Below are 46,729 nucleotides of genomic sequence, written 5' to 3' on the forward strand. Positions count from 1 at the left end.
CGGTCTCAGGAGCACCTGGGACCAGCCCGACCAACAGTTCGGCCAGGCTCAACCGGAGGGATCCGGTGAGAACCAGCTCGACGACAGGAGTTCGACAGTGATCCAGCAGGAGTCGCGACTGCGCGTCGCCGACAACACCGGTGCCAAGGAGATCCTTTGCATCCGTGTGCTCGGCGGTTCGGGTCGTCGGTATGCCGGCATCGGCGACGTCATCGTCGCCACCGTCAAGGACGCGATCCCCGGTGGCAACGTGAAGAAGGGCGACGTCGTCAAGGCCGTCATCGTCCGCACGACCAAGGAGCGTCGTCGTACCGACGGTTCCTACATCAAGTTCGACGAGAACGCGGCCGTCATCCTCAAGAACGACGGTGACCCGCGTGGCACGCGCATCTTCGGCCCGGTGGGCCGCGAGCTGCGTGAGAAGAAGTTCATGAAGATCATCTCTCTGGCGCCGGAGGTGCTGTAACCCATGGCGAAGATGAAGATCAAGAAGGGTGACCTGGTCCAGGTCATCACCGGCCCCGACAAGGGCCAGACGGGCAAGGTCATCTCGGTGGACACCGAGGCCGGGCGCGTCCTGGTCGAGGGCATCAACCGCGTGACCAAGCACACCAAGGCCGGCCAGGGTGCGGGCCGCACCGGTGGCATCGTCCACACCGAGGCCCCGATCCACGTCTCCAACGTGCAGGTCGTGGACCCGGAGAGCAAGAAGCCGACCCGTATCAAGACGCGCGTCGAGACCGTCGAGCGTGACGGTCGGTCCAAGACCGTCCGCACGCGCGTGTCCGTCCGCTCGGGCAAGGACCTGTGATCATGACTGCCACCACCACTGAGAAGACGCAGCCCCGCCTCAAGGCGCGCTACGGCGCGGAGATCAAGCCTGCGCTGCAGGACCAGTTCTCCTACCCCAACGTCATGCAGGTCCCCGGTGTCGTCAAGGTCATCGTCAACATGGGTGTCGGTGAGGCGGCTCGCGACTCGAAGCTGATCGAGGGCGCGGTGCGCGACCTGACCGCCATCACGGGCCAGAAGCCCATCGTGACCAAGGCTCGCAAGTCCATCGCGCAGTTCAAGCTGCGCGAGGGCATGCCCATCGGCGCGCACGTCACCCTCCGGGGTGACCGCATGTGGGAGTTCCTCGACCGTCTGCTGTCGGTCGCCCTCCCGCGCATCCGCGACTTCCGGGGTCTGTCCGGCAAGCAGTTCGACGGTCGCGGCAACTACACCTTCGGTCTCAACGAGCAGTCGATGTTCCACGAGATCGACCAGGACAAGATCGACCGGGTTCGCGGCATGGACATCACGATCGTCACCACCGCCACGAACGACGACGAGGGTCGCGCCCTGCTCAAGCAGCTCGGCTTCCCGTTCAAGGAGAACTGACCGTGGCCAAGACCGCTCTGATCAACAAGGCGAACGCCAAGCCGAAGTTCAAGGTGCGCGCGTACACGCGCTGCCAGCGCTGCGGCCGTCCGCACTCGGTGTACCGCAAGTTCGGCCTGTGCCGGATCTGCCTGCGCGAGATGGCGCACGGGGGAGAGCTCCCCGGCGTCACCAAGAGCAGCTGGTAACCCCAACCCTCGAATTTCCACTCCGCTCTACATCGCAGGTCGGGACGACGGCGGCGCCCCCGGGACACCCGGGGAGCCGGCCCGAGACTGAAACCGCGGTGAGGAAGGGCAAGCAGCCCAATGACCATGACTGACCCGATTGCGGACATGCTGACCCGCGTCCGGAACGCCAACTCGGCGCACCACGACGTCGTCTCCATGCCGTTCTCGAAGCTGAAGAAGAACATCGCGGACATCCTCGAGGCCGAGGGCTACATCGCCGGCTCGAAGATCGAGGAGGCCGAGGTGGGTCAGACCCTGACCATCAACCTCAAGTACGGCCCCAACCGCGAGCGGTCGATCGCGGGCGTGCGTCGGGTGTCCAAGCCCGGTCTGCGCGTGTACGCGAAGTCCACCAACCTGCCCAAGGTCCTCGGCGGCCTCGGCGTGGCGATCATCTCCACGTCGACCGGTCTGCTGACCGACAAGCAGGCTGCCCAGAAGGGCGTGGGTGGGGAAGTCCTCGCCTACGTCTGGTAACCCACGGCGCGAAAGGAGCATCTCATGTCCCGAATCGGACGACTCCCTGTCTCCGTGCCCATGGGTGTGGAGGTCAACATCGACGGTCAGACCGTCACCGTCAAGAAGAACAACGCCGAGCTGAGCCACGTCGTGGCCGAGCCGATCACGGTCGAGAGGGCCGAGGACGGCACGATCGAGGTCAAGCGTCCCAACGACGAGCGTCAGTCCCGCGCCCTGCACGGCCTGACCCGTTCCCTCATCGCCAACATGGTCGAGGGCGTCACCAACGGCTACGAGAAGAAGCTCGAGATCTTCGGCACCGGTTACCGCGTGATGGCCCGGGGCAGCAACCTCGAGTTCGCGCTCGGCTACTCGCACCCGATCGTCGTCGAGCCGCCGGAGGGCATCACCTTCCAGGTCGAGGCCCCGACGAGGTTCTCGGTCAAGGGCATCGACAAGCAGCTCGTCGGCGAGGTCGCTGCCAACATCCGCAAGCTCCGCAAGCCCGACCCCTACAAGGGCAAGGGTGTCCGCTACGCGGGCGAGCAGATCCGCCGCAAGGTCGGAAAGGCTGGTAAGTAAGCCATGGCACGACTCATCGTCAAGCGCGGCAAGGGCAAGAGCGCCGCGCGCGGCCGCCGTCACCTGCGTCTGCGCAAGCGCATCGCCGGCACCACGACGCGGCCTCGCCTCGTGGTCAACCGGTCCGCGCGTCACATGTTCGTCCAGGTGGTCGACGACACCGTCGGCAAGACGCTGGCGAGCGCCTCCACCATGGAGGCCGACCTGCGCTCCTTCGAGGGCGACAAGACGGCCAAGGCCAAGCGGGTCGGTGAGCTCGTCGCCGAGCGCGCCAAGGCCGCCGGGGTGTCCGCGGTCGTGTTCGACCGTGGCGGCAACCAGTACCACGGCCGCATCGCCGCGATCGCCGACGGCGCCCGCAAGGGTGGTCTGGACCTGTGACCGCTCACCAGACGTACGTTTCAGGAAAGAGGAACATCTGATGCCAGGACCTCAGCGCCGCGGAACCGGCGCCGGCACCGGCCAGAACGGCGGCGAGCGCACCAACGACCGCCGTGACCGCCGCGAGCGGGGCGACCGTCGCGACTCCGCCGAGAAGAGCCAGTACATCGAGCGAGTGGTGACGATCAACCGCGTCGCCAAGGTCGTCAAGGGTGGCCGCCGCTTCAGCTTCACCGCGCTCGTCGTGGTGGGCGACGGTGACGGCACTGTGGGCGTGGGCTACGGCAAGGCCAAGGAGGTGCCCGCCGCGATCGCGAAGGGCGTCGAGGAGGCCAAGAAGGCGTTCTTCCGCGTCCCCCGCATCCAGGGCACCATCCCGCACCCCGTCCAGGGTGAGAAGGCCGCGGGCGTCGTGCTCCTTCGTCCCGCCGCCCCCGGTACCGGTGTCATCGCCGGAGGCCCGGTGCGCGCCGTGCTCGAGTGCGCCGGCATCCACGACGTGCTGTCCAAGTCGCTCGGCTCGGACAACTCGATCAACATCGTCCACGCGACGGTCGAGGCCCTCAAGGGTCTCGAGCGCCCCGAGGCTGTCGCGGCGCGCCGCGGCAAGTCCCTCGAGGACGTCGCGCCCGCCGCTCTGCTGCGCGCCCGTGCCGCTGGGGCTGGTGCCTGATGTCTCGACTCAAGGTGACCCAGACCCGTGGCCACGTCGGCTGCAAGCAGAACCAGCGCGAGACCCTGCGCACGCTCGGTCTCAAGCGCATCGGTGACGTCGTCGTCAAGGAGGACCGCCCCGAGATCCGGGGGATGGTCCGCACCGTGGCGCACCTCGTGACCGTCGAGGAGGTTGACTGATGGCTATCGCCAAGAAGTCCGGCGAGCAGGAGCTCCCTGCCGACGGCACCACGCACGCCCTGAAGGTGCACCACCTTCGCCCCGCCCCCGGCGCCAAGACCCCCAAGACCCGCGTGGGTCGCGGTGAGGGCTCCAAGGGCAAGACCGCCGGTCGCGGCACCAAGGGCACCAAGGCCCGCTACCAGGTGCCCGCGGGCTTCGAGGGCGGTCAGACGCCGCTGCACATGCGTCTGCCCAAGATGCGCGGCTTCAAGAACCCGTTCAAGACCGAGTACCAGGTCGTGAACCTCGACAAGATCTCCGCGCTCTACCCCGAGGGTGGCGAGGTCACCGTCGAGGGTCTCGTGGAGAAGGGCGCGGTCCGCAAGGGCTCGCTCGTCAAGGTCCTCGGCCAGGGCGAGATCACCGTCAAGGTCAACGTGACGGCGGACAAGTTCTCGGGATCCGCCAAGGACAAGATCGAGGCCGCGGGCGGTTCGACCACCCAGGCCTGATCGTCGGCAGGAGCCGGAGCGCCGGCGCTGCCCGACATCACCTGCACGACCACGACCCCGGAAGCGTCGCTTCCGGGGTCGTGGTCGTGCAGGGCACCAGGGGCGCGGATGCTACCCTGCGTAAGTCGTCATGGTCGCCGAGGAGGACCTGTGCTGTCGGCCTTTACCCGTGCGTTCAAGACGCCGGACCTTCGCAAGAAGATCTTGTTCACCCTGTTCGTGATGGCGCTCTTCCGCGTCGGGTCGATCGTGCCCACGCCCGGCGTCAGCTACACGGACGTCCAGGCCTGCCTGCAGGGCGCCGAGACCAATACCGGTGCCCTCGGCATCCTCAACCTGTTCAGCGGCGGCGCGCTGCTGCAGCTGTCGATCTTCGCGCTGGGCATCATGCCCTACATCACGGCCAGCATCATCGTGCAGCTGCTGACCGTCGTCATCCCAAGGTTCGAGGCACTCAAGCAGGAGGGCCAGTCCGGACAGACCAAGCTGACGCAGTACACCCGCTACCTCACGATCGGGCTGGCGATCCTGCAGTCGGCCACGTACGTCACGTACGCGCGCAACCCTGACCAGCTGTTCGGTGGCCAGTGCACGTCGATCATGCCGGACGAGTCCCTGCCGGCACTCCTCATCATGGTGGTCACCATGACCGCCGGCACCGGCCTGGTCATGTGGATGGGTGAGCTCATCACGGACCGGGGCGTCGGCAACGGGATGTCGCTGCTGATCTTCACCTCGATCGTCTCCAGCTTCCCCGGCACGCTCTGGGGCTCGGTCGCCGCCAACGGTCGCCAGCTCGGCCGCTTCATCCTCGTGATGCTCGTGGGTCTTCTCATCGTGGCCATCGTCGTCTTCGTCGAGCAGTGCCAGCGGCGGGTCCCGGTGCAGTACGCCAAGCGCATGGTCGGCCGTCAGGTCTACGGCGGCACCAGCACCTACATCCCGATGAAGATCAACATGGCCAACGTCATCCCGATCATCTTCGCGTCCTCGCTGCTGCAGCTGCCCACGATGGTGGCGACGTTCCAGCGCAACAACGCCAACCCGCCCGCCTGGGCCGAGTGGATCCAGACGCACCTGGGCATGGGCAGCGGGCCGTGGTACTCGCTGATCTTCTTCACCCTGATCGTGTTCTTCACGTTCTTCTACGTGTCGATCACCTTCAACCCGGAGGAGGTCGCCGACAACATGAAGAAGTACGGCGGCTTCATCCCCGGCATCCGCGCAGGGCGCCCCACGGCCCAGTACCTCGACTACATCCTCACCCGGCTCACCTCGGTGGGTGCGCTCTACCTGGGGTTGCTGTCCCTGATCCCCGTGATCGCGTTCACCACGATGAACGTGCAGCGCGACTTCCCGTTCGGCGGCGCCTCCCTGCTGATCATGGTGGGCGTCGGCCTGGAGACGGTGAAGCAGATCGAGTCCCAGCTCCAGCAACGAAACTACGAAGGGTTCTTGCGCTAATGCAACTGATCATCATGGGTCCGCCCGGCGCCGGCAAGGGGACGCAGGCCACACGGCTCGTCGAGGGTCTGGGGATCCCCGCCATCTCGACCGGCGACATCTTCCGCGCCAACATCAAGGCCGAGACCGAGCTTGGTCTCAAGGTCAAGGAGATCATCGCCGGCGGGGGCTACGTCCCGGACGAGATCACCGACGCGATCGTCGCCGACCGCCTGTCCCAGCCCGACTGCCAGCCCGGCTTCCTGCTGGACGGCTACCCGCGCACCGTGGGCCAGGTCGATGCCCTGGACGGGATGCTTCAGCGCATGGGTCGCCCCCTGGACGCCGTCCTCGTCCTGACCGTCGACACGGACGCCGTCGTGCAGCGCCTGCTCAAGCGGGCCGAGGTGGAGGGTCGGGTCGACGACACGGAGGAGGTCATCCGGGAGCGGATGGCCATCTACGCCCGCGAGACGCAACCCCTCATCGACCTCTACCGCGAGCGGGGCCTGATCCATGAGGTGGACGGCATGGGCGAGGTCGACGACGTGACCGAGCGACTCCTCCAGACGGTCCGGGGCTGAGCCAACCACGTGTTCGGGCGTTCCAGGATCCAGACCAAGACCGACGACCAGATCCGCGCCATGCGACGTGCGGGGCTGGTCGTCGGCCGCACCCTGCAGATGCTGTCCGAGGAGCTGCGGGCCGGTATGACCACCGGGGAGCTCGACGCGCTGGCCGAGAGCTTCATCCGTGACCACGGCATGGTGCCGAACTTCGCCGAGGTGCCGGGCTACCACCACACGCTGTGCGTCTCCGTCGGCGAGCAGATCGTGCACGGCATCCCGGGGGACCGGATGCTGCTGGAGGGCGACCTGGTGTCCGTCGACTGCGGCTGCTACGTCCTCGAGGACGGCACGCAGTGGCATGGCGACGCTGCCCGCACCTTCGTCGTCGGGGGGCGGGAGGCGGCCAGGCCGGCCGAGCTCGCGCTGTCCGACGCCACCGAGTCATCCCTGTGGGCGGGCATCGCCGCCCTGCGCGTCGGGGGCCGCCTGCACGAGGTGGGGGCCGCGGTCGAGGACTCGATCGAGGCCTCCGGGCGGCGGGACGGGGTCGACTACGGCATCGTGGAGGACTACGTCGGCCACGGCATCGGGACGTCCATGCACATGGACCCCCAGGTCTACAACTATCGCGTCCGCGACCGGGGGCCGACCGTCCGCAGCGGCGTGACCCTGGCGATCGAGCCGATGATCACCCTGGGCTCGGCCGACAACCACGTGCTCGACGACGAGTGGACGGTCGTCACCGACGACGGCTCCGCGGCGAGCCACTGGGAGAACACCGTGGCCGTCACGGACGCGGGTCTGTGGGTCCTCACCGAGGTCGACGGGGGAGCGGAGCGGCTGCGGGCGGCGGGCGCGGCATACGGCCCGCTCGACCAGGCCTGACGTCCCCCCAGCGCGCCTGCGCCGATTTCCCTGCGTGCGGGGGTATGGCGTAGGCTGGTGCGTCGGCTCACGAGCGTTCAGACCCACCTGTCCCGGCGGCTGGTCATGGCAGGTCAAGGTCTCGTCACAACGTGTGCCGGAAGTACCCGATCAGACAGTGCCACGGCGGTTGTCGTCCTGCTCGCAGGGCGCGGTCCGCCTCGACGGAATGTGGAGGACATGGCCAAGAAGGACGGTGTCATCGAGATCGAGGGCACGATCGTGGAGGCTCTCCCGAACGCGATGTTCCGGGTGGAGCTCACCAACGGTCACAAGGTGCTCGCTCACATCTCCGGCAAGATGCGTCAGCACTACATCCGCATCCTCCCCGAGGACCGGGTCGTCGTTGAGCTCAGCCCGTATGACCTGACCCGAGGGCGCATCGTCTTCCGCTACCGCTGACCGGCTCGTCCGGTCCGGTGGTCGGCAGGCACCACCCGATCCACCCGCCTGGAGCACGTCCGTGCCCCGGGCCCGATCTGAAGACAGTAGGCAGATGAAGGTTCAGCCGAGCGTCAAGAAGATCTGCGACAAGTGCAAGGTGATCCGCCGCAACGGCCGGGTCATGGTGATCTGCGAGAACGCTCGCCACAAGCAGCGTCAGGGCTGATCCACCGGTCATCGTGGCCCCGGCCGCGTCGACCCGCACGCGCAGGCTTCCGCCGAACGCGCACGAAGCATTGCCAGCAGCACCCGGCCTCAGGTCTCGAACCGTCGAGACCTGGACGTCACCCCCGGCACGGAGGCCGGGGACCGAGATCCTCGTCCGAGCGAGGCGCCCGACCAAGAGGGCGCCGTGCGGCGACGGCGTGGGGTCAGCGGAACGGTGCTGCTCCAGACCTCCGTCCGTATCAGGAGAACCAACCACATGGCTCGTCTCGTTGGAGTCGACCTGCCGCGCGAGAAGCGCGTCGAGGTCGCACTGACGTACATCTTCGGCGTGGGCCGCACCCGCGCCGTGCAGACGATCGCGGCCACGGGCGTCAACCCGGACACGCGCGTCAAGGACCTCACCGAGGAGGAGCTGGTCAAGCTCCGCGACCACCTCGAGGGGAGTTACCAGATCGAGGGTGACCTCCGTCGCGAGATCGCGTCCGACATCCGCCGCAAGGTGGAGATCGGCTCCTACGAGGGCCTTCGCCACCGTCGTGGTCTGCCCGTCCGCGGTCAGCGCACCAAGACCAACGCCCGCACCCGCAAGGGTCCCAAGCGCACGGTCGCCGGCAAGAAGAAGGCCGGCAAGAAGTAACCAACCGATGTGAACCGGACGCCCAGCCGGGGGATTGGAAACCCTCGCGGCGCGGCACATCAGTCGGTCCACTTCACGCACAGTCTTCACTTACCGAGTTACAGGAGAAACCAGCCACATGCCTCCCAAGGGCCGTCAGGCTGCGGCGAAGAAGGTCCGCCGCAAGGAGAAGAAGAACGTCGCCCACGGGCACGCTCACATCAAGAGCACGTTCAACAACACGATCGTCTCGATCACCGACCCGACCGGTGCGGTGATCTCGTGGGCGTCCGCCGGCCAGGTCGGCTTCAAGGGCTCCCGCAAGTCCACGCCGTTCGCCGCGCAGATGGCCGCGGAGGCCGCCGCGCGCCGCGCCATGGACCACGGCATGCGCAAGGTCGACGTGTTCGTCAAGGGCCCGGGCTCGGGCCGCGAGACGGCGATCCGCTCGCTGACCGCGACCGGCCTCGAGGTCGGCGCCATCAGCGACGTCACGCCCACCCCCCACAACGGCGTGCGCCCGCCCAAGCGCCGTCGCGTCTGAGACACGGAAGGAGATAGCTGACTTATGGCTCGTTACACCGGACCCATGAGCAAGAAGTCCCGTCGTCTCAAGACCGACCTCGTCGGTGGCGACCGGAACTTCGAGAACCGCCCCTACCCGCCCGGCATGCACGGCCGCGGTCGCGTGCAGGAGAAGGAGTACCTCCTCCAGCTGCGCGAGAAGCAGAAGGCCCGCTACATGTACGGCGTGCTGGAGAAGCAGTTCCGCAACTACTACGAGACGGCCTCGCGCCGTCCCGGCAAGACCGGCGAGAACCTCCTCCAGATCCTGGAGTCCCGCCTGGACAACGTCGTCTACCGTGCCGGCCTGGCCCGCACCCGTCGTGCGGCGCGTCAGCTCGTCGCCCACGGCCACTTCACGGTCAACGGCGTCCGCGTGGACATCCCGTCCTACCAGGTGACCCAGTACGACATCATCGACATCCGTCCCAAGTCGGTGAACACGTTCCCGTTCGAGCTGGCTCGCCAGACCTTCGGGGACCGTCCGATCCCGGCGTGGATGCAGGTGGTCCCGGGCTCCCTGCGGATCCTGATCCACCAGCTGCCCGTGCGCGAGCAGATCGACGTCCCCGTCGAGGAGCAGCTGATCGTGGAGCTCTACTCGAAGTAATCGGCATCACGACGCATGGCGGTGGGCCGGGTTGCGGCCCGGCTCGCCGCCATACGTCTGAGACCACGGTCCGTCCCGCGGACGGACCGGCCGGCCGGCTCACGGACAGAGGTGAGCGGCCGCCCCGCCAGGGGATTCATGAGACGTCATATAGCGGGCGTCCATGGGAAGGAAGAAGACCGTGCTGATCGCACAGCGTCCGGTGCTCTCGGAGGAGATGCTCTCCGAGGCCCGTTCCCGCTTCACCATCGAGCCCCTCGAGCCGGGCTTCGGCTACACCCTCGGCAACTCGCTGCGGCGCACGCTGCTGTCGAGCATCCCGGGTGCCGCCGTCACCAGCCTGCGCATCGACGGTGTCCTCCACGAGTTCTCCACCGTCCCCGGTGTCAAGGAGGACGTCACGGAGTTCATCCTCAACATCAAGGGCCTGGTCGTCTCCTCGGAGCACGACGAGCCGGTCGTGATGTACCTCCGCAAGCAGGGTCCCGGCGCCGTCACCGCCGCCGACATCACCCCGCCCGCGGGCGTCGAGGTGCACAACCCCGACCTGCACATCGCGACGCTCAACGACAACGGCAAGCTCGAGATGGAGCTGACCGTCGAGCGTGGCCGTGGCTACGTCTCGTCGCAGCAGAACAAGTCCGGCGAGCAGGAGATCGGCCGCATCCCGGTCGACTCCATCTACTCCCCGGTGCTGGCCGTGACCTACAAGGTCGAGGCGACGCGTGTCGAGCAGCGCACGGACTTCGACCGCCTGGTGGTGGACGTCGAGACCAAGAACTCCATGGCTCCGCGCGACGCGATGGCCTCCGCCGGCAAGACGCTGGTGGAGCTGTTCGGGCTGGCCCGCGAGCTCAACGTCGAGGCCGAGGGCATCGACATGGGCCCGTCCCCGACGGACGCCGCGCTCGCCGCCGACCTGGCGCTGCCGATCGAGGACCTCGACCTGACCGTCCGGTCCTACAACTGCCTCAAGCGTGAGGGCATCCACACCGTGGGTGAGCTCGTGGGTCGCAGCGAGGCCGACCTGCTCGACATCCGCAACTTCGGTGCGAAGTCGATCGACGAGGTCAAGGCCAAGCTCGTGGGCATGGGCCTGCAGCTCAAGGACAGCCCGCCCGGGTTCGACCCGTCGACGATCGCCGAGGCGTACGACAGCTACGAGGACGACATCGCCCTCGAGGACGAGCAGTACTGAACTACTGACCGAAAGCAGGACTGACCTCACGGTGCCACGGTCGGCGCCCCCTGCGGTCGGTCGGACTATCTAGGAGAAACCATGCCTACCCCCACCAAGGGTCCTCGTCTCGGCGGCGGTCCGGCCCACGAGCGCCTGATGCTGGCCAACCTGGCCACGTCGCTGTTCGAGCACGACCGGATCACGACCACGGAGGCCAAGGCCAAGCGCCTGCGCCCCCTGGCCGAGCGCATGATCACCTTCGCCAAGCGCGGAGACCTGCACGCTCGTCGTCGCGTCCTCACGGTCGTCCGCGACAAGGGTGTCGTCCACCGCCTGTTCGTGGAGATCGCGCCGGACATGGCGGAGCGCCAGGGCGGCTACACCCGCATCACCAAGATCGGTGCGCGCAAGGGCGACAACGCCCCCATGGCCGTCATCGAGCTCGTGCGCGAGCCCGTCGCCAAGAAGGCCACCGTCAAGGAGGCCGAGGCCGCAACCCGGCGCGCGTCCAGGGACTCCCAGCCGGCCGTCCCGGTCGAGACCGCCGAGCCCGTCGAGGCCCCCGAGGCTGTCGAGACCGAGACGGTGGAGCCGGTCGCCACCCCGGAGGCCGAGGCCCCCGAGGCGCCGGTCGAGGACCAGCCCACCACCCAGGCGGCCGACGCCGCCACGGACAGCACCACCGAGGCCAAGGGCGACGCCTGACCGCGTCCCCGGAGCACAGCAGGGCCCGTCACCCCCACCAGGGGTGCCGGGCCCTGCGGCATACGAGGGGTCCTCGTGCCATCGCTAGGATGGACGCTCATGGAGACCCCGCCGTCCGCCCTGTCCCGACTGCGGGTGGATTTCGCGTATGACGGGACGGGGTTCAGCGGGTGGGCGGCGCAGCCAGGCCGACGGACCGTCGAGGAGACGCTCGCCGTCGCGTGGCAGACGATCCTGCGCAGCGAGGCGCCGCCGCGGCTGACCGTGGCCGGGCGCACGGACGCGGGGGTGCACGCGCGCGGCGCCGTCTGCCACCTCGACGTCGCGGACGACCTGCTGGCGCGGCTGCCGGGGCGCTCGGACCGGAGGCCGGTCGAGGCCGCCGTGACGCGTCTCAACGGGGTGCTCCCCGGCGACGTCGTGGTGCGGGCGGTGCGGGTGGCGCCGGAGGGCTTCGACGCCCGCTTCTCCGCGGTGGAGCGGCGCTACCGCTATCGGCTGCTGGACGACCCGGCGCGCCTGGACCCGCTGCGACGGCACGACACGACGGTGGTGCGCAGGCCCCTCGACCTGTCCCGCATGCAGGAGGCGTGCGCGGGTCTGGTCGGGCTGCACGACTTCGCGGCCTTCTGCCGGCAACGGGAGGGCGCGACGACGATCCGCACGCTGCTGGAGTACTCCTGGGTGCGTGACGACCAGGGGGTCCTCGTGGCCACCGTCCGCGCCGACGCCTTCTGCCATTCGATGGTCCGAGCGCTGATCGGGGGCGCGGTGCCGGTGGGGGAGGGACGCCGGGACCGTGAGTGGTTGCGGTCGGTGCTGGCGGGGGCCCGGCGAGATCCGGGGGTGGCGGTCATGGCGCCGCACGGGCTCAGCCTGGACGAGGTCGTCTACCCGCCCGACCCGGAGCTGCAGGCGCGGGCGCGAGAGGCTCGGTCCGTGCGGACCCTCCCGGGGGGCCGACCCCCGCGTGGAGAGGACGGCTGACGCGGTTTGCTGCAAGAAGTGCAACTTATTGCAGGGGCTGGGGGGCGGTCTGTCGGTGGCGGGCACCATACTGTCGAGCGGACCACGACGACGTGGCCCGTCAGGTGCCCGCGGACCCCACTGCGGGCATGAGTCTCAGGAGACATCGTGCCGCTCATGATTCGCCGCGCTGCCCGTCCGGCACTGGCCACCCTCGCCGCCCTGGCCCTCGCCGCGATCGGCCTGCCGCACGCGCCTCTCGCCACGGCGGTCGAGCCCCGCACCGTGACCCTCGTCGGCTCGCTGCAGTCCGAGCTCGGCTGCTCCGACGACTGGCAACCCGCCTGCGAGCAGACGCGTCTCGTGCCCGAGACGGGCACGACGACCTATCAGCGCACCTTCGACGTCCCGGCCGGGTCCTACGAGGTCAAGGCCGCGATCAACGGCACGTGGGAGGAGTCCTACGCGCTCGACGGCACCAAGGGCGGAGCCAACGCTCCGCTCGTGCTCCGAGGCCCGGCACGGCTGCAGGTGACGTACGACGACAGCACGCACCGCACCGGTATCACCCCGCTCGGGCTGTCCGGCGGCGCGACCGCGGCTGACAAGGCTCTGGCCGGGGACAGCCTCCGTCCGCCGACGACACGGGAGCGCTTCTACTTCGTGATGGCGGACCGGTTCGCCAACGGCGACCGGTCCAACGACCGCGGGGGTCTTGCCGGAGGTCGGCTCGAGACGGGGCTGGACCCGTCCGACAAGGGCTTCTACCACGGGGGTGACCTGGCGGGGCTGCAGCAGCGCCTGGACTACATCAAGGGGCTCGGCACCACGGCGATCTGGTTGACTCCGTCGTTCAAGAACCGTCCGGTCCAGGGCACCGGGGCCGACGCGAGCGCGGGCTACCACGGCTACTGGGTCACCGACTTCACCCAGATCGACCCGCACCTGGGCAGCAACGCCGAGATGAAGGCCCTCGTCGCCGCAGCGCACGCCAAGGGGATGAAGGTCTACTTCGACATCATCACCAACCACACGGCCGACGTGCTCGACTACGCCCAGAAGCAGTACTCCTACGTGCCGAAGTCGGCGGTCCCCTACAAGACGGCCACGGGTCAGGCGTTCGACGACCGGGACTACGTCAACAAGCAGTTCCCGCCCCTGTCGGCGCAGACGTCCTTCCCCTACACCCCCACCTACCGCACCGAGACCGACAAGACGGTGCGGGTGCCCTCCTGGCTCAACGACCCGACGATGTACCACAACCGCGGAGACTCGACGTGGGCGGGCGAGTCGACGACCTACGGCGACTTCGTGGGTCTGGACGACCTGTTCACCGAGCGTCCCGAGGTGGTCGACGGGATGGGCGACGTCTACGCCGCGTGGGTCGACCTCGGCATCGACGGCTTCCGGATCGACACGGTCAAGCACGTCAATCTCGAGTTCTGGCAGCGGTTCTCTCCGCGGGTCCTGGACCACGCGCGGTCGATCGGCCGCAAGGACTTCTTCATGTTCGGCGAGGTCTACGACGGCGACCCCAAGGTGATGTCCACCTACACCACGGCCGGCAAGCTCCCCGCCACGCTGGACTTCGGCTTCCAGGGCGCAGCCGTGGCCGCCGCCCAGGGCAAGGCCACGACCGGCCTGCGCGACCTGTTCGCCGGCGACGACTACTACACCGACGCCGACTCGAACGCCTACCAGCTGCCGACCTTCCTCGGCAACCACGACATGGGACGCGTCGGCATGATGCTCGCCAAGGCGGGCTACACCGGCGACGAGCTGCTGCAGCGCACGCGGCTGGCCAACGCGATCATGTACCTCACCCGGGGACAGCCCGTCACCTACTACGGCGACGAGCAGGGCTTCGCAGGGGCCGGGGGCGACAAGGACTCGCGCCAGGACATGTTCGCCACCAAGGTCCAGCAGTATGCCGAGGAGCCCGTCATCGGCGGAGCCCCCGGGTCGCGGGACCGCTACGACAGGTCCGCACCGCTCTATCGGACGATCTCCGAGCTGTCTGCGCTGCGGCAGGCCAACCCGGCGCTCGCGGACGGTGCCCAGATCCACCGCTACGCCTCGGACGCGGCCGGCATCTACGCCTTCTCGCGCATCGACCGGGCCACCGGTCGCGAGTACGTCGTCGCCGTCAACAACAGCACCAAGGCCGCGTCCGCCTCCTTCTCGACCTACGTCCGGCAGCGGCCCTTCCTGCCCGTGCACGGCACGACGTCGATCCTCAAGTCCGACAAGGATGGCCGAGTCACCGCGACCGTGCCGCCGCTGTCGGTGAGCGTCTGGTCCTCGACCGGCTCCATGACGCACCGCCCGGCGGCGCCGGCGGTCTATCTCACCTCACCGGGTGCCGGCGCCGCCGTCGGCGGTCGGGCGGAGATCGCGGCGGCCATCCCCGAGAACACCTTCGCCCAGGTCACCTTCGCCTACCGTCCGGTGGGGACGTCCGGGTGGACCACGATCGGCACCGACGACAATGCTCCCTACCGGGTCTTTCACGACGTGACGGGGATGGCCAAGGGCACGCTGCTCGAGTACCGCGCCGTGGCCAAGGACAGCTCCGGCAACGTGTCGGCGTCCTCGTCATACGGCATCGTCGGGGATCCCGGCAACGACCCCCTGCCGGGTGGTGGAGGGGTCGGCCCGGTGACCCAGCCCGCGGCGGTGTCCGTCCCGGGCACGCACAACACCGAGATGGGGTGCGCCGAGGACTGGGCCCCGTCCTGCGACCAGGCGCAGCTCGCGCTGGACGCCAAGGACCAGGTCTGGAAGCGCACGTTCACCACGATCCCGGCGGGCCAGCACTCCTACAAGGCGGCGATCAACCGCGCGTGGGACGAGAACTACGGCGCCGGCGGCGTCCGGGGCGGGTCCAACATCGACTACACCGCACCAGGCGGCAACGTCACCTTCTACTACGACCACGCCACGCACTACGCCACCAGCGACGCGCAGGGCCCGATCATCACGGCCCCGGGCTCCTACCAGGCCAAGCTCGGCTGCGGCGGTGACTGGGCACCCGACTGCATGCGGCCGTGGCTGCAGGACCCGGACGGGGACGGCACCTACACCTGGTCGAGCGACCAGATCCCCGCCGGGAGCTACGAGTTCAAGGTGACGCACGGCCTGTCGTGGACCGAGAGCTACGGTGCGGGCGGCGCCGCGGGCGGGGCCAACATGTCCTTCACCGTGCCCTCGGACGGCACGGTCGTCACCATCTCCTACACGATCGGCACCCACATGACGACAGTGAAGACGTCCCGGGCCGGGTCGGCCCCCGACCTCGGCACGCAGCGCGCCGTCTGGGTCGCGCCGGACCTCGTGGCCTGGCCTGCCTCCGGGGTGCCGCAGGGGACCGACCCGGCCCTCCTGCGGTGGCGGCTGCACTGGTCGCCGACCGCACGGCTGGCCATGGACGCCGAGGCGATCACCTCACCCGACGGCGGTCAGGCAGCGCTGACGCGGGACCCTGCGGGCCTACCGGCCGCTGTGCTGGCCTCGCACCCCGAGCTCAAGGGCTACCACGCCCTGCGGCTGGACCGCGCGGCGGCCCGTCAGGCTCCGGAGATCCTCCGCGGGCAGGTGGCCGTGGGGATGTACGACCACCTCGGTCGCATCCAGGACGCCACCGGGGTGCAGACCGCCCTGGTGCTCGACGCGCTGTATGCCGGCCGTGCGGCGGCCCGCTCCTACGGCGTGACCTTCCGCGGGAGCACGGCCTCGCTCGCGGTGTGGGCGCCCACGGCTCAGCAGGTGACCCTCCTGTCGTGGCCCGCCGGGGCGGCAGCCGACGCCCCGGTCTCGAGCGCGACGCGCACCCGGATGGACCGCGGTCAGGACGGTGCCTGGACGGTCACGCGGCCCGGGTTCAAGGACTCGCGCTACGCCTACGAGGTCGTCGTCTACGCACCACGCACCCGCAAGGTCGAGACCAACGTGGTCACCGACCCGTACTCCGTCGCGCTCACGCCTGGCTCCGGTCGCTCCGTGGCGGTCGACCTCGCCGACCCCGCCCTGGCGCCCCGGCTCTGGCGCGAGGCGAAGGCACCGGCCCTGCGGCAGTCCGTGGACTCCACGATCTACGAGCTGCACGTGCGGGACTTCTCGATCGGCGACGAGAGCGTGCCGGCGGCCCACCGGGGCTCCTACCTCGCGTTCGCCGACGAGGGCAACGGCACCAAGCACCTGAGGTCCCTGGCCCGCGCGGGGCTCAACACCGTGCACCTGCTGCCGACCTTCGACATCGCCTCGATCCCCGAGCGGCGCGCAGACCAGCAGACGCCGGGCTGCGACCTCTCGTCCATGGGGCCGGCGAGCGAGGGCCAGCAGGCCTGCCTCGCCAAGGTCGCCGACAAGGACGGCTACAACTGGGGCTACGACCCCTTGCACTGGATGGCCCCCGAGGGTTCCTACGCCTCGAGCGACGCCGGCGCTGACGGAGGCGCGCGCGTGGCGGAGTTCCGCACGATGGTCGGTGGTCTGCACCGCTCCGGGCTGCGCGTGGTCCTCGACCAGGTGTTCAACCACACCCCGGCCTCGGGCCAGGACGCCACGTCCGTGCTGGACCGGGTCGTCCCCGGCTACTACCACCGGCTGGACGCCAAGGGCGCGGTCTACACCTCCACCTGCTGCCAGAACATCGCCACGGAGCACGCCATGGCGGAGAAGGCCATGGTCGACGCCGTGGTGCTGTGGGCGCGCCACTACAAGGTGGACGGCTTCCGCTTCGACCTGATGGGGCACCACAGCCGCGAGTCCATGGTCAAGGTCCGGGCCGCGCTCGACGCCCTGACCCCGGCGCGCGACGGGGTCGACGGCCGGACCGTCTACGTCTACGGCGAGGGCTGGAACTTCGGCGAGGTCGCCGACAACGCGCTCTTCCGCCAGGCCACGCAGGGGCAGCTCGGGGGGACCGGTATCGGGTCGTTCAACGACCGGCTCCGCGACGCGGTGCGAGGCGGTGGGCCGTTCGACGACGACCCTCGCGCCCAGGGCTTCGGCTCGGGGGTGGCGACCGACCCCAACGGCAGCCCCGTCGCAGGCGGCGCCGCCGACCTCGCGGGAGACACCGACCTGCTGCAGCTCGGCCTGGCGGGCCAGCTGAGGTCCTTCCGCTTCCGGAGCACGCGGGGGGCGGTCGTCACCGGCGAGCAGGTGGACTACAACGGCGCCAAGGCCGGCTACGCCGACCAGCCGGACGAGGCGATCAGCTACGTCGACGCCCACGACAACGAGACGCTGTGGGACGCGCTCACGATGAAGCTGCCCCGGGCGACCTCCATGGCCGACCGGGTGCGGATGAACACCCTCTCGCTGTCGACCACGGCGCTCGGGCAGTCGCCGAGCTTCTGGCACGCGGGGGCCGACCTGCTCCGGAGCAAGAGCTTCGACCGGGACAGCTACAACAGCGGTGACTGGTTCAACACCCTGTCCTGGACGGGCGCCGACAACGGCTTCGGCCACGGGCTGCCGCCGGCCGGTCCCAACAAGGCCAAGTGGGAGTTCATGCGGCCCCTGCTCGCCGACGCCTCGCTCAAGCCGTCGCCCGCCGACGTGGGGACCGCGACGGCCCAGGCCCAGGACCTGCTGCGGCTGCGCTTCTCCACGCCGCTGTTCCGCCTCGGCACGGCCGACCAGATCAAGGCCAAGCTGAGCTACCCGGTCAGCGGCACGGGCGACGCGCACCAGGGCGTGGTCGTGATGCGGATCGACGACACCCGGGGCACCGCCGTCGACCCCGCGCTGGACGGCGTGGTCGTCGTCTTCAACGCCACGCCCGAGGCGGTCACCCAGTCGGTGCCGGCGCTCAAGGGCACGCCCTTGACGCTGTCTCCCGTCCAGCAGCGGGGCGCGGACGCGGTCGTCCGTGGGTCTCGCTGGGACGCCGCGGCCGGGGTGGCCACCGTCCCCGCCCGCACCGTGGCCGTGTTCGTCCAGCCGGCGCGCTGAGGCACGCCCATCGCCGACAGCGGAGCCCCCGACCGGTCGCCGGCCGGGGGCTCCGCTCGTGATCCGTCCCGCGGCCCGGCACGCCGTGCGGGGGACCGCCGCGTCCGCGAGACTGGGCGGATGAGCGAGCTGGTCTACGGATGCATGGGGCTGGGCGGCGACTGGGACGGCGAGGAGGTCACGGTCGACGCGGTCGATGCGGCCGAGCGCGCCGTCCTGGCCGCGCTGGACGCCGGGATGACGACCTTCGACCACGCCGACATCTACCGGCGGGGCAAGGCGGAGCGGGCGTTCGGCCTGGTGCTGCAGCGCCATCCCGGGCTGCGGGACCGGATCCGCATCCAGACCAAGGTCGGGATCACCCTGCCGACCGACGACGTCGTGGGCCACTACGACCTGTCCGGCGAGGCCATCCGCGGACGGGCCCGAGCGTGTCTCGAGCGGCTGGGCGTCGACCACGTCGACACCCTGCTCCTGCACCGGCCGGACCCGCTGATGGAGCCGCAGGACGCGGCGGACGCCCTGCAGGAGCTGGTCGGCGAGGGCTTGGTGGGCGCCGTCGGCGTGTCCAACTTCTCGGCCGCCCAGATGCGATCCCTGCAGCGGCACCTCGACCTCCCGCTCGCCGTCAACCAGCTCGAGCTGTCGCTGCATCATCGGGGATTCGTCGAGGAGGGCATCTGCGTCAACACGGCCGCGTCGACCTCGGCGCCCTTCCCCGAGGGGACCCTCGAGCACTGCCGGGAGCAGGGCGTCCAGGTGCAGGCCTGGGGCAGCCTCGCCCAGGGGCGCTACTCGGGCCGGCTCCCGGACGACGCCGAGGGGGCCGATCGTCGGACGGCCCGTCTCGTCGCGAGGCTCGCCGAGGAGCTGGGCGCCACGCGGGAGGAGGTCGTCCTCGGGTGGCTGATGAAGCACCCCGCACGGATCGCCCCGGTGGTGGGCAGCACGGATCCTGACCGCATCCTGGCCTGCGCCGGCGCGCAGCGGGTGGCCGCGTCGATGAGCCGTGAGCAGTGGTACGCCCTGCTCACGTCGGCGCGGGGTGCCGGCGTGCCCTGACGCCGGACCGGTCCGGCGTCAGCACTGGTCGCGGACCCGTGCCGCACTCCGGCGACGATCCGCCCGTGCAGCAGGCAGGTAGCCGAGCAGACCCAGCACGGAGACGAGTCCGCCCAGGGCCATGGCCGTCGCGGTGCTCGTGCGGCTGGCCAGCAGTCCCAGCACGGGGGACCAGGCCGCTGCCGCCGCGCAGAAGACCAGCGAGTTGAGCGACAGCACCGTCGCCCGGTTGCCCGAGGTGGCCTCGCGGTGCAGGAGGGCGTTGTGGGCGACGCCCGCGGTGCCGTGCAGGGCGTACGTGAACAGGTAGGCGGCGACCAGCGCGACCGGGCCCGCGGCCAGCCCCATCGCGAGCGCCCCCAGCCCGTTGAGCACGCGGGCAACGATGGCCGTGCGAGGCACCCCGATGCGCTGGTGGAGCCGCCCGGCGAGGGAGGACAGGACGCGGTTGCCGACCACGAGCCGGACGCTGTCGCCGATCACCCTGGGCGTCGCGCGTGCGGAGGCGACGAGCGCGGCGAGCCCGCCGGACCCCGTACCACCGGGTGGGGCATCCTCGGCCCGCGTCTCCCGCAACAGGGCGGACGTCGCCACCAGGTGAACGACGCAGAGCAGGGCATAGAGGACGAGGGGAAGCAGAAGCGCGCTGTGCCCCCGACCCAGCGCATCGGCCAGCCCCGACGACGGGAGCTCGAGCAGCAGCACGGCCAGGCCCTGGAAGGACACGTAGGTGAGCGTCTCGGCGACGCTGAGCCCACGCTCGCGCGCCCACAGCGTGAACACGCCGACCACCAGCCCGACCGGGGCCCACCGGGTGCCGGTCAAGACGAGGAAGACGGTGCGGGGGGCGAGCGGACGCATGGGAGCCACTTTCGACGACTGGTCAGTTGTGGGCGGGGTGTCGGGAGGTGACCAGTGGGCGGGGGGTGGGGGTCAGCGACGCCGTGGGGCCTTGTCGAGGTCGATGGGGTAGGCGACGTGGTAGAAGGAGACACGCTTGGCCTCCGGGTTGCCCTGGCCCGCGGTCCGATAAGAGTCGGCCAGCTCGGAGACCCGGTCCCGTAGCTCGGCGAGCTGGGCGTCGGTGACGACGAGCATGGTGTCGTTCATCGAGGCGGCGTCCTGCCAGGAGGAGGGCCAGCGGTGACGGGCGTCCAGCCAGGCGCCGAACTTGTCGTGGAAGTGCTGCAGCCAGTCCCGCTCCAGCCAGCCGAGGGCCGTGTCGGCGTCCTCGTCGTCGTGGAACTCGCTGGGGCTGAACTGGGTGAGGTCGGCGGACGCGGCCCACAGCCGTCGCCGGCCCTGACGGTCACCCACCTCCACCACCAGCCCGACCTCCGCGAGCTTGCGCAGGTGGTATGACGTCGCGCCGCTGTTGGTGCCCATCACCTTCGCGAGCGCGGTTGCGGTGGAAGGCCCCTCGCGTCGCAGTGCCCTCACGAGGCGGGATCGCAGGGGGTGCGCGAGGACCTTGACGGCGGTGGCGGTGAGCCGCACCGATGACAGCGGGGGAGGGGGCGGGGGGATCGTCATACGTGCACAATAGCTTTGCACAGGACGTTTGCACACTTGTTTTGCAAAATGCGTCGGGAGACCCATTGCCGCAGGTCAGAGGCCGTACGGCGGTGCTCCACCCGCCGTTTGGGGTGGCGCGGCTCGGCCGGTAGACTTGAGGACTGTTGTGCCGTGTGCCCTCCGCGGGCGTGCCACCCCAGCGCAGGTCGCCGGGAGCTCACGGCATACCGCCGATACACACTCATCCGAACGTAAGGCAGAACCACCGTGCGTACGTACACCCCGAAGCCGGGCGAGGTCACTCGCACCTGGCACGTGATCGACGCGACCGACGTCGTGCTCGGCCGTCTGGCCGTCCAGGCCGCCACCCTCCTGCGTGGCAAGCACAAGGCGACCTTCGCCCCCCACGTGGACATGGGCGACTTCGTCATCATCATCAACGCCGAGAAGGTCGCCCTCACCGGTGCCAAGCTCGAGAAGAAGATGGCCTACCGGCACTCCGGCTACCCGGGTGGCCTCAAGAGCCAGAGCTACGCCGAGCTGCTCGACAAGGACCCGACCCGGGCCGTCGAGAAGGCCATCCGCGGCATGCTGCCGAAGAACTCGCTGGCCCGCCAGCAGCTGACCAAGCTCAAGGTCTACACCGGCGACAAGCACCCGCACCAGGCCCAGCAGCCTGTCCCCTTCGAGATCACCCAGGTCGCGCAGTAATCCGCCGCCGCGCGACGCTGCCGTAGACATTTAAGGAAACAACGTGGCTGACACCAGCATCGACGTCGAGAACGTCCTCGACACCGACGAGCCCGAGCTCACCGAGTACACCAGCGAGTCCTCGGCCCCGGTCGAGCCCTCCCGCAAGCCCTCCGCCTCCGCCCCCGGCGCGGCCACCGGTCGCCGCAAGCAGGCCATCGCCCGCGTGCGCATCGTCCCCGGCACCGGCGAGTGGAAGATCAACGGTCGCGGCCTGGAGGAGTACTTCCCCAACAAGGTCCACCAGCAGATCGTCAACGAGCCCCTCAAGGTGCTCGAGCTCGACGGCGCCTACGACGTGCTCGTCCGCGTCCACGGCGGTGGCCCCTCCGGCCAGGCCGGCGCCGTCCGCCTGGGCGTGGCCCGCTCGCTCAACGGTGTGGACGAGGAGCTGAACCGTCCGACCCTCAAGAAGGCCGGGTTCCTCACCCGCGACGCCCGCGTCCCCGAGCGCAAGAAGGCCGGTCTCAAGAAGGCCCGCAAGGCCCCGCAGTACTCCAAGCGCTGATCTGACTCCGCGCCGACGCGCGGGTCCTCGCGCCACCGACGGCGGTCGTCCCTCACGGGGCGGCCGCCGTCCGGCGTCACGGACCGGCGCCGACCTCCTCGACGCCCGCCGTAGTACGGTCGAGAGCAGACCACGCTCAGCTGACCCGGGCTCGCCGCCGCGCGGCCCGACGACGAAAGGCCTCCTGTGGCTCGACTCTTCGGCACGGACGGCGTCCGCGGCCTCGCCAACCGGGACATCACCGCGGACCTCGCCCTGCACCTGTCGGTGGCGGCCGCGCGGACGCTCGGCGACAAGGGGGCCTTCGGTGGCCAGCGGTCCGTGGCGGTCGTGGGCCGTGACCCCCGCGCCTCGGGCGAGTTCCTGGGCGCGGCCGTCTGCGCGGGTCTCGCGTCGGCGGGCGTCGACGTCCTCGACGCCGGGGTGCTGCCCACCCCGGCCATCGCGTACCTCACGGCCCGGATGAACGCCTCCATCGGCGCCGTGCTCTCCGCCTCGCACAACGCGATGCCCGACAACGGGATCAAGTTCCTCGCCAAGGGCGGGCACAAGCTGTCCGACGCCCAGGAGGACGAGATCCTCGAGCGCCTGGACGCCGAGCAGCAGGCGTCGAGCGACCGCCCGACCGGCGCGGCGGTGGGGCGCATCCGTCCCTTCCCGCAGGGCGCCGACTTCTACATGGAGCACCTGCTCGACGCCGTGCCGACCCGCCTCGACGGGCTGCACCTGGTCGTCGACGCGGCCCACGGAGCAGCGAGCCAGGTCGGTCCCGAGGTGTTCGAGCGGGCGGGTGCCACGGTCGACGTCATCGGGGCGTCCCCCGACGGCCTCAACATCAACGACGGCTACGGCTCCACCCACCTCGATCGCCTGTCGGAGGCGGTCGTCGCCCGCGGCGCCGACCTCGGTGTCGCCTGGGACGGCGACGCGGACCGGTGCCTGGCGGTCGACGCGCAGGGCACGGTCGTCGACGGGGACCAGATCATGTCGATCCTTGCCCTGGCCCTCAAGGAGCAGGGACGCCTCGCCGAGGACACCCTCGTGGTGACGGTCATGAGCAACCTGGGGCTGCTGCAGGCGATGGAGCGCCAGGGCGTCACCATCCGCCAGACCGGGGTGGGCGACCGCTACGTCCTCGAGGACATGCGCGCCAACGGGCTGTCGCTCGGTGGCGAGCAGTCGGGCCACGTCATCATGCTCGACCACGGCACCACCGGTGACGGTGTGCTGACCGCGCTGATGCTGGCCGCTCGCGTCGTGGAGTCCGGGCGCTCCCTCGCCGAGCTGGCCTCGGTCATGACGCGTCTCCCGCAGACCCTCGTCAACGTCAAGGGCGTCGACAAGGACGCCGTGGACCGCAACGACGCCGTCAAGATCGCCGTCGCCGAGGTCGAGAACGAGCTCCAGGGCTCGGGACGGGTGCTGCTCCGCAAGTCGGGCACGGAGCCGCTGGTGCGCGTGATGGTCGAGGCGCAGACCGAGGAGGACGCGCGGCGGGCCGCCGAGCGTCTCGCCCAGGTCGTCAAGGACAACCTGTCGATCTGACGCCCGGCCCCGGGTGATCGGGTCAGGGCAACGCCAGGTCAGAGGAAGGGCGGGACCTCGCCGCGGGACTCCGCAAAGATCAGCAGGGTACGCGTGCTGGTGACACCAGGGATGATCTGGATGCGGTCGAAGACCACCGCCCGCAGCGCCGCGTTGTCCTGCGCCCGCACGAGCACGATCACGTCGTACTCCGCCGCGACCAGCGCCACGTGCTCGACGTACGGCACCTGGACCAGGGCGTCCCGGACCTCGCGCCAGGAGTTCTGCTCGACCGACACCAGCACGTAGGCCGACGTGCCCAGCCCGGCCGCCTCAGGGTTGACGCGCACCGTGAAGCCGTCCACCACGCCCTGCGCGACCAGGCGGTCCAGCCGGGCGTAGGCGGTGGCCCGCGACACGTGCAGCCGCTCGGCGATGGTGCGCAGCGACTGCCGCCCGTCGGCGACCAGCGCGCCGAGCAGCGAGCGGTCCACCTCGTCGAGAGGGGCGCCGGGGCGCGCGTGGTCAGACACCTGGCCTCCGTCCTCGCTCTGCGAGAGCCGATCGTCCGGTTCTCCGCCGCCTCATTGAACCATCGCCTGGCCGGGGCGCACCATGGCGTCACCCCGCTTCACGACATACCGGAGGCTGTCGATGACGACACCCGACCACGTCGCCGGCCGCGCAGCCGCACAGGCCGTCGACCACCCCGACCACCCGCACCGGCACGAGCCCTTCCAGGCCGGGCTGATCCCCGCGCCGGAGCCGGTGCGCTTCCTGGACGAGGCGGGCAACCGGGTGCAGCCGGTGACCGACGACTACGTCGAGCCGGAGCCGGACCAGCTGGTCGAGTGCTACCGGCGGATGGTGGTGGGGCGGCGCTTCGACATCCAGGCGACCGCGCTCACCAAGCAGGGACGCCTCGCCGTCTATCCCAGCTCGCGCGGCCAGGAGGCCTGCCAGGTCGGGTCGGTCCTCGCCCTCGGCGATCAGGACTGGGTCTTCCCCACCTACCGCGACAGCGTGGCGCTGGTGAGCCGCGGGGTCGACCCGGTCGAGGTCCTCACCCTCCTGCGCGGTGACCAGCACTGCGGGTATGACGTCTCGCAGACCCGCGTCGCCGCCCAGTGCACGCCGCTGTCGACGCAGCTGCTGCACGCGGCCGGGCTGGCGCACGGCGAGCAGCGCCGGGGCCGCGACACGGTCGTCATGGCCTTCATCGGCGACGGGGCGACCAGCGAGGGGGACTTCCACGAGGGGCTGAACTTCGCCGCCGTGTTCAAGGTGCCCGCCGTCTTCGTCATCCAGAACAACGGCTGGGCGATCTCTGTGCCGCTCAGCAAGCAGACCGCCGCACCGTCCCTGGCCTACAAGGGGATCGGCTACGGCGTGGTCTGCGAGCAGGTCGACGGCAACGACGCCGTCGCCGTCCTCGCCGTCATGAACAAGGCGGTCGCCTGGGCCCGGGCGGGCAAGGGGCCGGTGCTCCTGGAGCTGCACACCACGCGTCTCGAGGCGCACACCAACGCCGACGACCACCTGCGCTACCGCTCCAAGGAGGAGCTCGAGGCGATCGCCCACGAGGACGCCGTGGCCCGGCTCGAGAAGTACCTGCGCGCCCGCGACCTCGTCGACGACGCGTTCGTCGAGGAGGCCAAGGCGGAGGGGGAGCGGCTGGCCGCCGACCTGCGCGAGCGCATGAACCTCGACCCCGAGGCCCATCCCGACGACTTGTTCCGACACGTCTACGCCAGCCCGACGCCGCAGCTCCGGGAGCAGCAAGGCCTGCTGCATGCGGAGCTCGAGGCAGAGACGCCGCTGGACGCCGAGGCGGAGGGCGCCCGGTGAGCACCACGACCTTTGCCACGGCCCTCAACCGTGCCCTGGCCGACGCCATCGCGTCCGACCCGGACGTGCTCGTCTTCGGCGAGGACGTGGGGGTGGCGGGGGGCGTCTTCCGGATCACCGACGGCCTCGCCTCGACGTATGGCGACGACCGCTGCTTCGACACCCCCCTCGCGGAGTCGGGGATCATCGGCTTCGGCGTGGGGCTGTGCATGGCGGGCTTCCGGCCCGTCGCGGAGATGCAGTTCGACGCGTTCGCCTACCCCGCGTTCGAGCAGATCACCTCGCACGTCGCCAAGATGCGCAACCGCACGCGCGGGTCCGTGACGGTCCCGATGACGATCCGCATCCCCTTCGCCGGGGGCATCGGCGGGGTCGAGCACCACTGCGACTCCTCCGAGGCCTACTACGCCGCGACGCCGGGGCTCAAGGTCGTGACGCCGGCGACGGTCGAGGACGCCTACCTGCTGCTGCGCGCGGCCATCGACGACCCCGACCCGGTGGTCTTCATGGAGCCCAAGCGCCTCTACTGGTCCAAGGCCGACGCCGACCTGGACGACCTGTCGGCGCGCTGGGGGAGCGGGTCGCTGACCCACGACCAGGTGCTCGGCCGGGCCGCGGTACGTCGCCCGGCCTCCGACCTCGGGCGCGCCGCCACCGTCGTGGCCTATGGCCCCACCCTGTCCGTCGCGATGGAGTCGGCCGAGGCCGCGCGCGAGGAGGGCTGGGACGTCGAGGTGGTGGACGTGCGCTCCCTCGTGCCGTTCGACGACGAGACGGTCGTGGCGTCGGTCCGCCGCACGGGCCGGTGCCTGGTGCTGCAGGAGGCGCAGGGCTTCGCGGGGGTCGGGGCCGAGATCGCGGCCCGCGTCCAGGAGCGGGCCTTCCACTCTCTCGCGGCGCCCGTGCTGCGCGTGACGGGCTTCGACATCCCTTATCCCGCACCGAAGCTCGAGCACCTGCACCTCCCCTCGGTGGACCGGGTCCTCGACGCGCTGGCGCGGTTGCAGTGGGACGACGAGCCCGACCCGCGCCACCTGGCCGCGGCACCCTCGACGAAGGCTGGTGCGCGATGAGCCACAAGGTCTTTCACCTGCCCGACCTCGGGGAGGGCCTGACCGAGGCCGAGGTGGTCAGCTGGCTCGTCGGGCCCGGCGACGTCGTCGTCGTGGACCAGCCGATCGCGGTCGTCGAGACGGCCAAGGCCCAGGTCGAGCTGCCCTGCCCGTATGCCGGCAGCGTGGTCACCCTCCACGGCGGGGCCGGGCACGTGGTCGACGTGGGTGCGCCGTTCATCACGGTGGACGTCGACGTGCCCGCCGACGGGATGCCGAACGGCGGCCCGGCTGCGGCCGCCGGAGCCGGCGGGGAGGGCGAGGTCTCCGAGGTCGTCGTGGAGACCTACCGCGAGGAGGAGCGGGCCGGGTCCGGTGCCGTCCTCATCGGCTACGGCACGAGCGAGGGCTCGCGTCGGCGGCGTCGCCGGGTGGGGACGGGCGGACCGACTGCCCCGGCCGCGGGGTCGTCGCTGCCGTCGGCCGGGCCCGTGATGGGCGACACGGCCGCACCCGTGGTCGACGAGCGCGTGCCGGCGGACATCGCCGGCGCACCTGCGGCGGGCGACGAGGTGTCCAGCAAGCCGGGCGCCGCCGTCCGCGTGATCTCGCCGTTGGTGCGTCAGCTGGCCGCCGAGCACGGTATCGACCTGCGGACCGTGACCCCGACCGCACCGGGCGGGATCATCCGGCGGTGCGACGTGATGGCTGCGGTGGCCTCTCGGGGTGACGGCGAGGCGGCGGGACCCGTGGCGGCGCAGCCGGTCTCTGCTCCTGGCCCCACCCCGCGGTCCCCCGCCCCGGATCGCCGGATCCCGCTGACCGGCATACGAGGCACGATCGCGAGCAGGCTCGCCACCTCGCGCCGCGAGATCCCCGACGCGACGACGTGGGTCGACGTGGACGCGACGGACTTCCTCGCCGCCCGCAGGCGGCTCGCCGGGGCGCGCCCCGACGCGCGCATCGGGGTGCTCGCGCTGCTGGGGCGCGTCGTGGTCGCCGGGCTGAGGCGCTATCCCGAGCTCAACGCGACCGTGGACACGGCCGCCAACGAGGTCGTGGTGCGCGGGGCTATCAACCTGGGCTTCGCGGCGCAGTCACCGCGCGGGCTCGTCGTGCCGGTCGTCCACGGCGCCGGCGAGATGAGCCTCGCCGAGCTGTCGACGGCTCTGCGCGAGCTCACGGCCAAGGCCATGGACGGCACCCTGACCCCGGCCGAGATGACCGGCGGGACGTTCACGCTCAACAACTACGGCGGGTATGGCGTCGACGGCTCCACCCCGATCATCAACCACCCCGAGGCGGCCATGGTCGGCGTGGGGCGACTGGTCGACAAGCCGTGGGTCGTGGACGGGGCGCTCGCGGTGCGCACGGTCGGGACGATCGGGCTGACCTTCGACCACCGGGTGTGCGACGGCGGGACGGCGGGGGGCTTCGTCCGCTACGTGGCCGACTGCATCGAGCGGCCGGTCACGCTGCTCCTCGACCTCTGACGGCCGGCTGGTGCTGGCGCCGGGTCTGCCCTGCCCCCGGGATCGTGAGGGTCTGGTCCAGGGGAGCTGGACCAGCCCCTCACGATCCCCGGGGGGTCAGCGGATCCAGGAGCCGTCAGGCGCGCGATGCCAGCCACCCGTGCTGGGTGTCTGAGCGCCCTGGGGCGTCGTCGTCGCGGCCGGGGCTGACGGGGTCGCCTCTGCTGCACCGGCTCCTGCTGCACCGGCTCCCGCCGCGCCCGTGCCGACCGCGGTCGAGCCCGGCGCCGGTGCGACGGGCTGGCCCGCGAGCCGCGCCGAGCGCAGCCGCGCGAAGTACTCCGCCCACTGCGCGCAGGACGGGCGGTGCCCGGGCGTCTCGGACAGGGACGCGGCGAGCAGGTGCTGTCCCTCGGGGTCCAGGATGTCGGTGACCCGGCGGGTGTCGCGGGCCGTCGAGGCGTTGGTGCCGGGCGAGAGGCAGCGCAGGACGAACAGAGGGGTCAGGGGATCGGGGTGACCTCGTCGCCGACGCGGAGGGTGCCGGTGCCCTCGGGGACCAGGTTGACGCCGAAGACCAGCCGCCCGTCGATCGCGTTGCGCTCGGCCAGGGTCTGCAGCGGCTCCTTGGTGCGGCCCAGCGACGTCGTGTCGTAGGTCGTCATCACGCAGCGCCCGCAGTGCTTGGACATGCGGAAGGTCATCTCGCCGATCCGCACCCGCTCCCAGCCCTGCTCGGCCAGCGGTTCGCCGCCGTCGACGACCACGCTGGGGCGGAACCGGTCCATGGTCAGCTGCACACGTGCCTCGCCGCGGCGGTCGGTGCTCTCGTCCACCCACTCCTGCAGGCGGCGCAGCGACGGGGTGCTGGTCAGCAGCAGCGGGAAGCCGTCGGAGAAGGTGACGGTGTCGCCGGGCTCGGCATACTGCTGGTCGACCAGCCGGTAGGTCGGGTCGTCGCACCACACGAGGTGCAGGCCCGTGCGGCCGAGGTAGTCCTCGAACCATGCGCTGGCCTCGCGCGCCGCCTCGCGACCGCGGACGGCCGCGCCCCAGACGACGCCGTCGCGGTGCTCGCCCTGGTCGGGGACGGGCACCGCGAGCGGGGGGACCGCCCCGGCCGTATGCCGAACCAGCAGCGCCCCGTCGTGGGCGCGATGCTCGGCGCGGAGCAGGAGCAAGGTGGGGGCCTCGCGAGCGCTGACCATCCGGCCGTCGTCCTCGAGCAGCATCCAGCGGCGGTCGTGGCGGATGCTCCAGTGCTCGACAACGGCCTCGCGCACCGGCACGCCGCCGGCGGACTTGAGGGGGTAGTACGCGAGGTCGGTGACGTGGGTCATCCGCCGGCCTCGACGCCCGCGCTGGTGCCCGTGTCGGCGGCGGCTCGGTCCACCCCCGGCCGGACGTCGCCGATGTCGCCGAGGTGGGCGATGTAGCGGACGTCCCCGTCGGCCAGGCGGTAGTTGATGCCGACGATGGCGAGCGTGCCGTCCTCGACGAGCTGCTGCAGCAGCGCCGACCGCTCGGCGAGCATGTTGACGGTGCGCCGGACGTGCCAGGCGTTGACCTGCTCGGGCGTGGCGCCCGGGCCGGCGCCGTGGGAGGAACGGGCCTGGATCACCGAGGGCATGACCTTCTCGACGAGGTCCCGGATGTAGCCGCCGGGGAACTCGCCGGTGTCGGTCGCCTGGATGCCGGCGTTGATGGCGCCGCAGGTGTCGTGGCCCATGACGACGATCAGCGGGGTGCCGAGGACGCCGGGGCCGAACTCGACGGTGCCGAGGACGGACGGGTCGAGCACGTGCCCGGCGGTGCGCACGACGAACAGGTCGCCGAGCCCGCGGTCGAAGACCATCTCGGCCGCGACGCGGGAGTCGGAGCAGCCGAACAGCACGGCGAACGGACCCTGTCCGGCCGTGAGCTCGGCGCGGCGGTGGACGTCCTGGTTGGGGTGCTCGGGCTGCCCCGAGACGAACCGCGCGTTGCCCTGGACCATCTGCTCCCACGCCTGCGCCGGGGTGAGCGTCGTGCGGCCGCTCATGCGTCCACGTCCGCGCGGGTCGTGATGGTCATGACGGTGGGCTTGGCGAACTCGGCGAAGAAGTCGTCACCCTTGTCGTCCACCACGATGAACGCCGGGAAGTCCTCGACCTCGATCCGCCATACGGCCTCCATCCCGAGCTCGGGGTACTCCAGCACCTCGACCTTCTTGATGCAGTCCTGGGCGAGGCGGGCGGCCGGCCCGCCGATGGAGCCGAGGTAGAACCCGCCGTGCGCCCGGCAGGCGTCGGTGACGGCCCGGGACCGGTTGCCCTTGGCCAGCATCACCATGGACCCGCCCGCGGCCTGGAACTGGTCGACGTAGGAGTCCATGCGGCCGGCCGTCGTGGGTCCGAAGGAGCCCGAGGCCATGCCGTCGGGCGTCTTGGCCGGGCCGGCGTAGTAGACGGGATGGTCCTTGAGGTACTGCGGCATGTCCTCGCCGTCGTCGAGGCGCTCCTTGATCTTGGCGTGCGCGATGTCGCGGGCCACGACCAGCGTCCCGGTGAGGGACAGGCGGGTCCTGACCGGGTGCTTGGTCAGCTCCGCGAGGATGTCGTCCATGGGGCGCGACAGGTCGATCTCGACGACGTCACCGCTGCGTCCCTCGTCGTCGGCGCCCTGGGCCAGGTGCTCGTCGGTCGTGTCGGGCAGGTAGTGGCCGGGCTCCATCTCGAGCTGCTCGATGAAGACGCCCTCGGGCGTGATCTTGCCGCGGCACTGGCGGTCGGCGGAGCAGGAGACGGCGATCGCGACGGGCAGGGAGGCGCCGTGGCGGGGGAGGCGGATGACGCGGACGTCGTGGCAGAAGTACTTGCCGCCGAACTGCGCGCCGATGCCCTGCCGGCGCGTCAGCTCGAGGACCTGCTCCTCCAGGTCGAGGTCGCGCAAGCCGCGACCGGTCGCGGCGTTGCCGGTGGTGGGCATCGTGTCGAGGTACTTCGCGCTCGCGTACTTCGCCGTCTTGAGGGCGAACTCGGCGCTCGTGCCCCCGATGACGATCGCCAGGTGGTAGGGCGGGCAGGCCGCCGTGCCGAGCGAGCGGATCTTGTCGTCGAGGAAGCGCATCATGGCGTCCGGGTTGAGGATCGCCTTGGTCTCCTGGAAGAGATAGGACTTGTTGGCCGAGCCGCCGCCCTTGGCCATGAACAGGAAGGAGTACTCCGTCTCGTGGCCGCGCTCGGTGTCGGCATACAGCTCGATCTGCGCCGGCAGGTTGGTGCCGGTGTTGCGCTCCTCGTACATCGAGACCGGGGCGTTCTGGGAGTAGCGCAGGTTGAGGCGGGTGTAGGCGTTGTAGACCCCGCGCGCCAGGGGCTCCTCGTCGACGCCGTCGGTGAGGACGTGCTGGCCGCGCTCGCCCTTGACTATGGCGGTGCCCGTGTCCTGGCACATGGGCAGCACGCCGGACGCGGCGATGTTGGCGTTCTTGAGCAGGTCGAGGGCGACGAACTTGTCGTTGTTGCTGGCCTCGGGGTCGTCGAGGATCCGGCGCAGCTGGGCCAGGTGGCCGGGCCGCAGGTAGTGCGCGATGTCGTGCATCGCGGTCTCGGCGAGCAGCGTGAGCGCCTCGGGCGCGACGGTGAGGAAGGTCCGGCCGTCCGGGCCCTCGACCAGCGAGACGCCCTCGGAGGTCAGCTTGCGGTAGGGGGTCTCGTCGGCGCCGTGCGGCAGCAGCGCCTCGTAGGCGAACTCGGGCATGGTCGTGCTCCTGCTCCTCGATCCAGCGGGGGTGGGCCGGCCCTCGCACTCGTCGGTGAGCGGCGGCCCGTCGCCTCCACCCTAGGCCTGGGAGGGGCCGTATGCCGCGCGGGGGCGGGCGACGGACGCGCGCGGCACGGCCGGGCAGGGCAGGAGCGTGCGCTCGGGCAGGGCGCCGACCGCGCCGTGCACCAACGCCTCGGCCGCGAGCCGCCCCATGTCGTAGAGGGGGAGCCGCACGGTCGTCAGCTGCGGCGTCAGCTGCTGGATCACCGGCTCGTGGTCGTCGTAGCCGACGACGGACAGGTCGTCGGGGATGCGCAGCCCCGACTCGGCGGCCGCGAGGTAGACGCCGAGCGCGATGCGGTCGTTGCCGCAGACGACGGCGGTCGGGGGTGAGGAACCGGCGAGCAGCTCACGGGCCAGGGCGAACCCCGAGTCGACGTAGTAGAAGCCCTCGCGCACGACCACGTCGCCGGTTGTCGTGGGGACGCCGCGGTCCTCGAGCTCGGCGAGGAAGCCCTCGATCCGCAGCGGCGTCGCCCACGCCCCGGCGTGACCGCTGAGGTAGGCGATGCGGCGGTGGCCCGCCTCGGCCACGAGCCGGGCCGCCTCGCGACCTCCGAACTCCTCGTCGGGGAGGAAGCAGGGCCCGCGCCCAGCCGGGTCGAAGCAGTTGGCGAGGGCCCAGGGCAGGTTCGGCATATGGTCCGGCAGCTCGATCTCGCGGGTGCCGGAACAGGTGATCACCAGGCCGTCGACCTGGCGGTCGGCGAGCTCCTCGATCGCCGACTGCATGCCGTGGGGCCGGCGCCCCGTGTGCGTCACCAGCAGCACCGTGCTCTCGCTCCAGGCCAGGTCGTGCGCCCCGTTGACCGTCTCGCCGGAGAAGGCCTCCATCGCGGGCTCGTCCACCACGACGCCGATCGTGCCGCTGCGCTTGCGCCGCAGACCCTGGGCCGTGCGGTTGGGGCGGTAGCCGAGGTCGTTGACCGCCTGCAGGACCCGCGCCCGGGTCGCGGCGCTGATGGTCTGCTTGGAGTCGGGGTTGAGCACGAAGGACACGGTCGTGGCGGAGACGCCCGCCCGGCGCCCCACGTCGGCCAGGGTCGGTCGACGGCCACCCCTGCGCAGGTCCATAGACGGCAAGGTAAGCCATGTCGATCGTTCCGCACATCGCCGAAGCGCCTGATGTCACAGGTTCGTTGCAGTGCGGTCAGCCCGTTGACGGGCACGGCCCGCGCGCCCACTATTGGGTCACTAAAACGTCAAAGGCCGCTCGCAGCGTCGCGTGCACCCCGGAGCCGCAGGCTCCCCGGGATCCGGTGCGGCGCACGGCCCGGGACCCAGGGATGAGGAAATGCAGATGCGTGTGCGCAAGCTTTCCACGGCAGCGCTCCTATGCGGCATCGTCACGATGTCGACGAGTGCCTGCCTGCAGAACCCCCAAGGTGGTGCCGCAGGGACCGGAGGCGGCCTGTCCGGCACGGTCGAAGGCGGCACGGCGGACGGCGACAAGACGGTCACCATCCTGGGAGCCTTCGGCGGCGACGAGGAGAAGTTCTTCAACCAGTCCATGCAGAAGTTCCAGCAGCAGACGGGCATCAAGATCCAGTACACCGCCGACCAGGACTTCACGACCACGATCAAGTCCAAGGTCAGCTCGGGCGACTCCCCGGACATCGGCCTGTTCCCCCAGCCGGGCGGTCTGCTGGAGATGGCGGGCCAGGGCAAGATCCAGCCCATCGACACCTATCTGGACTACGACAAGCTGGACAGCACGCTGGTGTCCGGCTTCATGGACTCCTCGCGCTACAAGGGTCGGGTCTACGGCGCCCCCATGCGCATGGCGGTCAAGTCGATCGTCTGGTACCCCAAGGCCGCCTACGACAAGGGCGGCTACGACAAGGCACCCAAGACCATCCAGGAGCTCTACCAGGTCGCCGACAAGATCAAGGGCTCCGGCGTCGCGCCCTGGTGCGTGGCGTGGAACTCCGACCAGGCGACCGGGTGGGTCGGGACGGACTGGCTCGAGGAGTACATGCTCCGCATGTACGGCCCCGAGGTCTACGACCAGTGGACCTCGCACGAGATCCCCTTCAACGACCCCCGGGTGGTCAAGGCCCTCGACGAGATGGCCAAGGTCCTCAAGGCCCCGGGCAGCGTCTACGGCGGGACCCAGGCCATCCTCAACACGAAGTTCGGCGAGGCCATGACCCCGGCCTTCACCACCCCGCCCAAGTGCATGCTGCACCGCCAAGGCAACTTCGCCACCACGTTCTACCCCAAGAACGTGCAGGCCGATCTCGACAACCAGGTCGGCACCTACCCCTTCCCGCCCTACCAGGGTGGGTATGACGGGAAGCCGATCCTCGGCGGTGGCGACCTCGCGGCGCTGTTCAACGGCAACGACCCCGACGCCAAGAAGGTCATGGAGTTCCTGGCGAGCGATCAGTTCGGCGCCGAGTGGGCCAAGGCCGGCGGTTGGCTCAGCCCGCACAAGACCTTCGACATGAAGAACTACCCCAACGAGACGACCCGCAACGTGGTCAAGATGGCCATCGAGGCCGACGTCTTCCGGTTCGACGGCTCGGACCTCATGCCCAAGGAGGTCGGCTCGGGCACCTTCTGGACGGGGATGGTGAGCTGGGTCAACGGCAGCAAGACCTCGCAGCAGGTGGCTGACGAGATCGAGAAGAGCTGGCCGAAGTCATGAGCACCTCCGTCACCGAGCGCCCCGCGGGGCACGACGCCGCCCCCGTGAGGGGGCCCAAGGTCGACGACGGCCGGCTCAAGCCAGGCCGTCTCGCCCTCGGCTTCCTCGGCATGGTCGTGGTCGTCTGGGCCATCGCCAACCTGTTCCTCGCCTTCGCCTACTACCCGGGGGTCTTCCTCGGAGGGTCCAAGATCGTCATCGGCCTGCTGGCCCTCGTCGCCGGCGTCGGCGGAGCAGCCCTGTTCTTCTACTTCCTCAACATGTTCGTCGAGGCGCTGCCGCGACGGCTGTCGGAGGGGCTGATCCCCTACGCCTTCCTGCTGCCGGGCTTCGGCCTGATGTCGCTGATGCTGCTGTACCCCACGATCCAGACCTTCGTGTACTCCTTCGCCAACAAGGACAGCACCGCGTGGGTGGGCATGCAGAACTACAAGGAGGTGATCGCGGACCAGGAGTTCCGGACCTCGCTCTTCAACAACTTCCTGTGGCTGCTGATCGTGCCCGCGACGACGGTCGCGCTCGGCGTGATCGTCGCGGTGCTGGCGGACAAGCTGTCCGCGCAGGGGGAGAAGGTCGCGAAGTCCGCGATCTTCCTGCCCATGGCGATCAGCTTCGTCGGCGCCTCGGCCATCTGGAACCTCGTCTACGCGTGGAACCCCGAGGGCTCCGCGCAGACCGGTCTGCTCAACGCCGCCTATACCGCCCTCGGCGGCAGCCCGCAGACCTGGCTGCAGATCTCGAGCGGCCGGCTGAACTCCCTGCTGCTCATGATCATCCTGATCTGGCTGCAGGTCGGCTTCGCCATGGTGCTGCTCGGCTCGGCCATCAAGGGCGTGCCCGACGACACGCTCGAGGCGGCCCGCATCGACGGCGCCAGCGAGTGGCAGATCTTCTGGAAGGTCATCATCCCGCAGATCTGGGGCACGATCCTGTCGGTCTTCATCACCACCGTGATCCTCGTGCTGAAGGTCTTCGACATCGTCTACGTCCTGACCAACGGCCGGGACAAGACGAACGTGATCGCGAACCTCTTCTTCAACGAGATGTTCGCCAACAGCAACGCAGGCAAGGCCTCGGCGATCGTCGTGATCCTGCTCCTGCTCATCATCCCCGTCCTCGTCTACCAGGTGAAGATGTTCCGCGAGCAGGAGGCCAACCGATGAGCACGAGCACCATGGCTGCTCGGACCACCGAGCCCCAGCAGGTGACCCGCGCCAAGGGCACGATGAAGGACGGCCGCCGCCGCAGCATCGTCGCGATCGTCACGCTGACGATCCTCGGCCTGATGTGGTGCCTGCCGACCCTCGGTCTGCTGGTGACCTCCTTCCGCACCCGCGACGACGCCGCCACCTCCGGGTGGTGGACGGCGCTGCTGAACCCGTTCGGCCAGGGCTGGACCCTCAACAACTACGCCGACGTGTTCACCAAGGCCGACATGGGCAACGCCTTCATCAACTCCCTGGTGGTGGCGATCCCGGCGACCATCATCCCGATCATGTTCGCGGCGTTCGCGTCGTACGCGTTCACGTTCATGGACTTCCCGGGCAAGGACGTCCTGTTCATCATCATCGTCGCCGTCCTCGTGGTCCCGATCCAGGTGGCCTTCCAGCCGCTGCTGGACCTGCTCGGGCCGCGTGGCCTCGGGATCTCGGGTCAGTACATCGCGGTCTGGCTGCTGCACACCGGGTTCGGCATGCCCCTCGCGATCTACACGCTCCGCAACTACATGAGCACCCTGCCGCGCTCCATCGTCGAGTCCGCCAAGATCGACGGCTGCGGCCACTTCCAGACCTTCTGGAAGCTCGTGGCGCCCATGTCGATGCCGGCCATCGCGGCGTTCGCCACCCTGCAGTTCCTGTGGGTGTGGAACGACCTGCTGATCGCCAAGCTGTTCCTGAAGTCCGAGAACACCACGGTGATCGTCAAGCTGCAGGGTCTGCTCGGCACGCAGGGCCAGGGCCAGGAGCTGCTCACCGCAGGCGCGTTCATCTCGATGGTCGTGCCCATGCTCGTGTTCGTGCTGCTGCAGCGCTTCCTGGTGCGCGGCATGACGTCCGGCGCGGTCAAGGGCTGAGCCCGAGCGTATGCCGTCGCCACCGCCACGCGGTGGTTCCGGCATACGGCCGGTGCAGGGCCCGCATCCTCCCTGGGGGTGCGGGCCCTGCCCCGTGTCCGGCGGGCGATGGCCTGTCAGGCGGGGGCTTGTCCGTGCTCGCGAGTAGGGTCGGTCGCGACGGGACGAGGAAGGAGCTGACCATGCGGGCGCGTGGTGTTGCTGGGGTGCTGGCGCTGCTGCTTGGCCTCGTGGTCGCAGGCTGCTCCGACGGGTCCTCGGTCGAGACCGTGCGGGGCGGCTCGAGCATCGAGATCATGTACGCCTTCTCGGGGAGCCAGGCCAAGGGCTTCCAGGAGGCGGTCGACGCCTGGGCCGCGCGGCACGACGTGCAGGTGAGCTATTCCGCCAGCGACGACCTGACGACCGACCTGCGCGCGCGCGTGGCCGCGGGCAACCCGCCCGACCTGGCGATGGTGCCCCAGCCCGGGCTGGCCCTGGCGCTCGCGCACGAGCGGGCCGTCGAGCCGCTCGATGACGTGCTGCCCGTCAGTCGCGTCGCCTCCGGCATGGTGCCGGGCATGGTCGAGCCCCTGCAGGAGGGTGGCCGGACCTATGGCATCCCCGTGGCGATGAACGTCAAGTCCCTCCTGTGGTACGACCGGCACGCCCTGCACGCCGTCGACATCGACCCGCCGCAGACGATGGACGACCTCGCGACGGCCGGCGACCGGCTGCGCGAGCGGGGCAGCACGCCCTGGTGCCTCGGGATCGAGGACGGGGCCAACAGCGGCTGGGCCGCGACCGACTGGGTCGAGGAGCTCGTGCTCAAGGGCGCCGGCCCCGAGGTCTACGACCAGTGGGTGACCGGGCGGGTCCCGTTCTCCGACGATCGGATCAAGGCGGCCTTCGCCACGTATGTCGAGGTCCTGCGGCACGACGGCGTCGAGGGTGGGGGACCGGCCGCGGCCCGTCGGGACGTCCGCCAGGCGGCCGACGGCCTGTTCGCCGAGCCGCAGCGGTGCGCCCTGCTCAAGCAGGGCAGCTATGTCACCCAGCAGGGCTTCCTGCCCGAGCGGGTGCGCAAGGCCATCGACCAGACCACCTCGGTCGTGGCCTTCCCCTCGGGCGACCACGACGCGATCGAGGTCGGCGGCGACAGCGCGGTGCTGCTGCGGGGGCACGACCTGGCGGCGCGTGACCTGGTCCGCTACATGGGCTCGGACCCGCGCTTCGGAGCGGACTGGGCAGGTTCTGAGGACCGCGGATTCATCTCTCCCCATGAGGACTTCGACCTCGAGCGGTACGCCAGCACGACGACGCGCAAGATCGCGTCGGCGGCCTACCAGGCGCAGACCGTGCGGTTCGACGCGAGCGACCAGATGCCGCCGGCCCTCGGGGCCGTCGCGTTCGCGCGCGGCATGGTCGGCCTGACCGCCGGGACGACCACGGTCGACCAGTTGGTGGCGCAGCTCGACGCCGCGCGCAAGCAGCACGGCTGACCGCGCCGGCTCAGAGCTCCGCGCGGGTGGGCGGGTTGGCACCGGCGCGGGACACCGTGATGGCGCCGCACGCCACGGCCCGCTCGATGGCCGGGCGCACGTCGGGCAGCGAGGCGGTCCGCAGCCGCTCACGGGCCTCCACCGAGCCGAGCAGCCCGGCGTCGAGCAGCCCCGAGATCAGGCCCGACATGAACGAGTCGCCCGCCCCCACCGTGTCGACGACGGTGGTGCGGGTGGCCTCGGCCACCAGGCGCTCGCCCGTGCGCGGGATCAGCACGAGCGCCCCCGCGCCGCCCCGCGTCACGACGACGAGCTCGGGGCCGAGCCGACCCCACAGCTCCATGATCTGCTCGGGCGTGGCCCCCGGATAGAGCCAGTCGACGTCCTCGTCGCTGGCCTTGACCACGTCCGAGAGACCGACGAGCTGCTCGATGCGCTGCCGCACCTCCTCAGGGGTGCCCATGATCGTCGGGCGCGCGTTGGGGTCGTAGGACACCGTCCCCGTCGCCCTCGCCCGCAGCGCCGCGTCGACCACGGCCGATCCCCCCGGCTCCAGGGTCGCCGCGATCGACCCGGTGTGAAGGTGGCCGACAGCGTCCTCGTCCAGCGCTCCCGCCACGTCCCACAGCAGCTCGAAGTCGTAGGTCGCGCCCCCGGCCGCGTCCAGCGTCGCCTTGGCCGTCGAGGTGGACTCCGCCTGGTCAGACCCGCTCGTCAGGGTCAGCAGCCGCTCCTGCACCAGGTGGGCACGCACCATCTCGCCATGCGCGTCCCGTCCGAACTGCGTGGCGAAGTCGACGGGGTGCCCGAGCCGCGCCAGACCGATGGCGACGTTGGCGGGGCTGCCACCCGGGTGCTCGTCGACGGCGCCGCCCTGACGGTGGACGATGTCGACGAGGGACTCTCCGACGACGAGCAGACGGTCGGTCATGCGGGGGCTCCTCGGGACGGCGGTGGCTCGGGCGCCCCAGTATCCCCCGGCCGAGACGGAAGCGCCTGGCGTGGTTGGCCCTTGACCCGTCTCATCGGGGACGATGAGCCCATGAGCACCAGCGCCTCCGCGGACCCCTCGAGCGACCAGCAGCGTCCGCCCCGGCGCAACCCGCACATGATGGGGACCTTTGCGTCGATGGTGCTGTCGACGATCGTGGTGGCCACGGTGGTGCTCGCGTTCTTCGCCCTCGTGGCGCGGCCCGACACGGTGGCCCGACCCAGCGTCGACGTGCCGTCGGTCGTGACCGAGGCCCGCCGCAGCACGGGCTGGCAGCTGTCTCAGCTCGAGGGGCTGGGGGAGGGGTGGGCCGCCAACTCCGCCCGGCTCGAGCCCGAGGCCGACGGTCTGCGCACGTGGCACGTGGGCTACGTGCGGGAGGGTGGCGAGCAGGAGTACGTCGCCCTGGACCAGACCGCCAAGGCGACCGACGGCTGGGTCACCGCGCAGCTCAAGGGTCGCGCGGCGGCGGGGGCCATGTCGGTGGGTGGCGTGCCGGTCGACAGCTACACCGACCCGAGCAACGGTGCCTGCACCCTGGTGCGTCGCGGTGGCGACGGCCTGACCACCGTCCTCGAGTCGACCGGCTCGTGCGCCGTCGCCGCCGCGCGCGCCGCCAAGATGTCGCCCGCGTTGCGCTGACTCCCGCCCCCCGCCTTCTCCCGCCGACTGGTCAGTTTCGGACGCGGCCTCTTCTGACCGGTCGGCTCGCGCGCCTAGGGTGAGTCCATGGCCGACCTGACCCCCGCGAGCACCGACCGTCCGATCGAGGACCTGACCTACGAACAGGCCCGCGACGAGCTGGTGACCATCGTGTCGCAGCTCGAGGCGGGGCAGCTGCCGCTCGAGGACAGCCTGCGCCTGTGGGAGCGGGGCGAGGCGCTGGCCGCGCGCTGCTCCACGTGGCTGGACCAGGCGGAGGCGCGACTGTCGGGCGACACGCCGGGGCCGACCCAGCCTCGGGGTCCGGTCGAGCCTGAGGACGACGACGAGTCCTGACCCGCTGCCCTGACCAGGCCCGTCACCCCTCCGCCCCACCCAGCCCCCCCCTCCACGACGTGCGGGTTTGGTCCAAGCATCGTGGACGAGACCCTCATGATCGCCGGAGGCGGCGAGCAGGTGAGGCGGCGAGACGGAGCCTGTCCGGAGGTGACCAGTCGGCAGGGGAGGGGTCAGCCGAGGACGCGGACGCCGAAGTCGCCCGTCGCCACCCGCACCCGCAGCAGCTCCTCGGGCTCCACGTCGTCGCGCTCCAGGACGACCGACCCGTCCCGGTGCTGCACCACGGCGTAGCCGCGCTCCAGCGTCCCCAGGGGTGACAGCGCCCGCAGCCGTCCGGCCAGCCCGTCGAGGCGCGCCTGGTCGCGGTGGATCCCCGCCTCGATGCGCCGGGTGACCCGGTCGAGCAGGGCTCCCAGCTCGGTGCGCCGTTGGTCGACCAGCGTCACGGGCTGCGCCAGCACCGGCCGGGACCGTATGGCGGACAGGCCGCGCCGCTCGCGTTCGACATACTGCAGCAGTGCGCGCTCGATCCGCCGGCGCGCGACCGCCACGACCTCCTGCTGCTCGGCCAGGTCGGGCACGACGCGCTTGCCCGCGTCGGTCGGGGTGGAGGCCCGCCAGTCGGCGACGTGGTCGAGCAGGGGCGTGTCCTCGTGGTGGCCGATGGCGCTGACGACCGGTGTCAGGCAGTCCGCGACGCAGCGCACGAGCGCCTCGTTGCTGAACGGCAGCAGGTCCTCCACCGAGCCGCCGCCGCGCGCGACGACGATGACGTCGACCTCGCGGTGGGCGTCGAGCTCGCGCACGGCCGCGCTGACCTCGGCGACCGCGTTGGCGCCCTGCACCGCCACCTGGCGGATCTCGAACTGCGTTGCGGGCCAACGGCGCAGGGCGTTCTGCACGACGTCGTGCTCGGCCTGCGAGGCGCGCCCGCAGACCAGCCCCACCCGTCGCGGCAGGAACGGCAGCGGCCGCTTGCGCGACGCGTCGAAGAGTCCCTCGGAGCGCATCACGGTCTTGAGGTGCTCGAGGCGGGCCAGCAGCTCGCCGACCCCGACGGCCCGCAGCTGGCGACCTTCGAGCTGCAGCGTGCCGCGCTTGGTCCAGAACGTCGGCCTCGCCTGGACCACGACCCGGGCCCCGCTCGACAGCGGTGCCGGCATACGGTCCAGGGCCTGGCTCGGCAAGGTCACGGTGAGCGACATGTCGACGTCCGGGTCGCGCAGCGTGAGGAAGGCGAGTCCCGCCCCAGGCCGCCGGTTGAGCTGGACGACCTGCCCCTCGACCCACAGGCCGGACATCTTGTCGACGTAGTCCGCGATCTTCATCGATAGCACCCGCACCGGCCACGGCTGCTCGGCGGTGGTCTGGTTGGCGCGTTCGGGCAGGTCGGGGCCGGGCATGCTCCTGAGCGTATGACGCCCCGCCGCCACCCGGGGCGACGCCTGGGACGACGGCGCGCGCGTGTCGGGGTCCCCGGTCGCCACTGTCAGGGCGCCTCCACGATCTGCGGGTCGCCACCCGAAGATCTCTGCCTACGCCGAGTCAGGGGTGGCCCAGGCGACTCGCCTAGACTTGCCGGGTGACTGACTTGCAGACTGACCACAAGCGCGTGCTCCTCGCCGCCCCGCGCGGCTACTGCGCCGGCGTCGACCGCGCGGTCGTGACGGTGGAGAAGGCGCTCGAGCTCTACGGCCCTCCCGTCTATGTGCGCAAGCAGATCGTCCACAACAAGCACGTCGTCTCCACGCTGGAGAAGCGCGGTGCGATCTTCGTCGACGAGACGCAGGAGGTGCCCGAGGGCGCCACCGTCGTCTTCAGCGCCCACGGCGTCGCGCCGGTCGTGCACGACGAGGCGTCCCGGCTGCAGCTCAAGACCATCGACGCCACCTGCCCGCTGGTCACCAAGGTCCACCGCGAGGCCGTCCGGTTCGCCGGGGAGGACTACGACATCCTGCTCATCGGCCACGAGGGGCACGAGGAGGTCGTGGGCACGAGCGGCGAGGCCCCCGAGCACATCACGATCGTCGACAACCCCGACGCCGTGGAGCACGTGACGGTGCGCGACCCCGACAAGGTCGTCTGGCTCTCGCAGACCACGCTGTCCGTCGACGAGACCATGGAGACGGTGCGCCGGCTCCGCGAGAAGTTCCCCAACCTGCAGGACCCGCCGAGCGATGACATCTGCTATGCCACGCAGAACCGCCAGCTCGCCGTCAAGCAGATGGCCCCCGACACCGACCTGATGATCGTGGTCGGCTCGCGCAACTCCTCCAACTCGGTGCGTCTGGTCGAGGTCGCGGTGGAGCACGGCGCTCAGGCTGGGTACCTCGTGGACTACGCCGACGAGATCGACGAGGCCTGGCTCGAGGGCGTGGCGACGGTGGGCGTGACCAGCGGCGCGAGCGTGCCGGAGGTGCTGGTGCGCGACGTGCTCGACTGGCTGGCGGCGCGGGGGTATGCCGACGTGAAGCCCGTCGTGGCGGCCGAGGAGTCGCTGCTGTTCGCCCTGCCCATGGAGCTCCGCAAGGAGCTCAAGGCGCGCGGCCAGTCCGACAAGATGCGGCACGACGCCGGCTCCCTGCACTGACGACCCGCGCGCCGGGGTGGTGGCCGCCGATGACATGATCCTCGACGTCGAGGACGCCGCGGACGCCGGATCCCTGCGGGTGGGGGGCGAGATCGCGTTCTACCCCGACTACGCCGCGCTGCCGGCGCTGTCGACCAGCCCGTTCGTCGACAAGGTGGTCGTCGGGGGACCCAGGGCGTATCCCCCGGGCCTGGCGTGTGGGATAACGGACCCATGCTGTACGCGACGCGAGCCGAGGTCGACCTGGGCGCCATCCGCTCCAACATCGAGGGTGTGCGGGAGGCGGTGGGGCCGGACCGTGCGGTGCTGGTGGCGGTCAAGGCCGACGCCTACGGCCATGGCGCCGTGGCCGTCTCCCGGATGATCCAGGCGAGCGGGTGCGCCGACTGGCTGGGGGTCGCGACCGTGCCCGAGGCGCTCGAGCTGCGCGCCGCCGGCATCACCTTGCCGATCCTCAAGCTGTCGCACTGCTTCCCCGGCGCCGAGATGGAGGCGGCGATCGCGGCCGACGTGGTCACGGCCTGCCCGTCCCGCGACAACGCGGACGCTCTCCAGGCAGCGGCCGAGCAGGTCGGGCGGCCCGCCCGGGTGCACCTCAAGGTCGACACCGGTATGGCGCGCATCGGGGTGCCGGCAGGCGACGCGGCGGCGCTCGCGGCATACGTCGAGAGCCTGTCGCTGGTGCGCCTCGAGGGCGCGTTCACCCACATGCCGGTCGCGGACACGGCCTCGCAGGACGCGTTCACCGAGGAGCAGGTGGCGAGCTTCGTCCGTGTCGCCGCGCAGGTGCAGGATGCCCTCGGCCGCCGCCTGGAGCACGTTCATGCCGCGAACTCCGGTGGTGTGCTGGGGCACTCGTCGTCCTGGCTGACGATGGTGCGGCCGGGGATCATGGCCTACGGCTACTACCCGGACGCGTCGACGCCCCGCACCATCACGCTGCGGCAGGCCATGCGCTGGGTCACGCGGGTGAGCTTCGTCAAGCAGGTGGCGGCGGGCACGACCGTCGGCTACGGCCGGACCTGGTCCAGCGACGAGGACCGCTGGATCGCGACGATGCCCGTGGGTTATGCCGACGGCTACAACCGGCTGCTGTCCAACCGGGGACGCGTGCTGGTGGGTGGGGCCTCCTACCCCATCGCCGGCCGGGTGTGCATGGACCAGACGATGATCGACGTCGGCCCCGCGTCCGAGCCCTGCCCCGTGTCCGTCGGCGACGAGGTGGTGCTGCTGGGTCGGTCCGGTGATGAGGTCATCACCACGGACGAGATGGCCGAGCTCCTCGGCACCATCACCTACGAGGTGACCTGCGACATCGCCAGGCGCGTGGAGCGGACCTATCGCGAGGCCTGAGTCTTGGATGGTGACCCACCGTCGCCCTCGGTGGGGCGAGGCGGCCCAGCCACCTCGGCTCGCGTGAGCACTGCGTCCTGCCAGGTGACCGTGCGTGAGAGCAGGTGTGGCTGTGGGCCATGCGCGGCGTCAGGAGGGTTGCCGGGTGTGGTCCACCCTCCTGACGATCGGTAGGCGGCAACCCGGCGGATCGTCGAGTCGTGCGCGTCCTTGGCGAGCATGCCGTGCCCGGCCATGCCTGGGCACAGCTCGTAGCCCCTCATGTGGTGCGGGTCGATGTCGAGGCGGACCGATGCGCCGCGCACCCGCGCCTCCCGCACGCCGTGCTGCCCGGCACAGGCTCATTCCGGACCGGGCTCGCGTGCGGCTGCGGTAGAGCTCGCGGGTCAGCCCCACGGCGATCTGGCCGTTCGCGCCGAGAACGGTCTGCATCAGGATCCCCATGTCTGTCGTGCGGGCTGGGACCTACCGCTGCTGCGGCGGTGTCGCAGACGTGGGCGACGACGCGCCGCCCACGCCCGGGCATTCTGTAGCAGACTGAGGTCGCCGATCACGCGGACGAAAGGACTGATCATGAGCGTTCCCACCGATGCGGTGTTCGAGATCCCCGAGGACGGGGACAACGAGGGCGCCCGGCCCCAGGAGGGCGGCGAGCACGAGGCTTACGTGGACGAGAGCAACGTCCCCCACCCTCACCGCGAGGCGGCGGACGACCCGTCCGTCTGACCCTGCGACCTCTGGGACGATCTGGTCCGTTTTCCGCTACTTCGGAATATCTTTGGTCAACTCCGGTTGACTCGATCTACACGGAGATCGGCTGGCTGCCGATGTCGCCACTGTACCGGTTGTCTCGGGTCACCTCGGCCTCGCTCGCGCCGTACGTTATGGGATTTCGATCGGCGCTAGCGGCGGCCGGACGTTCGCATGGCGAGACGCGCCCGAAAGAGTTTTCACCGCTGGGTGTCGCTGGTTGTCTTCTGTTGTCTCGCACTGTCTTCGACCAGTTCGGAGTCGCCGATGCCGGGCCGGATTCGGCGGTTGACATCGGCTCAGACAGGGCGCACCTTCGATGGGTGGACACCCACGCTGTCATCGCCTCGCCGACGCCGGTCGGGGCGGACGGTGCCGCCGAATCAGCGGGACCGGTGACGGCATTGTCGGAAGTCCACGGTGCCGGGGACTCCCCGGCGCCAGCGGTGGTGGTGACTCCCCACCACCGTGACGAGTTGCCCGGTGCCGCTGCCGCGGCGGCACCGTCGATGGTGCCGAGGACTCCTCGGCACCGGTCCCGGCGAGTCGCCGGATCCGCGTTTGAGCGGGTCGACACGGTCGTCCTGATTCGGGACCAGCGTGCGGTCCCGGCCCGGGGCCGGGACGGCATTCCCCCAGGTCACGCCGGCCGTGCCGAATCAGCACCACCGTTCGTAACGTGCAGGTCGCACGGTCCCGCACCGGGTACGGGACCGGAGGAGCCGGTGTCCTCCCGGGACACCGGCATGGTCATCCGGCCTGCTGCGCAACATGTGAGCGCGTGACCAGTTCGCCGCGGAGAGTGTCGATCCTGCGGACCCACGAAGGCCACACGATTTCGAGCGACTCGAAGTCTTCGTCGTGACCATCGACCATGACGACCCCGTCGCTCGCGTCGGCGTCCCAAAAGGCCACCGAGCTGCCGTTACCTTCGAACCGAATCCGCCAATACGAGCCGGGATGATCGGCGAAGGTGGCCGCCACAACGACCCGACCGAGCATCTCGGTGGCGAGCGCCGGGGTGAGACCGGGCAGCGTTGAGGTCACGACGAATGTGGTCGCGTCGTAGTTTGCCCGGGCTCGACGGACGGTCTCAGTTCGCCAGTGGACCGAACCTCGCGCGATCCCGTGGACGCCCACGACAACGTCGAGAATCTCGCTCGGCCCGTGCGGCGACGCCGCGCGGGCCAGGGAATCCAGCAGCCCGCCCGCCATCTCGGCAGCGCCAGCTGCCTCCTCCAGCAGTTCGATGTCAAGGCCGAAGTCGTCGACCACAAGTAGGTGTTGTGCCAACTCTCGCAGTCGTGCGACATCCTCACCCGATGCGGGTCGGTCCGCAGCAGCAGCGAGCCCACGAACCGTGGCGACCTTCGCGTGGCCGTCCCGCAGGACCTGCCGTACGACGTCGGCGGTTTCCTCGTCGAGGTCCGCACCAGTGCCCGCGGTTCCGGGTCTGCCCCATAGGAATGCCCACGTCGCCAGCTGGGCACCCAGCGCAACCGAAGGCGAGACCGCGTTCCGTTCCAGCAATCGAGCGAGGAGGTGGTTGAAGATGATCGCGTTGGTCGCTGCCGGAACGGGTCCGAGTTCCTCGATGAAGCCCGAGTCTGCAAGTGCCTCGGAATAGCGGCGGGAGAATGTAAGAGTCCCGTGGAGTGGTGGGGTTTGGGGAGTGGGTGTGGCTCCCTGACGTAGAGGGGTCATCGGCGAGATGCTCGGTGTGTACCGCCAAGTACTCACCAGAGGAGATCTCACCGATGACCCTT

48 protein-coding genes are annotated in these 46,729 nt (G+C 70.5%); 38 read left to right on the forward strand and 10 right to left on the reverse strand.

Annotation, left to right across the window (positions count from 1 at the left end; genetic code table 11):
* The first annotated feature begins 97 nt into the window (after positions 1–97).
* From rplN to GGG17_RS00410, 23 genes are all read left to right on the forward strand, one after another.
* A complete protein-coding gene (rplN, locus tag GGG17_RS00300; protein WP_288799225.1) occupies positions 98–466 on the forward strand; it encodes a 50S ribosomal protein L14 in 369 nt (122 codons plus the stop codon).
* 3 nt (positions 467–469) lie between these two features.
* Positions 470–811 (forward strand): 50S ribosomal protein L24, encoded by a 342-nt coding sequence (gene rplX / locus GGG17_RS00305; RefSeq protein ID WP_154591828.1) that lies wholly within the window; start codon positions 470–472, stop codon positions 809–811.
* A gap of 2 nt (positions 812–813) precedes the next feature.
* Positions 814–1,383: a 50S ribosomal protein L5 gene (gene rplE / locus GGG17_RS00310; protein ID WP_154591829.1), complete on the forward strand. Its 570-nt coding sequence runs from the start codon at positions 814–816 to the stop codon at positions 1,381–1,383.
* Positions 1,384–1,385: 2 nt separating this feature from the next.
* A complete protein-coding gene (locus tag GGG17_RS00315; protein WP_288799224.1) occupies positions 1,386–1,571 on the forward strand; it encodes a type Z 30S ribosomal protein S14 in 186 nt (61 codons plus the stop codon).
* Positions 1,572–1,691: 120 nt separating this feature from the next.
* Entirely contained in the window at positions 1,692–2,090 is a 399-nt protein-coding gene (rpsH, locus tag GGG17_RS00320; protein WP_019286341.1) for a 30S ribosomal protein S8, read from the forward strand.
* Between the two features lie 24 nt (positions 2,091–2,114).
* Positions 2,115–2,654 carry a 50S ribosomal protein L6 gene (gene rplF, locus GGG17_RS00325; RefSeq protein WP_154591830.1) on the forward strand — a complete coding sequence of 180 codons (540 nt, stop codon included), beginning with the start codon at positions 2,115–2,117 and terminating at the stop codon, positions 2,652–2,654.
* Between the two features lie 3 nt (positions 2,655–2,657).
* Positions 2,658–3,035 carry a 50S ribosomal protein L18 gene (gene rplR / locus GGG17_RS00330; protein ID WP_154591831.1) on the forward strand — a complete coding sequence of 126 codons (378 nt, stop codon included), beginning with the start codon at positions 2,658–2,660 and terminating at the stop codon, positions 3,033–3,035.
* A gap of 40 nt (positions 3,036–3,075) precedes the next feature.
* Positions 3,076–3,708: a 30S ribosomal protein S5 gene (gene rpsE, locus GGG17_RS00335; RefSeq protein ID WP_154591832.1), complete on the forward strand. Its 633-nt coding sequence runs from the start codon at positions 3,076–3,078 to the stop codon at positions 3,706–3,708.
* A complete protein-coding gene (gene rpmD, locus GGG17_RS00340) occupies positions 3,708–3,890 on the forward strand; it encodes a 50S ribosomal protein L30 (RefSeq protein WP_019286337.1) in 183 nt (60 codons plus the stop codon). The genes rpsE and rpmD overlap by 1 nt, the downstream gene beginning before the upstream one ends.
* Complete coding sequence (gene rplO, locus GGG17_RS00345; RefSeq protein ID WP_154591833.1) at positions 3,890–4,384, forward strand: 50S ribosomal protein L15; 495 nt, start codon at positions 3,890–3,892, stop codon at positions 4,382–4,384. Before rpmD ends, rplO begins: the two co-directional genes overlap by 1 nt.
* A 150-nt stretch (positions 4,385–4,534) precedes the next feature.
* Positions 4,535–5,848 (forward strand): preprotein translocase subunit SecY, encoded by a 1,314-nt coding sequence (secY, locus tag GGG17_RS00350; RefSeq protein WP_288797598.1) that lies wholly within the window; start codon positions 4,535–4,537, stop codon positions 5,846–5,848.
* On the forward strand, positions 5,848–6,411 hold the full coding sequence (locus GGG17_RS00355) for an adenylate kinase (RefSeq protein ID WP_154591835.1): 564 nt from the start codon (positions 5,848–5,850) through the stop codon (positions 6,409–6,411). The genes secY and GGG17_RS00355 overlap by 1 nt, the downstream gene beginning before the upstream one ends.
* Positions 6,412–6,420: 9 nt before the next feature.
* Entirely contained in the window at positions 6,421–7,281 is an 861-nt protein-coding gene (gene map, locus GGG17_RS00360) for a type I methionyl aminopeptidase (RefSeq protein ID WP_311966316.1), read from the forward strand.
* A 219-nt stretch (positions 7,282–7,500) separates the two neighbouring features.
* The gene (gene infA / locus GGG17_RS00365) at positions 7,501–7,722 is read left to right on the forward strand and encodes a translation initiation factor IF-1 (RefSeq protein WP_006946284.1); all 222 of its coding nucleotides are present in this window, start codon (positions 7,501–7,503) and stop codon (positions 7,720–7,722) included.
* Between the two features lie 94 nt (positions 7,723–7,816).
* The gene (rpmJ, locus tag GGG17_RS00370) at positions 7,817–7,930 is read left to right on the forward strand and encodes a 50S ribosomal protein L36 (protein ID WP_019286332.1); all 114 of its coding nucleotides are present in this window, start codon (positions 7,817–7,819) and stop codon (positions 7,928–7,930) included.
* 258 nt (positions 7,931–8,188) lie between these two features.
* Positions 8,189–8,569 carry a 30S ribosomal protein S13 gene (rpsM, locus tag GGG17_RS00375; protein ID WP_154591836.1) on the forward strand — a complete coding sequence of 127 codons (381 nt, stop codon included), beginning with the start codon at positions 8,189–8,191 and terminating at the stop codon, positions 8,567–8,569.
* Between the two features lie 118 nt (positions 8,570–8,687).
* On the forward strand, positions 8,688–9,092 hold the full coding sequence (rpsK, locus tag GGG17_RS00380; protein ID WP_019286330.1) for a 30S ribosomal protein S11: 405 nt from the start codon (positions 8,688–8,690) through the stop codon (positions 9,090–9,092).
* A gap of 24 nt (positions 9,093–9,116) precedes the next feature.
* Complete coding sequence (gene rpsD, locus GGG17_RS00385; protein WP_154591837.1) at positions 9,117–9,722, forward strand: 30S ribosomal protein S4; 606 nt, start codon at positions 9,117–9,119, stop codon at positions 9,720–9,722.
* Positions 9,723–9,903: 181 nt separating this feature from the next.
* On the forward strand, positions 9,904–10,920 hold the full coding sequence (locus GGG17_RS00390) for a DNA-directed RNA polymerase subunit alpha (RefSeq protein WP_288797601.1): 1,017 nt from the start codon (positions 9,904–9,906) through the stop codon (positions 10,918–10,920).
* An 81-nt stretch (positions 10,921–11,001) separates the two neighbouring features.
* Complete coding sequence (gene rplQ / locus GGG17_RS00395) at positions 11,002–11,607, forward strand: 50S ribosomal protein L17 (RefSeq protein ID WP_154591839.1); 606 nt, start codon at positions 11,002–11,004, stop codon at positions 11,605–11,607.
* 99 nt (positions 11,608–11,706) lie between these two features.
* Positions 11,707–12,594, forward strand: coding sequence for a tRNA pseudouridine(38-40) synthase TruA (gene truA / locus GGG17_RS00400; RefSeq protein WP_154591840.1), 888 nt, complete (start codon positions 11,707–11,709; stop codon positions 12,592–12,594).
* A 159-nt stretch (positions 12,595–12,753) separates the two neighbouring features.
* Positions 12,754–18,534, forward strand: coding sequence for a pullulanase-type alpha-1,6-glucosidase (gene pulA / locus GGG17_RS00405; protein ID WP_446471666.1), 5,781 nt, complete (start codon positions 12,754–12,756; stop codon positions 18,532–18,534).
* Between the two features lie 120 nt (positions 18,535–18,654).
* Positions 18,655–19,596 carry an aldo/keto reductase gene (locus tag GGG17_RS00410; protein WP_154591842.1) on the forward strand — a complete coding sequence of 314 codons (942 nt, stop codon included), beginning with the start codon at positions 18,655–18,657 and terminating at the stop codon, positions 19,594–19,596.
* Positions 19,597–19,614: 18 nt separating this feature from the next.
* Here GGG17_RS00410 and GGG17_RS00415 read toward each other — a convergent pair whose 3' ends face one another.
* Positions 19,615–20,457, reverse strand: coding sequence for an MFS transporter (locus GGG17_RS00415; RefSeq protein WP_154591843.1), 843 nt, complete (start codon positions 20,455–20,457; stop codon positions 19,615–19,617).
* Between the two features lie 72 nt (positions 20,458–20,529).
* The gene (locus GGG17_RS00420) at positions 20,530–21,129 is read right to left on the reverse strand and encodes a winged helix-turn-helix domain-containing protein (RefSeq protein ID WP_154591844.1); all 600 of its coding nucleotides are present in this window, start codon (positions 21,127–21,129) and stop codon (positions 20,530–20,532) included.
* Positions 21,130–21,378: 249 nt separating this feature from the next.
* Between GGG17_RS00420 and rplM the strand changes: the two genes are divergently transcribed.
* The 3 genes from rplM to glmM all read left to right on the forward strand — a co-directional run bounded on the left by rplM (position 21,379) and on the right by glmM (position 23,914).
* Positions 21,379–21,822 carry a 50S ribosomal protein L13 gene (rplM, locus tag GGG17_RS00425; RefSeq protein WP_288797604.1) on the forward strand — a complete coding sequence of 148 codons (444 nt, stop codon included), beginning with the start codon at positions 21,379–21,381 and terminating at the stop codon, positions 21,820–21,822.
* Positions 21,823–21,865: 43 nt separating this feature from the next.
* Entirely contained in the window at positions 21,866–22,369 is a 504-nt protein-coding gene (gene rpsI, locus GGG17_RS00430) for a 30S ribosomal protein S9 (RefSeq protein WP_288797605.1), read from the forward strand.
* Positions 22,370–22,555: 186 nt separating this feature from the next.
* Positions 22,556–23,914: a phosphoglucosamine mutase gene (gene glmM, locus GGG17_RS00435; protein ID WP_289032701.1), complete on the forward strand. Its 1,359-nt coding sequence runs from the start codon at positions 22,556–22,558 to the stop codon at positions 23,912–23,914.
* 38 nt (positions 23,915–23,952) lie between these two features.
* Here glmM and GGG17_RS00440 read toward each other — a convergent pair whose 3' ends face one another.
* Complete coding sequence (locus tag GGG17_RS00440; protein WP_289032699.1) at positions 23,953–24,426, reverse strand: Lrp/AsnC family transcriptional regulator; 474 nt, start codon at positions 24,424–24,426, stop codon at positions 23,953–23,955.
* A 121-nt stretch (positions 24,427–24,547) separates the two neighbouring features.
* Here GGG17_RS00440 and GGG17_RS00445 point away from each other — a divergent pair, with 121 nt between their 5' ends.
* The 3 genes from GGG17_RS00445 to GGG17_RS00455 are packed head-to-tail and all read left to right on the forward strand — an operon-like array spanning position 24,548 to position 28,286.
* Complete coding sequence (locus GGG17_RS00445; protein WP_154591845.1) at positions 24,548–25,741, forward strand: thiamine pyrophosphate-dependent dehydrogenase E1 component subunit alpha; 1,194 nt, start codon at positions 24,548–24,550, stop codon at positions 25,739–25,741.
* A complete protein-coding gene (locus tag GGG17_RS00450; RefSeq protein ID WP_311966317.1) occupies positions 25,738–26,814 on the forward strand; it encodes an alpha-ketoacid dehydrogenase subunit beta in 1,077 nt (358 codons plus the stop codon). The genes GGG17_RS00445 and GGG17_RS00450 overlap by 4 nt, the downstream gene beginning before the upstream one ends.
* Positions 26,811–28,286: a dihydrolipoamide acetyltransferase family protein gene (locus tag GGG17_RS00455; protein WP_154591846.1), complete on the forward strand. Its 1,476-nt coding sequence runs from the start codon at positions 26,811–26,813 to the stop codon at positions 28,284–28,286. Before GGG17_RS00450 ends, GGG17_RS00455 begins: the two co-directional genes overlap by 4 nt.
* A gap of 482 nt (positions 28,287–28,768) precedes the next feature.
* On the opposite strand, the gene GGG17_RS00460 is transcribed toward GGG17_RS00455, so the two are convergent.
* From GGG17_RS00460 to GGG17_RS00475, 4 genes are all read right to left on the reverse strand, one after another.
* Positions 28,769–29,605, reverse strand: coding sequence for an MOSC domain-containing protein (locus GGG17_RS00460; RefSeq protein WP_154591847.1), 837 nt, complete (start codon positions 29,603–29,605; stop codon positions 28,769–28,771).
* Positions 29,602–30,306, reverse strand: a complete 705-nt coding sequence (locus GGG17_RS00465) for a carbonic anhydrase (protein ID WP_154591848.1) — start codon at positions 30,304–30,306, stop codon at positions 29,602–29,604. Before GGG17_RS00465 ends, GGG17_RS00460 begins: the two co-directional genes overlap by 4 nt.
* The gene (locus GGG17_RS00470; protein ID WP_154591849.1) at positions 30,303–32,006 is read right to left on the reverse strand and encodes a fumarate hydratase; all 1,704 of its coding nucleotides are present in this window, start codon (positions 32,004–32,006) and stop codon (positions 30,303–30,305) included. The genes GGG17_RS00465 and GGG17_RS00470 overlap by 4 nt, the downstream gene beginning before the upstream one ends.
* Positions 32,007–32,087: 81 nt before the next feature.
* Positions 32,088–33,146, reverse strand: a complete 1,059-nt coding sequence (locus GGG17_RS00475; RefSeq protein WP_154591850.1) for a LacI family DNA-binding transcriptional regulator — start codon at positions 33,144–33,146, stop codon at positions 32,088–32,090.
* 226 nt (positions 33,147–33,372) lie between these two features.
* On the opposite strand from GGG17_RS00475, the gene GGG17_RS00480 reads away from it, so the two are divergent.
* From GGG17_RS00480 to GGG17_RS00495, 4 genes are all read left to right on the forward strand, one after another.
* Positions 33,373–34,722, forward strand: coding sequence for an ABC transporter substrate-binding protein (locus tag GGG17_RS00480; protein WP_154591851.1), 1,350 nt, complete (start codon positions 33,373–33,375; stop codon positions 34,720–34,722).
* Complete coding sequence (locus GGG17_RS00485; RefSeq protein WP_154591852.1) at positions 34,719–35,885, forward strand: carbohydrate ABC transporter permease; 1,167 nt, start codon at positions 34,719–34,721, stop codon at positions 35,883–35,885. The genes GGG17_RS00480 and GGG17_RS00485 overlap by 4 nt, the downstream gene beginning before the upstream one ends.
* Entirely contained in the window at positions 35,882–36,796 is a 915-nt protein-coding gene (locus GGG17_RS00490; protein WP_230082554.1) for a carbohydrate ABC transporter permease, read from the forward strand. The genes GGG17_RS00485 and GGG17_RS00490 overlap by 4 nt, the downstream gene beginning before the upstream one ends.
* 182 nt (positions 36,797–36,978) lie before the next feature.
* Positions 36,979–38,277 (forward strand): ABC transporter substrate-binding protein, encoded by a 1,299-nt coding sequence (locus GGG17_RS00495; RefSeq protein WP_154591853.1) that lies wholly within the window; start codon positions 36,979–36,981, stop codon positions 38,275–38,277.
* Between the two features lie 10 nt (positions 38,278–38,287).
* On the opposite strand, the gene GGG17_RS00500 is transcribed toward GGG17_RS00495, so the two are convergent.
* Positions 38,288–39,208 carry a carbohydrate kinase family protein gene (locus tag GGG17_RS00500; protein ID WP_154591854.1) on the reverse strand — a complete coding sequence of 307 codons (921 nt, stop codon included), beginning with the start codon at positions 39,206–39,208 and terminating at the stop codon, positions 38,288–38,290.
* A gap of 111 nt (positions 39,209–39,319) precedes the next feature.
* On the opposite strand from GGG17_RS00500, the gene GGG17_RS00505 reads away from it, so the two are divergent.
* Together GGG17_RS00505 and GGG17_RS00510 are read left to right on the forward strand one after the other, a co-directional pair.
* Positions 39,320–39,910, forward strand: a complete 591-nt coding sequence (locus tag GGG17_RS00505; protein ID WP_154591855.1) for a DUF4245 domain-containing protein — start codon at positions 39,320–39,322, stop codon at positions 39,908–39,910.
* An 87-nt stretch (positions 39,911–39,997) separates the two neighbouring features.
* A complete protein-coding gene (locus tag GGG17_RS00510) occupies positions 39,998–40,267 on the forward strand; it encodes an exodeoxyribonuclease VII small subunit (RefSeq protein ID WP_154591856.1) in 270 nt (89 codons plus the stop codon).
* A 173-nt stretch (positions 40,268–40,440) separates the two neighbouring features.
* Here the strand turns inward: GGG17_RS00510 and xseA are convergent, their stop codons facing one another.
* On the reverse strand, positions 40,441–41,673 hold the full coding sequence (gene xseA, locus GGG17_RS00515) for an exodeoxyribonuclease VII large subunit (protein WP_154591857.1): 1,233 nt from the start codon (positions 41,671–41,673) through the stop codon (positions 40,441–40,443).
* A gap of 179 nt (positions 41,674–41,852) precedes the next feature.
* Here xseA and GGG17_RS00520 point away from each other — a divergent pair, with 179 nt between their 5' ends.
* From GGG17_RS00520 to GGG17_RS00530, 3 genes are all read left to right on the forward strand, one after another.
* The gene (locus tag GGG17_RS00520) at positions 41,853–42,860 is read left to right on the forward strand and encodes a 4-hydroxy-3-methylbut-2-enyl diphosphate reductase (protein ID WP_375804488.1); all 1,008 of its coding nucleotides are present in this window, start codon (positions 41,853–41,855) and stop codon (positions 42,858–42,860) included.
* Positions 42,861–43,073: 213 nt separating this feature from the next.
* Positions 43,074–44,213, forward strand: coding sequence for an alanine racemase (gene alr, locus GGG17_RS00525; RefSeq protein WP_154591858.1), 1,140 nt, complete (start codon positions 43,074–43,076; stop codon positions 44,211–44,213).
* Positions 44,214–44,786: 573 nt separating this feature from the next.
* The gene (locus GGG17_RS00530) at positions 44,787–44,939 is read left to right on the forward strand and encodes a hypothetical protein (protein WP_154591859.1); all 153 of its coding nucleotides are present in this window, start codon (positions 44,787–44,789) and stop codon (positions 44,937–44,939) included.
* A gap of 774 nt (positions 44,940–45,713) precedes the next feature.
* Here the strand turns inward: GGG17_RS00530 and GGG17_RS00535 are convergent.
* The coding region (locus GGG17_RS00535; protein WP_230082555.1) for a hypothetical protein at positions 45,714–46,729 on the reverse strand (1,016 nt) is incomplete at its 5' end.

This window comes from Arsenicicoccus cauae (assembly GCF_009707125.1).
GTDB classification, from domain to species: domain Bacteria; phylum Actinomycetota; class Actinomycetes; order Actinomycetales; family Dermatophilaceae; genus Arsenicicoccus; species Arsenicicoccus cauae.

What these genes read in the sequence shown, in the direction of transcription:
- rplX (WP_154591828.1), top strand. Translation starts at nt 470, where the DNA reads ATGGCGAAGATGAAGATCAAGAAGGGTGACCTGGTCCAGGTCATCACC.
- rplE (WP_154591829.1), top strand. Translation starts at nt 814, where the DNA reads ATGACTGCCACCACCACTGAGAAGACGCAGCCCCGCCTCAAGGCGCGC.
- rpsH (WP_019286341.1), top strand. Translation starts at nt 1,692, where the DNA reads ATGACCATGACTGACCCGATTGCGGACATGCTGACCCGCGTCCGGAAC.
- rplF (WP_154591830.1), top strand. Translation starts at nt 2,115, where the DNA reads ATGTCCCGAATCGGACGACTCCCTGTCTCCGTGCCCATGGGTGTGGAG.
- rplR (WP_154591831.1), top strand. Translation starts at nt 2,658, where the DNA reads ATGGCACGACTCATCGTCAAGCGCGGCAAGGGCAAGAGCGCCGCGCGC.
- rpsE (WP_154591832.1), top strand. Translation starts at nt 3,076, where the DNA reads ATGCCAGGACCTCAGCGCCGCGGAACCGGCGCCGGCACCGGCCAGAAC.
- rpmD (WP_019286337.1), top strand. Translation starts at nt 3,708, where the DNA reads ATGTCTCGACTCAAGGTGACCCAGACCCGTGGCCACGTCGGCTGCAAG.
- rplO (WP_154591833.1), top strand. Translation starts at nt 3,890, where the DNA reads ATGGCTATCGCCAAGAAGTCCGGCGAGCAGGAGCTCCCTGCCGACGGC.
- GGG17_RS00355 (WP_154591835.1), top strand. Translation starts at nt 5,848, where the DNA reads ATGCAACTGATCATCATGGGTCCGCCCGGCGCCGGCAAGGGGACGCAG.
- infA (WP_006946284.1), top strand. Translation starts at nt 7,501, where the DNA reads ATGGCCAAGAAGGACGGTGTCATCGAGATCGAGGGCACGATCGTGGAG.
- rpmJ (WP_019286332.1), top strand. Translation starts at nt 7,817, where the DNA reads ATGAAGGTTCAGCCGAGCGTCAAGAAGATCTGCGACAAGTGCAAGGTG.
- rpsM (WP_154591836.1), top strand. Translation starts at nt 8,189, where the DNA reads ATGGCTCGTCTCGTTGGAGTCGACCTGCCGCGCGAGAAGCGCGTCGAG.
- rpsK (WP_019286330.1), top strand. Translation starts at nt 8,688, where the DNA reads ATGCCTCCCAAGGGCCGTCAGGCTGCGGCGAAGAAGGTCCGCCGCAAG.
- rpsD (WP_154591837.1), top strand. Translation starts at nt 9,117, where the DNA reads ATGGCTCGTTACACCGGACCCATGAGCAAGAAGTCCCGTCGTCTCAAG.
- rplQ (WP_154591839.1), top strand. Translation starts at nt 11,002, where the DNA reads ATGCCTACCCCCACCAAGGGTCCTCGTCTCGGCGGCGGTCCGGCCCAC.
- truA (WP_154591840.1), top strand. Translation starts at nt 11,707, where the DNA reads ATGGAGACCCCGCCGTCCGCCCTGTCCCGACTGCGGGTGGATTTCGCG.
- GGG17_RS00410 (WP_154591842.1), top strand. Translation starts at nt 18,655, where the DNA reads ATGAGCGAGCTGGTCTACGGATGCATGGGGCTGGGCGGCGACTGGGAC.
- GGG17_RS00415 (WP_154591843.1), bottom strand. Translation starts at nt 20,457, where the DNA reads ATGCGTCCGCTCGCCCCCCGCACCGTCTTCCTCGTCTTGACCGGCACC.
- GGG17_RS00420 (WP_154591844.1), bottom strand. Translation starts at nt 21,129, where the DNA reads ATGACGATCCCCCCGCCCCCTCCCCCGCTGTCATCGGTGCGGCTCACC.
- GGG17_RS00445 (WP_154591845.1), top strand. Translation starts at nt 24,548, where the DNA reads ATGACGACACCCGACCACGTCGCCGGCCGCGCAGCCGCACAGGCCGTC.
- GGG17_RS00455 (WP_154591846.1), top strand. Translation starts at nt 26,811, where the DNA reads ATGAGCCACAAGGTCTTTCACCTGCCCGACCTCGGGGAGGGCCTGACC.
- GGG17_RS00460 (WP_154591847.1), bottom strand. Translation starts at nt 29,605, where the DNA reads ATGACCCACGTCACCGACCTCGCGTACTACCCCCTCAAGTCCGCCGGC.
- GGG17_RS00465 (WP_154591848.1), bottom strand. Translation starts at nt 30,306, where the DNA reads ATGAGCGGCCGCACGACGCTCACCCCGGCGCAGGCGTGGGAGCAGATG.
- GGG17_RS00470 (WP_154591849.1), bottom strand. Translation starts at nt 32,006, where the DNA reads ATGCCCGAGTTCGCCTACGAGGCGCTGCTGCCGCACGGCGCCGACGAG.
- GGG17_RS00475 (WP_154591850.1), bottom strand. Translation starts at nt 33,146, where the DNA reads ATGGACCTGCGCAGGGGTGGCCGTCGACCGACCCTGGCCGACGTGGGG.
- GGG17_RS00480 (WP_154591851.1), top strand. Translation starts at nt 33,373, where the DNA reads ATGCGTGTGCGCAAGCTTTCCACGGCAGCGCTCCTATGCGGCATCGTC.
- GGG17_RS00485 (WP_154591852.1), top strand. Translation starts at nt 34,719, where the DNA reads ATGAGCACCTCCGTCACCGAGCGCCCCGCGGGGCACGACGCCGCCCCC.
- GGG17_RS00490 (WP_230082554.1), top strand. Translation starts at nt 35,882, where the DNA reads ATGAGCACGAGCACCATGGCTGCTCGGACCACCGAGCCCCAGCAGGTG.
- GGG17_RS00495 (WP_154591853.1), top strand. Translation starts at nt 36,979, where the DNA reads ATGCGGGCGCGTGGTGTTGCTGGGGTGCTGGCGCTGCTGCTTGGCCTC.
- GGG17_RS00500 (WP_154591854.1), bottom strand. Translation starts at nt 39,208, where the DNA reads ATGACCGACCGTCTGCTCGTCGTCGGAGAGTCCCTCGTCGACATCGTC.
- GGG17_RS00505 (WP_154591855.1), top strand. Translation starts at nt 39,320, where the DNA reads ATGAGCACCAGCGCCTCCGCGGACCCCTCGAGCGACCAGCAGCGTCCG.
- GGG17_RS00510 (WP_154591856.1), top strand. Translation starts at nt 39,998, where the DNA reads ATGGCCGACCTGACCCCCGCGAGCACCGACCGTCCGATCGAGGACCTG.
- xseA (WP_154591857.1), bottom strand. Translation starts at nt 41,673, where the DNA reads ATGCCCGGCCCCGACCTGCCCGAACGCGCCAACCAGACCACCGCCGAG.
- alr (WP_154591858.1), top strand. Translation starts at nt 43,074, where the DNA reads ATGCTGTACGCGACGCGAGCCGAGGTCGACCTGGGCGCCATCCGCTCC.
- GGG17_RS00530 (WP_154591859.1), top strand. Translation starts at nt 44,787, where the DNA reads ATGAGCGTTCCCACCGATGCGGTGTTCGAGATCCCCGAGGACGGGGAC.